Consider the following 46,329-nt stretch of genomic DNA (forward strand, 5'->3'; position numbering starts at 1 on the left):
CCAGTCCAATACCGAAGTCATCTGTTGGCATCATAAGTCCCTTTATTTAACTGTCCATTTTATGGGGTATAGTTCACTGTCCCCCTGTCCACGAACCGCTAACGAGCTTTATGGATCACACTTTTTGATATACCGGTTATTCTTGATAGCTGCCGTAAGGTCACCCCGTTAAGTTCTTTGATCATGACTAGTATTTCGTTCCTTTTTGCTCTCTCCATTTTCTGCAACGATCTAATGTTTGTGATCCCTAACCTGCTTAGATGCTCCAATACTTCGCTATCAGCCATTCTCACTTTTTCTTTATACTCGAGACATTGATCATTATTAACTTCTTGCATATATGTAACAAACTGATTTACTGCTTCTTTTCTGTCAATGGAAATTAAATTCAACCCAAAGTCGATATCCACCATATTCGCTTTTCGCACATACTCATTAATGCTTGTCCACTTACTATCAAACACGTTTTTGACCAGCCCTGCCTTTAATGGGTTTTGGTGTATATAACGGAGGACTGTAAAAAAGGACGCCCTGCTTTCTACATTTTCACTTTTATATCGATCTTGGAATAAATGTCCGCATCGTTCATACTTCATGTTATACCAAAACACATAGCTTGAACTAATCCTCTTTATCGCTTCTGAAATCGGTTCTTCTGACTCCTTCAACAATAAATGGATATGGTTATCCATCAAACAATAGCTATAGATCTGAAAATTACAGATAGGTTTATATTTTTTTAATGTTTCTAAAAACTTTATCTTGTCATCATCCTCCTCAAAAATTGTTTGCTTATTTATACCTCTCATGATTACGTGATAGATGCCGCTTCTGCTCTTTTTCCTTGCAGCCCTTGGCATGTATGGGTCACCTCCCGTGTATTTTACTTTCTTAAAAAATTGGGTGAAAAACAGCGTTTAGTTAGATTGAATAGGGAAAGAAAGTCTTTCACGTACAAAACTCGTGAACAACATTAGTTTGGGTAAATAAACATCGAAGTGTGGTAGCGGATTTGTAAAGAGATAAAAAAGAGGGATTTCTTTCTTTAACTAATCTTCGACAACAGCCTCCAAATTCCTGCAAGAATCAATTAAAATGGGGAATGTTCCAAGCATGAAAAATCAATACTTGTAAGAAAAAGGAAGGACACGGTGCCTGTCCCCCTGTCCTTCCTCCCCCCATTAATCACAGGAAAGGACTCTGCCATCGTCGATTATTGTATCGTTTGTTTGAAGGAACGTGTCTCCATCTTCATCAACTAGGTTGATACCCCTAATAAAAACGAGTGGAGTACCGTCTACACCTAATCCAAAGTTGCTTAGTGTGGCATCGCCATTAAATCTTTCTCCTTCAGCAGTACCTGTAGCAGAGGTTTGTAAAAACTCGGATTCCTCACCAAATCTGCACATTGGTTCATCCACAAATTTTGACGTAAAGGTAAAGTTATTTTCAGTCACTAAATCATCCCGGTAAGTGAAATTAATAAAGCTTCCAGGCAACTCACAGTCTCGACAAATGCTTGCGCTTACGGTGATTGTTCCTGTTCGTTCTTCTCCGTTAATCCTAACGTTGATAGGAGTATTCAACGTTGTAGCTACCCCATCACAATCGCACCGACGAATTCCCATACATTCACCTCTTTTCCTTACAAGATGCTGTATTGTATTCAAGATCACGTGTCGTGATTGGACAACTCCATTTTTTTGGGATGAGTGAATTCTCCAGTAATATTAGCCCCCTTCTTAAATTTGGCTGTTATTATTTTTCTTCGTATCTGTCATCTCTGTTAAATTCTTTGTTTTTCCTTGTTCCCTTTGTAAAATAATCGAAAACCACAGCCTGTTACCCTTCCTCTATTCCACTTGTAAGATAATGGATGGACTAGGTGCCTGTCCCTCCGTTTTCAAAATTCCCTGTTTTGAAAGTTTTTTCAGAAAAATTGTTTACAGACTCCTAAATCTATTGTAGAATAATTTTAATTTTACAAATATAACAAAAAAAGGAGGCGTGAAATGTGATCACATTTTTAGCATCAATTGTGTTACTTATTGTCGGATATGCAGTCTATTCAAAGGTGGTCGAGCGAATTTTTGGTATTGATGACGGTCGCAAAACGCCTTCCTACACAAAAAATGATGGATTAGATTTTATGCCGATGGGCTGGTTAAAGGGGAGCTTGATTCAGCTTCTTAATATCGCAGGACTTGGGCCGATTTTCGGAGCCATTATGGGAGCACTTTACGGACCTGTTGCCTTTATTTGGATCGTGATTGGATCGATTTTTGCGGGAGCAGTTCACGACTATTTTTCAGGAATGCTCTCTTTACGGCATGGCGGGGAGCAGTATCCAACACTCGTAGGACGTTACTTAGGAAAAGCAAGTAAAAATATTATCAATATTATTTCCATTGTGTTAATGATTCTTGTTGCAGCCGCATTTACAGCAGGCCCTGCTCAGCTGATTGCCAGTATAACACCATTAAGTCTTATGTCAGCAATTATTATTATATTTGTATACTTTCTTTTAGCATCTATTTTACCTATCAATCAGATTATCGGAAAAATTTATCCGATCTTTGGCGTTATTCTCGTGTTTATGGCGGTTTCAATTGGAATTGGTATGCTATTTCAAGACCAAACAATTCCAAACCTAACTTTTAAAAATCTACATCCAGGAGACTTACCGATTTGGCCGTTGCTAATGGTTACCATTTCTTGCGGGGCGATTTCAGGTTTCCATTGTACGCAAAGTCCAATCATTGCTAGAACAATGAAAAAAGAAAGCGATGGCCGAAAGATTTTCTACGGTGCCATGATTGCGGAAGGTGTTATTGCCATGATTTGGGCAGCCGCAGGCATGACGTTCTTTGGTGGAACCGAGGGTTTACAAGCTGCATTGGCAGATGGCGGGCCTGCTGGAGTGGTTGATGAAATTTCAAAGTCGCTGCTTGGGACACTAGGCGGGATTTTAGCTATCCTAGGGGTAATTATTTTACCAATAACAACAGGAGATACAGCCCTTCGTTCTTCCCGCATGATGCTTGTTGATTTACTTAGCGGATTCATGAACCTTGACTCAAAATGGAAACAATCACTTCTTGCGCTTCCAATTGTCATTCCAACTTTCGCTCTAACACAGATGGATTATTCCTTCTTATGGCGCTATGTCGGCTGGACCAATCAAGTAGTCGCAACCGTGATGTTATGGACCGCAGCCATCTATTTATTAAAATCAAATAAATTTCATTGGATTTGTTCCATCCCAGCCTTATTTATGACAGCAGTATGCGGAACCTATATTTTCTATGCACCAGAAGGCTTCCAGTTGTCATACAATATTTCACTTACATTGGGAGCCATCATAACAACGGCCGTAACGGTCTGGTTTGTGCTTCAAGTCAAGAACAACAACAAATCAGAAGGCATCGAAATCAAAAAAGCAGCCTAACTCGGACAGTGGGACAGACAGGCACCGTGTCCGCGAACTGGGCAACGCAATCGCCTTTTAGATAAGACTAGCAACCACAAGCCACGTGAAAACGCAGATGACAGAAAGAATATAAATATCTGATAAAGAAGTAATCTCCCAGGCGGTGGGTGATTACTTCTTTTTTTATCTTGTACCGGACAGAGTGCCTGTCCCCTTGTCCGGCCCTTCTCCCCTTTAAGATTTTGGTCTAAACCCATAGATCATCAAATATTTTATAGGTAGAAGCTTTTCTAAAAACACATTCCATATGAAATGGGTGGGGACAGATGTTTGTTGTTCGCTTTTTCGAAAACAAAAACCTTTTATTAACTCAGCTGCTTAAACGTATACCATCTGAAGGTGATTCTTTAACAATCAAAGGCCGCAAAGGGAAGGTTTCAAGTGTTAACAGCATTGACGAAAAGATTATTCATGTTCAATTGACCGTAGAAAATATTAATAAAAAGAAACAGCTTGCAGATCCTTCAAAAAAGAAAAAAAGGTAAGCAAGAAACTTTCTCGATACAGCCCCCAGCGTTATTCCCAGCAAAAAAGGACATGGTGTTCCCATGTCCTCATTTATTATCAAATTCTATTAAATCACTAATAATATATTCTTTTTCATAAGAATTGCCTTCTTCAGTGGTCCAAGCAACATTAATGATGGTTGAAACGAATGCTTTTCTCATTTCATCTTCACTCAATCCTTTTGAGTAAAAGACAAATTGGCCATTATAGCTTGCGGCGTTTTTCGTATCTCCAGCATGTTTACTGAATTCCCCGAACCAATACCTATCTATGTCATCTATTGAGTTTATGGCTTGTTTCCAGCTTGTATCTTCGGGGAAGTTTACTTTAGGAGATTTTCCATGTGAATGTTCCATTTTAAATTTGAAGGTCAATTTTCGAAAGTCATCTATGGTTTGATTTTCCAAACCATTCGTTCCAATATCATCATATTGTTCTTCGCTCAATTTTGATATGACAGCAACTGTATTAATATTTGGTTCCTCTGCATTTCCGCTACAAGCAACGTCCGAAACTAAAAGGACGGCAAAAAAACAAAATAACACACAGAATTTTTTCAAGTATTCCTCCCCCTCTCGATATATATTTTACCATATTAACCCAATACGCTTTTTGGGGTATTCCGAATAATGTTAGTTAGTTTCAGACCATCCGCATACTTCATCTATTGTAAAATAAAGGAAGGACATGGTGCCTGTCCCCATGTCCACTAAATTAACTCCCTTAACTCCTCAGTCATTTGTTCGACTAACTCGGGCCTTCCATGAAATTGAGCTGGGGTATTTTGGAAGAGTTCAATTTGCCAATCATTGTCTTTTTTAACTGCAACTAAAGTTTGATGGGCATTTACTGCAGGTTCAATATCTGTTTTTCCAGGTGGAATCATCCCTGCAATAGCATGTAAAATGGCGGCATCTGTTCCCAAAGGTCGGATATCTTTAACTTTAGTTACAAAAGGAGCCGTAGGGTGGTTTTCAAAAATCGGCTTCAAATGCGACAAAATCTCTTCTTTCCCAATTACCTTACTCCCATCAAATCCAATTTGAACTCCCTGCTCTGCAAACTGTTCAGCCATTTTTTCGGCATCGCGGTTATTCCAAGCATCTATTAGTTTTTGATAAATTTTATGCACTTCATCATGTAAAGAAGCACTCATACTTTATTCCTCCTTAGTTAGGCAAGAATCCTTTCTATACTAATTGTATCTATAAAAGGGAATGATTGCATAATTTCACGGTTTGTATTTTAAAGATAAATGGACGCTAAAGGGTCAATAACATTGCTCAGGGAAGGACATGGTGCCTGTCCCTCTGTCCACCATTCCATAAAAATAAAGAGCGCAATTCTTGCCAGAGAATTGTGCTCTTTACTTTTATCAGCTCTTGTTTTTTGTATTTTGACTGCTATTATTAATAAACTGAAAACCATAAAGCAGTAAGGCCCTTACAAAGTCGACTGCTAAGTACTTGAATTTATTTAATTTATTCAAAGTAAATATTTTATAACGGCCGACAAATGTAACACCTCCAAGAAAGATAAAACAGACGTGGAGGATAATATTAGAGATTAAATACAAAGGGAATTTACCGTAAGTCCATTTTAAGATCCAAAGACTTGTCACAAAATATGGACCAAAATTAAAAAAGTCCATACTCTCGAAAGGAGCTACTCCTTTATAAAATTTCCACCATTTTTTCTTTTCGCCATACAAGTCGATCGCTTTCGTGACTGTACTTATAAAAATGGCTGCTGGAAGATACTTTTTAAACGACTTTCGGCCCAAAAACGGAACTGTAAGCCACGGCAAAATTAGCATACCTATATAAAATAAATTAGATTTTTTCATTACACCACCTCTAGAGATTAGAATGTGTAATTTTTTAGCAATTAAACAGAAAACAACATAAATTATGGACAAAGGTATGGACAAAGGGACAGGCACTTTGTCCTTTTTAATGAAGTCAACTTCTATAAAAACATTGATGAATTTAATGTATTAATAAATCTTATACGACAGAGGTGATTATGCTTCATATAAATGATTTGCACAAACCACTATCCCCACGTCCTAAACAAATTTTCGACACTGACCTTACTACCTGCAATAAACTAATCCGAATTCTTTATTGTAAAATTAAGGAAGGACACGGTGCCTGTCCCCCTGTCCAGTTAAAATTAATAAAAGGAAAAAGAAAAGCAGCATAAAAGGTCAGAATAAAGAAGCTGGGACAAAAACCACCACTAAGTTGATAAAGAATTTACACACAAAAATAGAGGAAGGTGAATTGGAATACACTCCAATTCACCTTCCTCACTATTTATGACTAGTTTTGTCCCAACTTCTTTTTTCGTTACCTAAATATATTTATGTTTTCCTTAGATTTCTCTAACTTCGCCTTTTCTTCAATCACATGAACCATTTGATAGAGCTGCTCATTCAATGGGGTAGGAATACCATATTTCTGTCCTAATTCGCAAACAACCTTTCCAAAGTACTCAACTTCCGTTTTTCTTCCTGCTTCAACGTCTTGAAGCATTGAAGTTTTTGCAACTGGTGAAAGGGTTCGGATCGTATCTCCCACTTTTTTTACATCATCATCGTTTAGATGAACACCTACTTTTTCGGAAATAGCTACAACCTCATACATAGCCGATTCTACTAATCTAAGGGCCGCAGGAACCTCTTGGAAAACCCCATAAGGAGCTCTTAATATGGCCGATACTTGATTAGCACCTACATTGAACATAAACTTCCACCATAATGTCCGCCACATATTTTCCGGAATGTCATAATCAATATCTGTTCGTTCAAATAACTCCTTTACAGCAAGGACGTCTTCAGAAACCGTTTGGTCTTTTTCTCCGTAATAAATCTTTCCTAGACTAGAAAATGTAATCTGATTTGATTCTCTTACAGCATCAATCCCTACACTCATACTGTAAAGAATATGCTCATTTTGATAGGCACTGTATATTTCATCTTCACTTGAGATGCCATTTAACAAGGAAAGAATAATCGTATCAGGACCAACGTGGTGCCTCATGTCTTTTATAGCTTGTGGCAGCTCAGCATTTTTTACAGCTAATATAATAAGATCAGCAGGTTCAGTTTCTGTCTCAGGGGTAATGTAATTGAAGCGATACTCCTTTCCATTGATTTGAAATGGGTTATCTTGATATCTCTTAATACGCTCTGAGTTTGCAATCACTTGAAACGAATCTGGTATATGATCGTGCAACTTCGTCCCGTAAGCAGCACCAATTGCACCTAGTCCAATTAAAGATACGTTATTAATTTTTTTCATTTTTTAAGATTTCCCCTTCCTTCACTTTTAATTATCCTAGTCTGTTAAATTACTTTAAAAACTGCGGCAACCAAAGGCTTAATTGCGGAATAAAACTAATGATCATTAAATCAACTAGTAAAACAATAATGAACGGTAAAATTGCCTTTGTTATATCTTCCAATTTGATCTTTGCTATCTCACAGGATATGAATAGGTTTACACCTACAGGAGGTGTACACATCCCCATGGCCAAGTTCACAATCATAATGATTCCAAAATGCACCGGATCTATTCCAAATTCCATTGCAACAGGAGCCAAAATTGGCGCTAAAATAATTATGGCCGCGGATGCATCAAAAATCATTCCTACAATTAAGAGCAATAAGTTAATACATAGCAAGAAAACAATGGCGTTCCCGGAAATATCGGTAAAGAACGCAGCCACCATCTTTGGTACACCCTCGCGGCTCAGGATCCAGCCAAATAGTCCTGCATTCGCAATAATAAACATGATGACTGTTGTCGTAATCGTAGAGTTACTTAGGATTGTTAAGATATCTTTTATTTTAATTTCCTTATAAACAAATACACCGACAATAAAGGCATAGGCAACAGCAACAACCGCAGCCTCTGTAGGCGTAAATATCCCTCCATAAATCCCTCCTAAAATAATCACGGGCATCAATAAGGCTAAAATAGCTTCTTTAAATGCCTTAAATCTTTCGGGCCAGGTTGCTCTCTTTTCACTAGGGTAGCCCCTTCTTTTAGCAATGACATATACTGTAATAGCCAAGGTTAGAGAAATCATTAAACCTGGAATGATTCCGGCAATAAACATGTCACTAATCGAGGTTTCAGTCGATATCCCATATAAGATCATTGGAATACTCGGAGGAATAATAACCCCTAATTCCCCAGATACTGCTTGAACGGCACCCGCATAGTTACGATGATAACCACGATTGATCATGCCTGGAATAAGAATACTCCCTAGGGCTGCAACTGTTGCTGCTCCTGAACCAGAAATAGCGGCAAAAAGCATGGAAGATATAACTACAACCAGTCCTATTCCACCAGTAATATGGCCAGTCATTGCGTTAGCAAAATTGATTAAACGTTTTGATATCCCGCCGTGTTCCATTAATACTCCTGCCAATATAAAGAATGGAATCGCCATTAATGGAAAGGAATCAATTGAAGAAAATTCCCGTTGGACTAAGGTAATAAGAGGAATTCCTCCATCCCACCAGATGGCAATGGCTGAGGCTAATCCCAAAGAAAGGGCCACTGGCACTCCTAGAATAAGGAAGATAATTAAGCAGATAAATAGAACTGCTATCATTTATTCTCACCTTCCTTTTTCGTAAAAGTTTCTATCGTAACAGCAATTGAATTCATAATTAATAAAAAAGCGCCGATTGGGACACAAGCATAGAACACAGACATCGGTAACCGTAATGCAGCTGATTGCTGCAAATGTACCTTTTGAACCATTTCAACACCTTGTACCAAAAGAATAAAAAAGAAAATAATACCAATTAGCTGAATAAAAATAGTCAATATGGTTTTACTTCGCCCTCTAAGCCTGTCGGGTACTATCTCAACAGCAATAAGTTTTTGATAACGAAGAGCTACTGCTGCAGCAATAAAAATAATGTAAGCCATAAGCAATCTCGCCAATTCTTCGGACCACGTTATTGAAGATCCTAATACAAATCTTGAAAAAACTTGGGCCATTATCGTAATACTCATTACAGCGAGCAATACTCCTAGTATCGTCTTAATCCATTTATTCACCAAATCTATAACTCTTAATATAGCTGTCAATAGGGTCACTCCTTTCTAGCTACCTATGTAAGTACAATGCTTATGAAATTTTTAAAGGGCAGATTGATTTGTTCCCATCTTGATTGACTTCGCGGATAACAAATCGGCGGAAAAAAGAAGCGGTCAAGTGCGCTGCTTTTTTACCAAAGAATAAAAGGGGGAATAAAAGTTTTAAAATATTCAATATATAATTTCTATGGAGGGCAGAAGATCTTACTGCCCTCCCATCATTCAAACAGGGTTATTCTGTATCTTTAATTCTTTGAATAATGTCACCGTATTCTTTTTCATATTTTTTATAAATTTCCTCGGAGGCTTCTTCAAAGCCCTTGCGATCGAAATCTTCGCTTTGTACAATTTCCATACCTTGTGCTTCAATCTCCTTCAAGAACTCTGCATCCATATCTGCAATATATTGTCTTTGGTGATCTCTAGCTAGGTATGCTGCGTCTTGGATAACCTTTTGCAGTTCAGGAGATAAACCATCAAATAACTCTTTGTTCATTGTAAAAGGTGCTGCACCATACAAATGGTTTGAAATAGTTAGGTATTTTTGAACCTCATATAATTTTGAGGAAACCACAATACTTAATGGGTTTTCCTGGCCATCAACTACACCTTGCTGCAAAGCAGAGAATACCTCTGTAAAGGACATAGGCGTTGGACTTGCACCGTATTCAGTAAATGAGTCAACAATAACCTTGTTTTCCTGAGTTCTAATCTTAAGATCTTTAATATCTTCTAGGCTTTTGATAGGACGCTGACTATTAGTGATATTTCTGAAACCGTTTTCAGGCCAAGCGATAAGTTTCAATCCAGATCCTTCGATTGCTGCAGCAATTTCATCACCTATTTCACCGTCTAACACCTTATAAGCATGGTCTTGATCCCTAAATAAGAAAGGGAAATCTAAAACATTTACTAAAGAAGTAAAGTTACCTAAAACAGCCGAGCTCGAAATAACCCCATCTAAGCTGCCAATTTGAACAGCTTCGATCATTTCGCGGTCTCCGCCTAATTCACCATTGGGATGAAGGGATACTTCAATTTGTCCATTTGAATTCTTTTCAACTTCTTCTTTAAATTTAGTCAAAAACACATGGAAAGGTGAGGTTTCTGATGTAACGCTTCCAAGAGCAATTTTAATAGTTTCACCGCTGTTTTCTTTGCCCTCTTCGGAAGTATTGCTGCTGTTGGTATTATTAGAGCTTGCCTCATTATTGCTGCAACCTGATGCCACTATTAATAAAATAGCTACTAAAAAAACAGTGAGTCTTTTTTTCATCTAATTTTCCTCCTATTGGATAAAGTTTGTTATTCCAACAGATTCCAAACCCTTTAATCTTTCTAGTTGATAGGATCCCTTTTTTTCTTCGGTTGAATTTCTAGGAGGAATGAAGTGTTATGTAAGGGATGGGATCTAAATTTTAAAGGTATTTTTTTAGCCCAAGGGGATGAATATCCTACGGCATGGATTCTACCTCCTTTATATAGTTTTTGAGTGTCAAACCCTATAAATAAAAATAAAACTCTATTTATGTTATATAATAATTAAAATATTATTTATATTTATAATAATCTGATAATAACAAAAAGATAAATGGCCTGTCCATATGAATATTTGCAAAATGATATGCAATACTCTTGAATAGAATAAACTTTAAGTATTCAGTAAACTATAATCTGTTCCTAAATTATTTAATTTATCATTTTTCAGGAAAGGGGAACCGCCATGTTCTAGTTCCCCCAATATAAATAGCCCTATTAAGATTTACTATTAAATTTTAAGCTGGAAAGATAAGTACTTATACTCAAGATAATCTTCAATTCCGTACTTTCCACCCTCGCGACCAACACCTGATTCCTTAATTCCTCCAAACGGTGCCTGAGCAACAGTTGGGAGTGGGTCATTAATACCGACGATTCCATATTCTAATTTCTCTGGAACTCTGAACATGCGAGATCCGTCGTTAGTAAAAATATAGGAAGCAAGGCCGTACACAGTATTATTAGCATGTTCAATAGCCTCTTCCTCTGTTTTAAAGGTGAAGATTGGTGCGACTGGTCCAAATGTTTCTTCATAAGAAATTTTCATATCATGATTGGCATTTAAAAGAACAGTAGGTGCGAAGAAACTTCCCTTTGCGTACTCGCCTTCTGATAGTCTGTTGCCGCCGCATAGGATCTTTGCTCCCTTTTCTACGGCATCATCAATGTGTTCTTGCGCTTTTTCTGTTGCTTCGTCATTAATAAGCGGTCCAATCGTTACGCCCTCTTCAAGACCATTACCAACTTTTAATCTATTCATTTTTTCTGCCAAAATAGATGCAAATTTTTCAGCGACTGATTCCTGAACATAGATTCTATTTACACATACGCAAGTTTGGCCCGCGTTACGGAATTTACTGGCCATTACTCCTTCGGCAGCTAGTTCTAAGTCTGCATCTTCAAATACTAGAAATGGTGCGTGGCCGCCTAGCTCCATGGATACCTTTTTCATGGTATCAGCTGATTGGCGTACTAATTGCTTGCCAACTTCGGTAGAGCCGGTAAATGTTATTTTGCGAACAACAGGGCTATCCATCATGGCCCCCACAACTTCTGATGCAGAGCCATTTACTAAGTTAACAACTCCAGCAGGAACCCCAGCATCATGTAATGCCTTGAAAACCTCAATGGCAGTTAATGGTGTAGCCGAAGCTGCCTTGACGATGATTGTGCATCCGGCAGCAAGAGCCGGTGCCAATTTTCTCGTGATCATTGCAAACGGGAAGTTCCAAGGTGTGATGGCTCCTACCACACCTATTGGTTGACGAATCACAAGAAGACGTTTATTTGGTGCTGATGCTGGAATAGTATCACCATAAATACGCTTACCTTCTTCAGCATACCAATCTAGGTAGTCAATACCTAAAGTGATCTCTCCAATTGATTCAGCTTTTGGTTTACCCATCTCCAGAGTAAGAACCTCAGCAATTTCTTCCGTGCGTTCACGAAGGATATCAGCTGTTTTCTTAAGATAAATGAAACGTTCTTTTGCTGTTAAAGCCGCCCATGATTTGAACGCTTCCTTTGCCACTTTGATAGCCTCTTCAGTATCGTCTGCGCCGCCTTTTGCGACTTTTTGCACTAGCTCTCCAGTTGCTGGATTAGTAACATCAAATGTCTTTTTGGAAATTGCATCTCTGAATTCGCCATTAATATATAACATTGTTTTCCTCCTTGATTTAATTCTTTAAACCTATCAACATTACTGTCCTAAAAGGAATAAAGAAAGTTTTGGAATAAACGTAAACATGATCAGGTTTATAATTAAGATAAATAGTAAAGGCAGAACTTTAACGATTAAAGTATTCAATTTGATATCTCCAAGCGTTTTAGCAACAAAAAGGTTAACACCCAATGGCGGTGTTAAAAGACCGATTGCCATATTAACAACCATAATTAATCCGAAGTGAATCAAATTGATATCATATTGTCCAAGCAATGGCAGTAAAATTGGAACGACAATAATAATGGCTGCGTTAAGCTCCAAAAATGTACCCAAAATGAGTAACAATATATTGATTAAGATCAGGAGTACAATTTTATCGGATGCAAATGATCCTACCCACTCGGCAACTTTTAATGGAATCTGTTCCTTCGTTAAAATCCAGGTCATAATATTTGCTGCTGCCAAAATTAATAGAACCATAGCTGAAGTGACTCCAGCTTCAACAAAAAGTCCCTTTAATTCTGAGAATTTTAACTCTCTATAAATAAAAAGGGCCACAATTAATCCGTAAACACAAGCCACCGCACCAGATTCAGTTGGAGTGAAAATTCCTGTGTAAATTCCGCCAAGAATAATAATTGGCATTAACAAACCTAAAATGGATGCTTTAAACTGATTGAAAAAGTTGCTGAAAGTAGCCTTTTCTCCACCTGCATATCCTTTTTTCTTGGCGTATAGATAGCTATAAATCATTAAGGAAATACCTATTACAATACCAGGCATAATGCCTGCAATAAACAAATCTCCAATACTGACATTGGCAGTAACCCCATATGTAATAAATGGAATACTTGGAGGGATAATGACACCAATCGTTCCTGCTACAGCCATAAGGGCCATAGAAAATCCTTTATCATAACCCTCTTTTACCATTGCTGGAACCATAATACTTCCAATAGCTATAACGGTAGCTGGCGCTGAACCCGAAATGGCTGCGAAAAACATACTGGCAAGAACAGCAATAATTGCTAATCCTCCTGATGTCGAACCCACAATACTTGATGCGAATCGAATTAGTCGCTGCGAGATTCCGCCCTTCTCCATGATTTTCCCAGCAAGCATAAAAAACGGAATGGCCATTAACGTAAATGAATCAAGCCCCGTAAACATTCGCTGAGCCGGAATAAAGGAAGGCAAATCAGATGCTAATAATAAAGCAAGCACCGACGCAAAGGCAATGCCGATAGCTAAAGGTACACCTATTGCAAGTAAAGTTAACATTGATATAAATAATGTAGGACTCATCCTGCATGTACCTCCTTTGCTGATTCAACTTGTTTAGAAAGTTTATTAACAAACAATTCATTATAGGCTAAACAGAAATATCTTATGGCCATAAAGGCTGCACCAATCGGAACAGAACCATATGCTAGATAAATAGGAATCCTCAATGATGGAGATAGCTGATTTGTTTCAATTAAGGTCAGCATAAATGGAATTCCTATGGCCAGCAATGTAATACAAAAGGCAAATGACAGAACATAGTTTATGATAAGTAGCACTTTTTGACCGCGAGGGGCGAAAAGATTTGTAACAGCATCAATACCAATATGGATAGACGTTTTCACTCCCAAGCTTGCGCCAATCATAACAGACCAAATCATTAAATATCTTGAGAGTTCATCTGCCCATGGTAATGACTCTTTCAGAATAAAGCGGTTTACAATTGCTGCGAAAACGATAACAAGCATACCTAACATAAATAGGAAAACCAGGTTTTCTTCGATTTTTGTTAGAATGTCGTCAACTTTTTTAACTACCTTTCTCATATTCGCCCCCCTAGTCTAAGTAGTAGTTATTAAGACAGTTCCTTTTCAACCTTTTCAATTTCTTTCAATACTTTATCAATTAGATCCTCGCCCAATTCTTTGCGATATTTTTCATAAGTCGGTTCAGTTGCCTCTTGGAAAGCTTTTTTCTCTTCATTAGTTAATTCAATAACTTCCATCCCGTTTTCTTTCAAGACATTAACACCTTCTGCAACCTGTTTTTGGTTCAATTCGCGTTCTACCTTGCTCCAGTTTGCTGCTGCATCACTTACAACTTTCTGAAGGTCTTCTGGAAGTCCCTGATAAAATGAATCGTTGATCATCATGATATATGGGCTATAAACATGACCGCTTAATGTCGCATATTTATTTACCTCATAAATTCTAAAACTCTCAATGATAGAGACTGGGTTCTCCTGACCATCGATAACACCTTGCTGCAATCCGGAATAAATTTCTCCGGCACCCATTGGCGTTGGGCTAGCACCTAATGTGGTAACCATGTGCATATGAGCAGGGTTTTCCATCGTTCTTATCTTTAATCCTTTTAAATCCTCTGGCTTTTTAATAGGCTTAACACTATTTGTAAAATGTCTAAATCCATTTTCGCCCCATGCTAATCCGCGAACTCCTGTTTGATCAAGCATTCCCTGTAAAATTTCTTGCCCTACTGATCCATCCAGTACTTTCGCCGCGATTTCCTCATTCTTAAATAAGAATGGTAAATCGAAAACCATTGAATCTGCATAAATGCCTGGCAGAGGACCTGTTGTGATAACAGCCATTTCAATTGACCCTAACTGGACACCTTCAAGCTGTTCGCGCTCTGAACCAAGCTGACTTGCTGGGAATGTTTTTACGCTAATTTGGCCGTTGCTTTTTTCTTCAACTTCTTTTTTAAATTCTAAAATCGAAGCTTCAAGTCGGTCATTTTCCGCTGGTGATGAGTGTGCAACACTAATTTCATATACTTTATCTGAACTACCGCTAGAATTACTTTCTGAACCGGAACTACCTTCGCTAGAACTTGCACTATTTGATGAAGAGCATGCCACTAACAGGATGCCCATCAATACCAAAACCATGGATAACATTACTTTTTTCAAAATTATTCCTCCTAGAGATTCTTGAATAATAGAATACTAGATTACCGCTGTCTTATTTAAATCAACTTGAATACCGCAAACTTCCAATGCTTCAACCACAACACGAACCCCGGCGCGACTAAGAGCATCCTCAGTTAATCCAGCTACGTGTGGTGTTGCAATAAAATTCGGCAAGTCAAATAAAGGAGAGGCGAAGCAAGGCTCTTCCTCTTGCACATCTAACGCTGCTTGAGATATTGGCCCGTTAGCAAGGGTGTTAAACAGAGCTCTTTCCTCAATAATTCCGCCGCGGCCTAAGTTTAAAATCATTGAGCCCTTCTTCATTTGATTAAGTTCGTTTTCACCAATCATATGGTGGGTCTCATCAGTTAAAGGAGCATGTATCGTTACTATATCTGAGTTAATTAATAGTTCGTTCAATGTACTCTTCTTAGCCCTATTACTGATAAACTCCTCATCAGATATATATGGATCATAGGCCAATATCTCCATTGAAAACCCGCCCTTTGCGATTTCAGCTACTGTTTTTCCGATATTTCCAAAACCGATAATTCCTAATGTTTTATTCCGTAATTCTCTTGCTGAAGTATATCCATGTTTATTCCATTTACCGGCTTTCATCTCCTCATAGCCAACTGGTATTCTCCTCATAGAAGACAACATCATAGCACTAGCATGCTCAGCGACAGAGATCGAATTTACCCCTGGGAGATTTAACAGCCGAATTCCCCTTCCCTTGATATACTCTTGATCACATTGATCCAGACCAACGGAAGCGATTCCAATAATCTTAAGCTTTCCTGAATTTTCTAATACCGGATACTCTATTCTTGGAGTTGCCGGAGTGGCCCGTCCAAGTAAAATATCATAATCAGAAATGACTCTTGCTAATTCCTCTGGCGAAATATTGTAATTTATATCAACCGAGCAATATTGTTCTAATAGCTTGATTCCATCTTCATGAATTCGGTCAACTACTAATGCTTTCAAGAAATAACCCCCCTTTTGCTGTCGGAGTGCAATAATTTAATTTTTTTTGCACATTGCATAAATTCAGTGAATTAATCCGCTGCTAATACTGGTTCCTGATTATCCGTTCTTACTGGATATTGGATCATGCTCAAGTTTTACAAGTTTAATCTCCTACAACAATGGATGCCCTTGTTATTTCACGTTTTACGGATTTATCAAGTGCAACAGCAATTTCATCTAGTGAAAAATCAGCATCAAGAAGTTCGTCAAAAGGATACTTCTCAATATTTTTTGATAGAAACTTTAACGCTTTATTTAAGTACCAAGGGTCATATTGTATAACAGGTATGATCAATATAGACTTTCTCGTCAGTTCCCCAGGCGAAATAGAAGTTTGTGCAGTGGGTGATACATTTCCAATGCTGAGATATCTTCCGCCCCTGCGAATCAAGTGAATTCCCTCTGAAAAAGCCGCAGCGACACCGGTCATCTCAATTCCGATATCTGCACCTCGCCCTTCCGTTAATTCAAGTACTGCTTGAACGCGTTTTTCTGTGGTATCAAACTCATTCATATCAATAACATGGTCTGCGCCGAATTTTTTTGCCTTTTCAAGACGGCCTTTGACTCCGTCAATAATAATGACAGTGGCACCAAGTTCTTTGGCCATGACGGTTGCATTTAGGCCTAAGCCTCCTGCACCCTGGATAACAACCGTCTCCCCATACCGAAGGTTCGCCTTCTCTACTCCAAAATACACTTGAGATAAAGCACAGTTTGCACTTGCTGCAACAGAATCAGGCACATTATCAGGTACCTTATAAAAATATTGATTTGGATTAATATAATAATGCGAAGCAAAGGATCCGTGAAAATGTGGTGCCACATCGGGCATCTTTGACCATCCGTCATAGGCATGTTCACATAGATGGAACTGGCCTGCTTGGCAGGCTGCACATTTGTGGCAAGTTAAAAAGTAGGCGGAAGCGACTCGGTCTCCTACCTTAACTGGCTGCCCAGCATAATCCTTTTCGATACCTTCACTGAGTTTTTCAATCACACCAACCATTTCATGTCCTAGTACGCCAGTCTTTTTAAATGGATGGTGCCCTTGCCAAATATGAAGATCTGACCCACAAACATTGGTGCGGGTTACTTTAACTAAAACAGCTCCTGGCTCAACATCAGGCAGCTCATATTCTTGCATAACTAAACTGCCTGGTCCCGTCATCATTGCAATTTTCCCCTTCATTTTTTTCCTCCATTTTCCTATTATTTTTGATTTTCTATAGCCAAATTTTTATAAGCAAACCAAAGGTAAAACCAAGGATTAAATCAATAGATTACGCTCGTTTTTGAATAACATCGATCATCTTCACATCGAGAATTTTCATCGACTCCTAAATTTTACTGCTTATGTAATTTTTCATAACGATCGCGAGCCCCTTGGAGGTGCTTCCACATTTTTTGGCGGGCCTTTTCTCCATCACCAGAGGAAATAGCCTCACAAATTTGGCGGTGCTCTTCAAAGACTTCCTCGCGCTTGACCTCACTAATAAGTGTGTTCACAATGTTGTGCGTGACAACTTTTAATAGTTTGTCAGATAAAGTTGACATGACCTGTTCGGTTATGGAATTGCCTGCTATCGTTGCAATTGTCATGTGAAATTCGAAGTCTTTCTTAGCCGAAAGATGCTTTGAATGAACAGACGATTCGAGTGAATCAAAAATTGCTTGAAGTTTGGCCTTTTGTTCTTTGTCTGCACGGATTGCAGCATAATAAGCTGCATCAGCCTCAATTGTCTGACGGAATTCCATAAGCTCAAGGACATTGGTAACGCTATCATTTATGATGTCATCAATTTGAGATGGGATGTCATCCTCGGTTTCTTTCAAAAAGGTGCCAACGCCGGTGCGTATTTCAACAATTCCAGTAGATTCTAGGACGGTAATTGCCTCCTTGATAGAGGATCGGGATACCGAAAAAGATTTGGCAAGCTCCCGTTCTGCAGGCAGCCGGTCTCCAGGCTTAATATCGCCTTTCTTAATTGCTTCTTTAATCTGCTCGATGATTTCTTGATAGACCCTCTTTTTCCTAATTGGATTAACTTTCATTACTGAAAATATCACCTCTTTTCTGTGGTCATGCATCCGGGAGGTCAGTCCACTACATGCATAATATAACACTCTGAATCTAGTGAGTAAACTGAATTTTAAATAAATTTTAAAAATTGAATAAACATATAGACTAATCAAATAATTTTAGTGAAAATTTATTTTAAAAGGGAATCTTGAAACAGACAGTATTAATGTTATAGGGCGGCAAAATAGTTAAGATTCAATCTGCCGTGTGGAAAAGAATATGTCTTATGCGATTTTCGACCAAACTTTTACTTTGTCCCACGAATAAAATTAGATTATTGCCTGAACTGATACTATTAATAAATTTTAATAGGACCAATGTCATTAAAATCGATCTGCATAAGGTCACTATCCCTATGTCTTAAACATATTTGCCGGCAATAACCTTCACTACTCTTATTAAATTAATCCGTATTCTTTATTGTAAAATACAGGAAGGACACGGTGCCTGTCCCCCTGTCCTGCTTCCGCTTAAACACAAGCAATTGAATTTTTACTGGAATATGCTGAATTACTAAAAAGTTAAAAAGGATGTGCAGTAGGTGGGGATAAGGAATTTCTACGATTATATTGTTATCGGTGCTGGGACAGCTGGGGGAATCGTTGCAAAAAAATTAACAGATGATAATAAAACTTCCGTACTAGTACTGGAAGCAGGAACGAATATGACCGAAGAGTTAAGCAGTGCTTCCATAGAACGAGCTTTTATTTTATCTACCGATAATAAGTTTTCCTTTAATATTCTATCGAGATTTGAGCCTGAAATTGGTCGGCAGCTTCGTTTAACTGGAGGCAGAGCAATAGGTGGCAGCTCAGAACATAATGCTATGTATGCAGTTCGTGGGAGCCGTGATCTTTTTAACCAGTGGAAAGATCTCGTTGGTGATCAATGGAGTTACGATAACATTCGTTCTTTATTCATCTATAATGAATCCTATACCGGAATGACACAGGAACCAGAAGAACGGGGAATGAACGGTCCAATCTCTGTTAGACAGCAAAATGTTCCAGATAATGGACTTAACCAAGTTCTGGCTCAGGCAACATCAGATGTATTAAAAATACCTATAGTTGAAGATTATAATACTGGTATTAGTGATTGTACTTTTACCAAATCACAATTCACACAGAAAGAAGAAAACGGGGATTTTTTCCGTTCATCTACAGCAACTGGTTATTTAAATAACACCATTGTCTCTCAAGGAACTGAGGACTCCCTTGATGAATTTGGAGTTGGCAAAAGAAAGTTAACTATATTTGCTAAGTCAACAGTTAATAAAATTATATTTAAACAATTAAATGGTGTACAAGTTGCTGAAGGGGTAGAATTTTTCAAAGACGGGAAATCTGAAATTGCATTTGCCCGAAATGGAATTATTGTTTGCGCCGGGATTTTTTCATCAGTTATCTTGCAGCGTTCAGGAATTGGAAGAATAGACGAGTTAAGTAGTGCAGGGATTCCAACGTTAGTGGAGAGTCCTAATGTTGGCCACAATTTACAATCTCATTTTTCTATTGGAATGGGCGTAGAAGTAGAAACTGGGAGACTTCTCCAAGTTTTCGGAGCTGACCCAAATCAGCCGATTACATTCGGCGCTTTTCAGTCAGTTAATGGACCTAGCCGTCATCTTCAATTGTTAGGAATTATAGTACCTGTTTTTATTCCAGTTCAGGATGTGCTAATTAATAATTGGGTATTTTCCCCGGAAAAGCCGAGTAATATTATGAGTATTGGTATTATTAACCTAAACCCTAGCAGTAATGGAACAATAACAGTAGCACATAGTGATCCCGAAGCATATCCATCCATTTCATTTAATCCACTGGATAATCCAGACGACTTAAATTTTTTAGTAGATCAATACATTAAAACCCACAATATTATAACGAGAGCCCGAAAACTAGACCCAGGTGGAAAGTATAATGTAGTCTATCCTCCAGAAAAGATCTTCCACAATCCGAATGAAGAAGAAAAGCGAAATCAACTAGCTGCTTTTGCAAGAGCCTCCTATGCAAATTTTGATCACTTTGGAGGACAATGTAAAATGGGGCAGAGTATCCAAGAAGGAGTCGTAGACGGGTTTCTGAATGTATTTGGAACGAATAAACTTAAAGTTGCAGACCTCTCAATCTCTCCTATCCTACCTGACGGCAACACTTCTATACCTGCCCAGATGATTGGATTAAATGCAGTACGATTTATTCAAGAAGAAAAAGATCAAAATGGAGATATGGATTAATATGGATTAGTATAGTTTTAAAAAGCTACGGTATATAACTTTTTCACATTTTGTGTACCTAGCTTTTATTATTTTCCTATAAAACTGCCTGTATCCGGAATCCCAGGTAATTATCAGGGACATGTACCACCCTTTTCAAAAACACAGGGATATTTTGTTGTTCTCGGTGTTTCTTATGCATAACATAAACGTTTTTCAAGAACATTCCTTGAAAATTTCAAAGGTACCAGCCTGATTTAATAAAAAAGAAGCATATATACAATTTTTCATTAAATATTGTATATATGCTTCTATTAATTACTTTTGCTTTGCACTTATTTGGATTAATTTTGGAAACAACACAAATGTCAGGACAACTGCTGCTATTAACAAGGTTGAAACGGCAGCTAATGTAGGATCTAAATCAAGGTTGAAATTTTCCCACATTAAAATTGGTAAAGTTTTTGTTACAGGTCCTGTAAGGAAGATTGATAATACTACTTCATCTAGAGACAACACAAAAGCAAAAATAAAACCCGCCATTATTGAAGAGCGAATAATAGGTAAAGTGATTTTAAAAAAGACACCAATTGGCGTTGATCCCAAACTCTCGGCAGCTAATCTTATATTTTTATCTACACCTTGGATACTAGCAAGAACCGTAATAAATACAAAAGGGATTGCTATTATGGAATGACCTAGAACAAGACCTGCTATGGTATTAGTAAGGTCATAGGATGTAAATGAAAAATATAGAGCAATCGCTATGATAATAGTTGGGATTGCCATTGGGGCAACTATCAAATTTGCAAATATTTTCTTTCCGGGAAAGTCGATTTGATTTACCGCGATGGCAGCCATAACACCTAATATGACAGCAATTAAGGATGTTAAAGTTGCCACGATAAGGCTTCGTTGAAAAGCTTCGAGCCATTGAGGGTTTTCGACAAGGGCACTATACCACCTCAACGAAAAACCTTCAGGCGGGAAATTAAACGCAGTAGTTCCATTAAAGGATACAGGAATAAGCAGCAGGATAGGTGCAACAATAATTAGCAAAAATATTGTCACCATTATTCTGAGCCACATTACTATTTCCCTCCTTTCAATACTGCTGAGCTTCTTGAGAAAAGAAAGGCAATGAAAAGCAGTAGAAATGTTGCAACCAATAACAGAAAAGAAAGAGCCGCTGCCAAATGCCAATTAAATGTGGTATTAATATTTATCTCAATGAATTCCGCTAGCATTGTATTTCCTGATCCGCCTAACAAAGCTGGAGTAATAAAATATCCTAAACTATTAATAAAAACAATCAAAGAACCAGCTATAACACCTGGTAAGGATAATGGAAGAAATATTTGTTTAAAAGCTTTCCATGGACGAGAGCCCAGGCTTTGTGCCGCTTGCATTAGTTGGAGATCAATTCCCTCCATTACTGGATATAAATTTAATATCATAAAGGGTAATAAAATATGACTCATGCCTATTACCACTGCTGGAAAACTGTAAAGTAAATCTAAAGGTTGATTAATTACTCCTATATTCATTAAAAAATTATTGATAACGCCATGCTTTTGCAATACAATGACCCAAGAAAATGTACGTGCAAGAAGACTAATCCATAGTGTTATAATAACTAGCCCCAATATCAACCTCTTCCACTTATGAGATCGTAAAATTGTCAGTAAATAAGCAATCGGATAGCCGATTAATAACGTAGTAACTGTAACAAACAATGCTGTTTTCACTGTTGTCCATAGCACTCGCAGATATATTGGATCGGTGAAAGCACCATGTAAATATTTTAGCGTAAACCCGGTATCATCAAAGAAACTCAGCTTTAAGATACCAATTATTGAATAATATAACAAAATGATTAAATAAAATAGTGGAACAATTACAAGAATCCATCTTAAACCTGGAATCGCTGTAAAGCGATGTGCCAGAGGTATCCGACTGGATACCTCTGGGATACTTTTTTCTAATTGAGCCATCGAACAACCTCCGGAACATTTTACTTTAGAAAATCGACTTGACTATTCACCCTGAACATTTAAAATATCGTAATTTTTGTAAGTAAGGTTTATTTCAGTAACCAATCATTAAATTGTTTGTTCAATTCTTCAAAGTTTTTGGCCCAATACTCCTGATCGGTATGCACTATAGTGTCGTTTTGCTCCAAACTATTAAATAAAGTTTTCTTTTCTTCCGGTAAAAGATTAATAACTTTTTTATTTGCTGGTGCATAATCAAGCAATGTAAAAAGATCTGCTAAAACCTCTGGAGAGTTTGAAAAATTAATAAATTCCATTGCCAATTCTTTATCTCTTGTTCCCTTAGGCACAGAAAATCCAACATACCATTCCGATGCTCCGTCAAATTCATTTTCAAGCGGCAATCCTTCTCTTGCAGCTATAGCAATACGACTGCTCCAAGCATGGGAAAGAGAGACTTCTTTAGAACCTAGCAATTGTGGGGGTATAGCACCTGTATCCCACCAGATGATGTCATCCTTAATCGTTTCCAATTTCTTTAATGCCCGTTCTACATCAAGCGGATACAATTCCTCTTTAGGAACCCCATCAGCTAAGAGTGCTTGCTCAAAGGTCCCTATCGGACCTTTATAAACTCCGCGAGGACCCGGAAACTTGTTTGTGTCATACAGGTCTGCCCAAGTTTTTGGGTGGTTGTCATCGGGATAAACCTCAGAATTATATGCTAAGTTGTGTAACACAACTGTATTGACAACATTGTAGTCATTAAGCAAATATTCAGGAATACCATCGGTGTTAATCTTGTTATAATCTAATTTTTCAAGAATGCCTTCTTCTGCTAATAAGTATGAAACATATAGATCGTTATAGATTACGTCCCAAGTTACCTTTCCAGTTTGGGCCATCCCTTTCATTTTTGCAGGGTTAAAAGGGCCGTCTACAGTAATTTTTACATTAAACTTCTCCTCAAAAGGTTTATATACTGCTTTTTGGAGAGCTTCAGAGGTTGAACCTCCAAAGTCTGCTACTACAAGTTCCCGGGGTGCAGAGTCTGATGAAGTGTCACTCTTACCGGTTTGTTCACTTGCAGATTCTTCACTTGAACTACAAGCTGACAATAAAAGTCCTAACGCAAGTATGATAGAGATCTTAACCCTGTTCCAATATTTGTTCATCAAATTCACTCCTCAATATTTTTATTATGTGATGATTCAGCGGGAATCAAAGTTGCCTCGTTGGTATTCCACCCAATATGAATTTCTTTTCCTGGTTGCATATGATTTAGCATTTGGCTGTTTAAATTAAACATTATTTCTTCCCCAAATGAAGTTATTGATCTTACCTTCAAAGTGTCCCCCAGAAAAATCACCTCTTGAATGGTTACTTTCAGTGTATTTTCAAAATAATTGGTATCATCAACTAGCTGAATGTTTTCAGGCCTAATAGCAATAAAGACCTCATTGTCCAATGAACTTTTTAACTCATTCGATTTTAAAATTATATTAGAATCCTTGTTTAACTTAATCATTGTTTGTTTGTTTTTAGTGGAAACGATCTTTCCTCTTAGTAGATTTATTTCTCCTATAAATTTGGCAACAAATTCGTTAGAAGGCTCCTGATATATTTTAGTCGGGCTTGAAATTTGTTCAATTTTCCCTGCATTCATTACACATACTCTGTCAGACATCGTTAGTGCTTCTTCTTGATCATGAGTGACAGTAATGGTAGTTATGCCTGTTCTTTTTTGAAGATGTTTTATTTCCAATTGCATGGTTTTTCGTAAATTTTTATCCAAAGCACCTAACGGTTCATCCAACAAGAGTAAAGGCGGATTGAACACAATTGCCCTAGCAAGGGCTACTCGTTGTTGCTGTCCCCCGCTTAATTGGTTGGGATAACGGTCAGCAAACTCCTCCAGTTGGACAAGCGATAACACTTTTTTAACATCATTAGCTATTTCCTCCTTCCCATACTTACGAACTTGAAGTGGATACGATATATTTTGCCTCACCGTCATATGGGGAAAAAGCGCATAGTTCTGAAATAGCATACCTATATTTCGTTGATAAGCTTTTTTCTTTGAAATTTCTTCACCATTTAAATAGATGAATCCGTCGCTTAATTCTTCAAAACCTGCAATGAGTTTAAGCAAGGATGTTTTCCCGGAGCCCGAGGGGCCCAATATGGTTAAAAATTCCCCTTTCTTAACCTCTAAATTAACTGAGTCAACAGCTTTAAACTTTTTATAATATTTTGTTGTATCTTTTAAGGCAAGGTGAGAATCACTCATTTTTCAACCTCCTCTAAACACTAGATATTAGAAGCCTATACAATTGATTTTTTTAAAAATTTCACCCAAATCCGAAACCGTTTGTTCATTTCCTCGTTTTAGTAAATTTTGAGTTTTTCCGTTTAATTATTTTTTGACCGTATAAGGTCGATCACTTCTTCAAACTCTTCTTTAATAGTCATATATGCATCATCAGTTAAGGCTAAACGCGGTGGCCTTGTTGGTCCGATGGGCTGTCCTGTTAATTCCATCATATATTTCATTGCTTGAAACATTTGTGGTACCGTATCGTAGTGATATAACCGAACTAGGCTGCGATAAAGTCTTCTTGCTTCATCACGTTTTCCTTCTTTTGCTAACTGAAAAAGTTTGATACCTTCTTCAGGGAGTGCATTTGAAACAGCTGATGCCCATCCGGTTGCTCCGCACAATGCACCCTCCATTGCTAAGTTATCGGCACCTACAAAATATTCTATATTCGTCTTTTCTAAAATTTCATGCACTCGTCGAATGTCTTGGCTAAAGTCCATGATTCCTACAATATTGCTGGATTTCGAAATTTTAATAACTAAATCAGGAGTTAGATCAATTCTTCTTGGATTATTTAGAGCAATGATAGGTAAACCAACCTTTGACACAGCCTCATAATGAGCGATAATCTCGTTTTCTAAAGGAATATAGTCAGCAGGAGTGTATACTAAAATCCCGTCAGCCCCACTGTTTTTCGCATGCTCAGCACAATAAATAGCATCCTTTGTAGCTGTGACCCCTCCGGTTCCAGCAATAATAGGAACACGACCATTGCTTACTTCAATTACAGTTTCAACAATCTTTTTACGTTCCTCATTTGATAAGGTTGTATCTTCTCCCATTGGACCCGCAGCCATTAACCCATCAACACCCTTGCCTATGAGCCACTCACATATTTCACCCAAACGGTTATAATCGACTTTATAGTCATTCGTCATTGGGGTTAACAATGAGATAAAAACACCTTTAAATTTTGTCACTTATAAGTTCTCCTCCTCAATTGTTCATAATCTCTTTAAATTTGATAAAAGTGCAGACTGCAATTGAATCAGGAAGTTTTGTCAATAATTTTGTGTAAAATGCAGGTTTCCCCATCGGATATTGATGCAGTCTTTTTGGGAAGTCTTTCGCCTTCTCCAATGGACTGAATTTTCCGTCTATTATATATAGAATTCTTTTAGAGTTCCTGTAAATATTCCCTCTTTTTAACGATGGATCATTCGAAAGTATCCTCTTGTTGCGCAAGATTTAATACTGTATTCAGCAACACATTTGCCCCTTTTTCAATATCTTTTTCCGAGGCAAATTCCTCCTCACTATGGCTTATACCGTCTTTACAAGGTATAAAAATCATCCCGGTCGGCGCTATAGTTGCTATATTATTTGCATCATGGCCACCTCCACTCAGCATGCGCAGGGTTGAATAACCAAAATCTTGGGTGACTTTTTCAATTTCATTCATTATTCTTTTCGAAAAATTAGCTTTTGGAAGAGAGGGAGGTAAATTTATTAGTATTTCCATGTTTTCTTTTTCAACAAGGGCCGTTGACCTTTCTTTGATTGTTTCAATTAATTGGTCTAGAACGTCTTTATCTTTATGCGTAATATGCATAGGAAACTTAACTTCGCTAGGTATATGTGATCTCGCCCCAGGTTCTATATCTAATTTCCCTATATTTATTATTGTTCCATCTTGTTCTTTGGCGATCTCATGAACCGCTACAATGATTTCAGCTGCCCTTAATAGGGCATCCTTTCTCCCTTCCATTGGAGTACCAGTTGAGTGACCAGTTCTTCCCTTCACAGTAAACTCAACCGATTGGATCCCCTTATCTCCTTCCACAATTCCAATAGATATTTTTTCTTGTGCCATAATAGGACCTTGTTCTATATGAAGCTCTACAAAACTATGAATCTCTTTTGGCCGATTTATCTCTTCCCCGAGGTATCCTATTTTCTCCAATTCCTCTTTAAACTTGAACCCCTCTTCATCTGTAGCTTTATATACGTTTTCTTTTGTAAAAACGTTGCTCATTCCTCCAGATCCTCCGGTCCCTGGTCTAAATCTGAAGCCTTCCTCATTTGTGAAATTGGCAATTTCAATTGGTCGTAATGTTTGTATATTATTTTCGTTTAAGACTTTAATCATTTCTAGGGCACTTAAGACTCCAAGGATACCATCATATCTGCCTCCGCGTGGTTGAGTATCTAGATGTGATCCTGTCATTACGGGTGCAAGATCATTCCTTAATCCCTCTCTACGCCCGTAAATGTTTCCAAAGTCATCCACTCTAACCTCAAGCCCCTCTTCTGCTAACCAACTAGTAAATATATCCCGCATAATTTTATCTTCTTTTGTTAGAGTTATTCTTCGTACACCTGTTTCGTGTACTTGGCCTATATTGTTGCTAATCTTAAGTGTATCCATGAGACGTTTTAAATTAATAACTAGTTTTTTCAATTTATTTCATCTCTCTTTTCACTTATATATTTTTTCATTCATTAGATTTGCATTTGCAGCTAATTCTGCTAATTTAAGTCCTATTAATGGCGTTAAATGGAAAGCACCTCCTGCTCTTCAAGAAAAATTATGAATAAATGCACTCTTCACACTGTTACAAATATTTTCTTTGTAATATGATAGATTTATAACGATATTCATGTACCTCATCTCTTAAAAAGGAGGAAAATAGTCTATATGGAAATTCGCCATCTTAAATCTTTCAAAACGATTGTTGATTTAGGAGGATTTGGACGGGCTGCTGACCATCTTGGTTATGCCCAATCATCTATTACTGCACATATACAGGCCATCGAAAAAACGCTAGGCTCCCCTTTGTTTAATAGATTAGGGAAAAAGCTTGTTTTAACTGAAACTGGTGAGAGGTTTTTACCGCACGCGACTGAGATATTAAGAATTTATGAATTATCTACTGAAGAGCCAAGTAAAAGTAATATTCTTACTGGCAGTTTGACTATAGGTGCACCGGAATCATTAACAGTGTATCAACTTCTCCCTTTTATAAAAGAATATAATCGTCTATACCCTGAAGTTGATATATCTTTAAAGGCAGCTAATGGTGATGTTTTATGTGATTACTTAAGAAGTGGAGAGATTGATGCTGCCGTTCTTTTGGAGAATCCAAGCAGTAATCATTCTGATCTAATTATTAATACTTTAAGCTATGAGCCTATGACTTTAATTCAGCCAACAGTATCTAAGGACAAAGTGGATACAATTTTATTTACCCAACAAGGATGCAGTTACCGAACTACCTTTGAAAACTATTTAGCTGAAAATAAAATTCAGAAAAAATCCGTTCTAGAATTCAGCAGCATTGAAGCTATCAAACAATTAGTAATTAATGGTATTGGCATTTCTTTATTACCGTCATTTGCGGTTAAATCTGAAGTTAATGAAGGCAAACTAAATGCTACACTTTTAGAGAATAAAACTATTACTACATTATTGGCCTACCATAAAAATAAATGGATATCCCCAGCATTGAAAGTATTCATTAAATTAATAACAGAGCACAATAATGAAAACAAATTGGTAGAGTTATAATATAAATCCATTCCTTTTTAAAATGTAAAAAGGAATGGTCTTTTATTAGTTTGTTTTTATTTTGCTAAAGAAATTACTGTTTGAAGTAAAACATTCGTTACTTTTTCTATATCCTCATAAGATGTAAATTCTTCCTCACAGTGGCTTAACCCATTCTTGCTAGGTGCAAAGATCATTGCTGTTTTGGTAATATCATGCATAAACTTAGCATCATGCAATGCAGGGCTAGTAATATATTGATAAGAGTAACCATAATTTATAGCTGCATCTTCAATTAACTGCAGAATCTCATTCGAAAAATATGTTCCACTAGCCTCCCATGTCTGCCTAAAATCAATTTCTACCTTTCTTTTTAAAGCAACCTCATTGATTTTTTCCTTAATCAGCTCAATTGCTTGATCTTTAATATTATCGTCAATATGGCGTACATCAAATGTAAACTCTACATATCTAGCAGTAATACTTTCGACAGAAGGTTTAACATTAAAAACTCCTAAGGAGGTCGATAAATCCTCATACTGTTTCGCAACTCCATCAATTGCTAATGCAATTTCAGAAGCAGCTATTAAAGCATCGTTCCTATGACTATTTGGATAAGCCCCGTGACTCGATTTTCCTCTGATTTTAACCCGATGTCTTTTCGATCCTTTAACCCCTTGAACAATTCCTATATTTTTCTGATTTTCTTCTAAGAATGGACCTTGTTCAATATGGACCTCAATAAAATAGTCAACATTAGATGGGCGATTTTCGATTTCTCCCATATAACCAATTTCTTTTAAACTTTGCTGAAACGTAATACCGTCTTTGTCCTTTAAATTATAGATTGTATCTTTCTCATAGTTACCAGTAATTACTCCAGACCCTTGCATTGGAGGTGTAAATCGTTCCCCTTCTTCATTAGTGAAATTTACTATCTCAATAGGTCTTTCCGTTTCAATTTTCAGATCATTTAATGTGCGGATAACTTCTAAAGAAGACAGAACTCCCATAATTCCATCATAGCGTCCCCCTTTAGGTAAAGTATCTAAATGCGAACCTATCATTATAGCACCCGCATCTTTATTTTTACCCTCACGTCGACCATATATATTTCCAAGGTCATCAATCTTAATGGACAATCCCGCCTCTTTTAGCCAGCGGATAAAGATATCTCGGATTTTTTTATCTTCCGCTGTTAAAGCCAATCTTGATAATCCACCGTTTTCTGTAGTACCAATGCTAGAGCTTACATCAAAAGTTGATATTAATCTTGAAAGATTTATTTTCATACTTAAGTTAGTTTCACTCATCGTTTCCCATCCCTTTCATTATCCAAATATTTTTGACTAAACAGTTATTAATGTAAAAGCAAAAACAAGTATTAATGCCGCTACCGTCGCTACAATACCAAAAATAATCATACTCTTTAAATCTCTGGAACGTGCGATACCCATTGCACCTAAAGTATCACCAACAGGATATAGATATTCAGTCATTTGGGAACCAACTAGCAGTACCATAATCCATACTGTCATTGGAATACCTGCACCACTGATAATTTCAAGAAACATTTCATTTAAAATAGTCATCTGAGCAACTGAAGCACCTGGTATTCCAGCCACTCCTAATATAGTTATCATGTTTAATAGAGCTGTTTTTCCGCCGCTTTCTACTAAGGGCATTAATAAATTTGCTAAAGCCTCAAACCCACCAAGCTTTTCGATGTAATAAATAAAAGGAGTAAATAATACAAACTGGAAGAACAGCCATACTAGGGGTTTCGCCCCTTCAAAAAAGGTTTCAACCATTTCATTTAATGATAATCTTCCTGCCAATGCTGTGGTGATTGAAGTAAGTAAAATGATCATAATTGCAAAAGTAGACCCACCCTCGATGATCACTCCATATACGATAAGACCTAAAAGAGTTATCAAAAAGGTGAGAGTTGCTTGTTTAGATATTTTTTCTTTCCTTTTCTTATCCTCTTCTGAGAAACCACCATTATCTTTATTAATGTCAATAATATCCTCTGCTGTATAAGCCTGCTCAAGCAATGTTTTCGACAAAACCCTTTTTGAAAAAAAGAAGGTAGCAGCCCAAACAACTACCGCAAGTGGAATACTAGCGGAGATTAAAATTTGTGTATACGAAAGCCCAGTAAGCTCCATTAACGTAACCATTGGAGGAGTAAAAGGACCTAAGAAAAGACCTGTAGTTCCAGCACCTTGAAATATAATGGCTAAAACACTTGGAGATAATCCTGCCGCCGCAACAATGGGAATGATTACTGGTGCTAACACTGCATTTGCTCCTGCTAAAGTTCCTAGAAGCCCACTAAGTAATGCAGAACAAAACATTGTTCCTATAATAGCCTTGGATGGTGTATTAAGCTTAATCTTCACCATAATAAAACGTACAATGTTCTCTGCTGCACCGGTTTTTTCCGCTATTTTTCCTAAACCAGCTCCTGCCATAATAATTAATCCAATGTAGCCTAAAAAGGAACTCAGACCCTCTCGAATAGAAGACCCTATACTAACTAGCCCTTCTCCACTCATAATTGCTCCAACAATAATGGCAATAGAAATGGCTACTACTGGATGTCGATTTCTAAATGCTAAAATAACAAAAATAAAGAGTGGGAGCAGTCCCCATAATGTTGGTGCTTGAAACATAAATTCCCTCCTTCTCACGTATAGGCATAGAATTAATTAGGTACATTTTTTAATTTCTGCTAATTTAAGAACTGTATTTAATAATAAGTTTGTACCTTTTTCAATATCCTCCCATTCTGTCCTTTCATTTGGCAGATGACTTATCCCGTTAATACTTGGGACAAAAATCATTGCTGTTGGGCAGAAATTATTCATATAGGTTGAAATATGCCCCGCTCCACTTACCATCCTTTTTGATGGGTAACCTAACTCATTTGCCGACTTAACTAAAGCATCAACAAGTCTAGGGGAAAAACTAACAGGTTCAAATGTCTTTTTTTCCTCTATTTTAAAATGGACCATGTCTCTTTCAGCAATTGTTCTTATACAATCCTTTATTAATTGAACACCGGCTTTTTGCTTTATAGGATCTTCGTCCCTTATATCGACTGTAAATTCCACTTCCCCTGGAATAGAATTCACATGCCCCGGTTTAACTTCTACTAGCCCTACCGTGGTAATAGACCTTTCGCCAATTTTTGAAGCTAGTTTTTCAATTTCTACTATCATTTTTGATGCACTGGTTAATGCATCCTTTCTTAAATACATAGGAGTAGGTCCTGATGTATTTGTTTCGCCAGTAATAGTGACCGATAACCATGTAAAACCTAAAATACCCTCGACAATTCCTATCGGTATTTTCTCCCTATCCAAAATAGGACCTTGTTCAATATGCAGCTCTATAAAGGCATCCGCAGCTTTCAGGCGGTTTTCTTTGCTTCCTAAATATCCAATTCTCTTTAGCTCATGCACGAAGGTTTTCCCATCTTGATCCTTTTCGGAATAAATAGCAGTCAGATCATAATCATTTGAAAGGACACCACTTCCTCCCATTAATGATTCAAACCTGACACCCTCTTCATTTGTAAAGTTTCCAATTTCAATAGGTCTTCTTGTAGAAATAGATAAATCCGAAAGGGTATGAATTACCTCTAGCCCGGAAATAATCCCCAAAACTCCATCGAATGTCCCTCCATCTTTAATTGTGTCAAGATGGGAGCCAATTACAATAGGATCAGCATTAGGGTCGGTTCCCTCTTTACGTCCATAGATATTACCAACGTCATCAAAACGAACCTTTAAACCAGCATCGTTTAACCACTTTACTAGAAGATCTCTAGCCTCTTTATCAGCAGATGTCAGGGTAAGTCTCGAAACGCCTCCATTTTTAGTAGCCCCTACTTGGGACATTTCATAGAAAAATCCCTGCAATCTGTTTAAATTTATTTTCATAGTGTCCTCCTTTCATTGGGTTACCTTATTATAAATGTATTTTGACAATTCTGTAAAATTGAAATTTCCGAACTGTAGTTTCAGTAATACTGATTGATGAATTAGAAAGGCTTAACATCATAAATCGGCATAATAAAACCCCCAAGAAAATAATTCTTGAGGGTTACAGAAGTTAAACATTAAAATTATTATTTAATCATTAGCTCTTTTTCAAGCGCCTTCTCAACAGGGATATATTCATACCCAAGGTCTCTAACTACACTAGCTGGTGTTATACTCCTTTTCACTTTTCGTATTGTCTTTTTGCCTCTAAAATTGAAGAACGAAGGATCGACAACAACTCATCTATTTCCTCTTTATTAATGATAAGTGGAGGACAAAATACGATCGTATCCATATCACCAAACACGACATTTCGTAAAATTAATCCCCTGCTTCGAGCCTCTTCAATGATTCTTTGAGACATCTTAACCTCAAAACGTTCTTTTGTTTGCTTATTCCTTACAATCTCTATACCTGCTATCAGTCCTAATCCCCTTACATCACTAACTATATCAATCTCTTGTTCGAGATTCTTTAGCCCTTCTAGAAGGTAGGTTCCCATTTTACGAGAATTTTCAACAAGTTCCTCTTTCTGTATGATCTCAATATTCTTCAGTGCAACTGCACATGCTGTTGCATGGCCACTGTAAGTAAATCCATGTAAGAGCACGCCTTCGGTTAAGTCGATTAATTCTTGGTGAATTTTTTCTCTAAATACTACAGCTCCTAAAGGCTGATAGCCACTAGTAATTCCTTTGGCAATAAGCATCACATCAGGAACCACTCCCCAATGTTCACATGCAAACATCTTACCTGTACGACCAAATCCTGTAATAACCTCATCAGCAATGAAAAGAATGTCATGTTCATCACAAATACGGCGTACCTCTTCAAAATAACCTTCAGGTGGAGTAATAACTCCCCCAGCCCCTTGAATCGGTTCAGCAATAAACGCTGCTATAGTATCTGCACCTTCTTTCGCAATCGCTTCCTTCAATGCATCCGTTGATAAGGGCTCTATATGAATAAATCCAGGTGCCTTGACTGTAGTAAAGTTTTGAAATACCTCAATTCCTGTAGCACTTGTTGAACCTAAGGCCACTCCATGATAAGCAGCATTTCTTGAAATAATTTTATTCTTTTGGGGCTGACCTTTTAATTTCCAGTAGTTTCGGACAAGTTTATATGCGGTATCATTAGATTCAGATCCACCGGATGTGAAAAATACTCCGCTTAAGTCTCCCGGTGTTAGCTCGGCTACTTTTTCAGCCAGTCGAATGGCAGGTTCATTGCTAAATGTGGCAAAGCAAGAGGAATAAGCTAGTTGTTCCATTTGCTGTTTTGCTGCTTCTGCAAGTTCCTTTCGGCCATAGCCAATATTTACGTTCCATAAAGAAGACATTCCCTCGAGATACTTTTTTCCATTTACATCTGTTAGAAATACCCCTTCCCCTTTTTGAAATATAATTGCCGGTCCTTTTTCCTGTTGTTCTTTTAATGAGGACGTTGGGTGAATAAAATGCTTTTTATCTAGTCTATTTAACTCGTCAATACTATTTTGTGTTTGGATCACAATAAATCATCCCTTCTTAACTTATTATTGAAAGACTATTAACCTAGGAAACTTGCGCATTTTCTATAATATTTAGGAAACTCTTTTCAGATTGCGCTGTAATAACTCAATCAGCATAATTCTAGGTATCTTTTTTTGATGGCATTATCTGTGTCATATAACTGGTTTTTACATTTTCCAAGTGATTCCAAACCAATTCTCTGGCTACTAGTGAATCTTTCTCTACTATTGCCTCATATATGTTCAAGTGTTCAATATCAAGGCTAATTTTTTCCTCAGGAGGAATCTTCATTTCTTCCTTTCGAAACTGTTCAATACCATCGTAGAACTTTTCATAACAGATTTTGAAGATTTGCGCTAACATATCATTATGACTAGCATTCACGATTGCCAGATGAAAATCGAGATCTTCTTCCGCTCCCACTAGCTGTCTATTTGCAGCCGCGTCTAACTTTTCATAGGCTTGTTTAAGTGCTTTTAAATCTCCTCGATGACGTCTTTGAGCTGCTAAATATGCTGCCTGAACTTCAATTCCCTGTCTTACTTCAATAAGTTTTATAATATTAATGTGATTTGTTTCCTTCTCCATAAGGGTATTGGTTATTTTTTCAATAATCTCTTCGGTCAAATCCTTTTTTAGAAATATTCCAATACCTGGCAATATATCTATTAAATTGAGTGAATCTAATACACTAAAGGCCTCCCGAACAGCAGTTCGGGAAACCTCTAAACGTTGGGCAAATTCTCTTTCTGATGGCAGTTTATCTCCTGGCTTTAATGTTCCTATACGAATAGACTCTTTTATTTGCTCGATAATAATTTTGTAGACACGTGTCTTTCGAATCGGTGAAAGCTTCAATGTAATCCCTCTTTCATTAAAAGGCTTATAATTTCAATGGCTCCCTCCCTTACCGGTAACCTTTTGTTCTAAATGTATTTTTTGTTTACCAATAGTTAACTGTCCTTTTGTTTAACATTTCTCGATATTGCTGCGTGGATTGTTGTAAGATCTTTTTATTTCCCATATCAATAATTACTCCATACCGACGGATCAAATCCAGTTCATCAATCTCGCCTTTATCATATAACTCTTGAACTTTATTCAAGTCTTCTGACATCCACTTATTTCTATTCTCTCGGATGTATTCTCTTTCTAACTTCGTTGCATTAACATCAATCCTAAACAAATCAAGCTCACGATCAATCTCTTCCACAATTACCCCATAATCCTTTTTCGCTCTCTCAATAGAAACATAGCCATCGATAACATCCTCTAGAACCAATTGCTCATCACGATCTAGCGGATCTCCCAATCCTCCGCCTCCTGCAGAAGGTCTGGTGAAAGTATCCCCATCAGTTAGTGAAATATTTGAAGCAATCGTCCCAATATATTTTTCATTTTCCTTTCCTTTGTTCAACCAAGCACCATGTGGAGATGAAGGTAATCCGCCAATAATGCCCCATGGAATCGATCTTGATCGGTCGCAGCAATAGGACATAACTGTTCGATGGATATTGGTAAGGCTTCCACCTTTTTCTACCCCACATCCTCCACGATATTTCCCTGGTCCTCCTGAATCTGTTATAATACTGTGGTTTTTAGTTATAACTGGTGATAGTCGTTCCTGGCCTTCACAAGGCTGAACACTTAATCCCAAACCAAAAATTGGGGCAAGTGCGTTGACACCATCCTTACCGTTCCTGCCCCCGTGACCACCAGCCATCCAGTCATACCACATGAAGTAATTTCCATATCCTTCTCTCTTGTCATGGCCACCAATCAATAAATATTCAAGATTAAAAGAACAAGCAATAGCTCTTTCTGGCATAACCATTGACCATAATTCAAAGATAGCATTCATAATTTTCTCGTAGGCTCCAGAACAGAAACCAGTTACAGAAACTGGCCATGGTGCATTAACGACTGAATTTTCTGGCAATAAAGTGTTCACTACTCTATAAAATCCAGAATTCAACGGTATCTCTGGGAAAAATGTTTTGGTACCCGCCACAGTTGCGGAAAACGCAGCCCCGAACCCAGCATTTAATACACATCCAATGTAAGAATGAGAACCGTTTAAATCATAATGGACCTCGTCATCCTTTATAGTCATTTTTACCTTAATTGGAATTAGGGCGTCTCCCCCGTCTGGGTCCATATCAATAAAATCAGTAGTTTCCCAGGTTCCATTTGGTAGTTTGGCAATTTGATTCTTTGCCATTCTCTCAACATAATCTTGGACCTCATCAAAAGCGGTCAAGACGGTCTCCTTACCGTACTTTTCAATTAATTGGATAAGCTGATTCCCAGCAACCTTAGTTGCCTCTGCCTGTGCTCTAAGATCTCCTAATCTTTCTTCTGAAATTCGCATATTGCTTACTAATAAATTGGCTACATCCGCTAGGTACTTTCCTTTGTGCCAAATCCTAAGAGGAGGTATTCTAACACCTTCGCTATAGTGCTCTTTTGCTAGTACATCAAAGGACCCAGGAACCGCACCCCCTACATCTGCCCAATGCCCACATGATTGCATAAGCGAGATTAATTCCCCTTCATAAAAAATCGGACGAATAATCCGAACATCACAAAAATGCGTTCCGCCACGGTAAGGATCATTGATGATAAATACATCTCCTGGATGAATATCATCCTTATAATCTTCAAGAACTGCTTTTGCAGTTAAATGCAGTGTTCCAACGTGAACAGAAATATCTTGTGTTCCTTGCATAATGGTGTCGCCCTTCGAATCACACATGGCGGAACTAAAGTCGCGATTGTAAATAACAAAGGAGTAGCATGTTCTCAGTATTTGTTCTGACATTTGATCTACAATATTGACAAATGAATTTTTTAAAACCTCAAATGTTACTGGATCCAGTTTACTTTGGAATGTTTGTTGGGTAAGAAGCTCTTTATTCATCTATTTCACCTCATTTTTCTATTGTTAAAATAATATTTTTATATTCATCTACCTTCGCAGTAAAATCAGGAGGAATCACAACTGTCGAATCCAATTGCTCTAAGATTGCTGGTCCATTAATGATAGAGGAAACTGGAACTAAACTGCGGTTATAAATGGGAACGTTTACCCGGCCATTACATTCTTCAAAATACACTTCACGGTGTTCCTTTAAAGCTTGATCTAAACTTCCGGAAGCCTCTTCTTTCTGAATGTTAGGTTTTGGTACCCGTCCAATACCAGCAACCTGCAAACCATAAATTTCTACTCCTTGGTTCGGGTTGGAAAATGAGAACTCTCTCTCATGTTCTTGGTGAAATTCTTTAATAGCTTCTTCAAGTGAGCTAATTGTGCTTGGTATCTGGATAGATAACGTTCTCCATTGACCGACATAACGCATGTCAATGGACCGGGTTACATTCATATTCTCTTTTGCTACCCCTTCTTTTTCCAGAAGCTTCAAAGCTGCTTTTTCTAGATCCAAAAATTGTTCCTCAAGCTCCGTTAATTGGACATCTTCAACATTCTTCACATAAGTTTTTGTAACATCATGACGTACATCCACTAAAAGGCACCCCATGGCAGAGGCAACACCAGGATGTGGCGGGATGATGACACTTTGAAATTCCATTTCTTTTGCTAGATAGGCTCCATGAAGTGCCCCAGCTCCACCAAAGGCAACTAAGGCAAAGTCTCTAGGATCATAGCCTCGACGTACTGAAATCAACTGAAGTGCATCACACATATTTGCATTGGCAATTTTTAAGATTGAATTAGCTGCCTCGTCTATAGAAAGCTCAAATGGCTTCGCAATTTTCCTCTCTATCACTTGTTTTGAAAGCTCTTTATTTAAGGTTAAGCTTCCATCAATTAACTTTGTATTTAATCTTCCAAGCACAAGGTTAGCATCCGTATTCGTTGGCTCATCTCCGCCAAGGTTATAGCATGCTGGTCCAGGGTCTGCTCCTGCACTTTGTGGCCCATTCCGCAACGAACCACCTTCATCTATCCACGCTAGACTTCCCCCGCCAGCTCCAATTGTTAAGATTTCGATGCTTGGAAAACGAATAGGGTGACCGTACTCTATGGACCAATCCTTCGTTATTCTTAGATCTCCTTCGTACATTAAAGAAATATCCGTGCTTGTTCCACCCATATCAAGGCCAATTGCATTCTGGTAGCCACATAAGTTAGCAATATACTTACTTGCAATTGCCCCAGCAGCAATACCAGAACTCGCCAATCTGCCAGAATAACGAGGAACCGTTTCAGATGTCATGACTCCCCCGCCAGAATGAAGGATTAGGATATCACCTTCATATTCTTTTTCTCTCATTTCTGTATCTAACTTTTGAATATAGCTGCTGACGATTGGTCCTAATACAGCATTTACAATGGTTGTGCTCATTCTTTCATGCTCAAAAATTTCTGGAAGGGTTTCATTGGATGTACAAATATAGACGTCTGGCAACAGGCTTTGTAAAATATCCTTAACCTTTCGTTCGTTTTCACCATTTACATACGCATTCATCAAACATATAGCGATTGACTCTATTCCTTTTTTCTTGAAAATTCTTGCTAGATTTCGAACTTCATATTCGTCTATCTCCTTGAGTACTTTCCCGCTATAGTCGATTCGCTCGTCTATCTCATAGCGATTTCTCCGCTTAATATAGGAAGGTGCCACATCATTATATGCATCCCATAAATCCAATTTTGTTCCACGGCGAATCTCAGGTACATCCTTAAAACCCAATGTCGTGATTAAGGCTGTGTTTGGAAGTTTCCGTTGAATTAAGGCATTGGTCCCAACCGTTGTGCCATGGGCAAAGAAAGAAATATCCTTACCAGCAATTTTTGCCTGTTCGATTCCCTCTATAATTGCTTTTTCTGGCTGATTTGGTGTTGATGGTGTCTTGAATACACGACTCTTTCCGCTTATTTCATCGAATACAAATATATCTGTAAATGTACCTCCAACATCAACTGCTACTCTAACTGAACTCATAAAACTTTCACCTCGTTAATTTAATAGATTCTATATTTGAATTATTTGTATGTTCATTTGTTTAATGACCCTGCAGTTGCTTCACTGTTATTTTCAATGAAAACATTCCCTACAGCGTTATTATTGGGAAGCGCTTCCATATACCCGAATTTCTTTCCTTTGGTCATATATACCCAAGTAATTAGAGAGTAGGTAATAACGGATACAATGATCCCCATAATACCTCCTGGCAGCCAACTTGGTGTATACAATAACGGGACAATGACACCAACAATATAAGAAATAATTGCCGGAACATTTACTGCTGGCAACCTATCCAATAGGGTGACATCATATTTCCGCTTATGAATCAAGTAAAAATCTACAACAACAGGACCTATGATAGGAGGGATCAGCCCAGCAAGTACATTGATAAAAACACCGATATAATTTAACATACCTAATGCCGCTGCTAGGGATCCGATGGTTCCTAAAATTAGAACAGAAATCTTTCTTGGAATCTTCAACATATTGGACAATGGAGTTTGTGTAAAATAAAGATTATTATCGCCAGTTGTCCAGATAGCTAATACAAAACTGATAAGAATAAAAAACCAAAGCATTGAACCAGCAGTGGCCATGTAGACAGCTGGATTATAGCTTCCATGTGCAGCTCCTCCTAGAACACCCATTATATGCAGCAATGGTTGTACGAAAAGGAAATTAATTGCTACAAATCCTAATACAGTTTTCTTACTCTTAGCAAAACGTGTAAAGTCTCCTACAAATAAAGCCCCTACAATCCATGACCCAATTATAAGGTTAATCTTGGTAGCAAGATTAGAAGGAGTTGAGAGAAAAAGTTTTTGAGCAGCTGAATCTACACCTGCCATACCTCCAATAGCATTGAAACTGGTTACAATGGCTATAAAGGCAAGAGTCAGCAAACAGATTAACGCCGGCCAACTTATGATTTCCAAACCTTTAATCCCCTTATAACATGTAAGAGTGACGAGGATTCCTCCAATAAAAGCAATAGCAAAATAGGTTGGCGTAACTTCAGGACCCACCCAAATCTCCGCAAACATGCCCACAATCGATGCTTGCCAGCCAACACCCACAATCATGACAAGAATACATGGCAGGATCATCCCTTTATTGCCAAATACTAAACGATAAATGAGGGCTGTATTACAACCAGTTTTATATGCGATATACCCCGCAAGAAAACACAGTATAAACAGTAATCCATTTCCAATAACAATAGCCGAGATAATTTCATTGACACTTTGTGCAGGAACAATTGATTCCCCAACAATCATTCCTAACATTAGAAAGGCCCAACCAAAAGATACGGCTATAAGTGGCAGCGCAGGTCTTCTTTGTTTCATTGTAAGTGGTGTAAGAATCGCATCCTCGGAGCTTTTTTCCTCTTCCTGAAGTGATGCATACCAATTCTTCAGTTTGCTCATATAAAAACTCCCCTCTTTTATAAATTCAAATTACTTTGGTGTAATGGTGGTCTGGACAGCAATAAAAATTTAATTTAAATTGTTCTTTAGACTGCAGGTTTTAGTATTATGTGAGGTTATAACTGCGGTTAAATGAAATAGTTTGTGCGGTTGTAGTTATAGGATTAGTTGAACCTATAAAAGCGCTCTAAAAGTTTGAGATAGAATGAAGTGTAATGGTGGTCAGTACAGTTGTTTCGATAAATTAGTAAATACTTAATTTATGGCATGATTAAACACCCCTTACTAAAAAATTCTTACTGTAAATAATAGTATAAGGTTAGTAAAAAAATGCCTATAATTTTTTAAATATTTTTAATTTTAAACTTTTATAAATTATCCTTGAGTCTTTTTTATTTCATTGCCTTAGTGATAACTCGTATAGAAAAAGAAATATCTTCAATATATATCGGAGCTTTCTGGCAGATAACACCACAGACGGCAGTGGCCCCCTATTCAGGGAGGTGTTCAACTAAATTGATGCGTGATGATAGGCATGAAACTCTTAGGAAGAGTGCTAGAGTATGAAGTTCCAGGTTATGGGAAGTGGTTTGAATCATCTATTACATAAACTTTTAGATACAAAATTTCTAAATTAATGATTAAAATTAAAACGGTATAACATCAAAAATCACCATAATAAAACCCCCAAGAAAATAATTCTTGAGGGTTACAGGAGTTAAACATTCATTGTTATTTAATCATTAGCTCTTTTTCAAGCGCCTTCTCAGCAGGGATATATTGATACCCAAGGTCCCTAGCTACAGCTTCATAAATAATTTCCCCATTCGCCGTGTTAACGCCAAGTTTTAATGCATTGTTATCAATCTGGTTTCCAAAGATATCATCCAATTGACGTAAGCGGTCTGCATTTAAATCTGTAAGTCACATCAGTTTTTATGGTTTGAATCTATTTACTATACTAGGCACCATTTAAAGTATTTCATCCCAAATCCAAATTGGCTCCTGCAGCATTATTGAAGTAAGGTTTCGATTGATTGTTTTTGAATTAATGTTCATTTCATTGCTTAACACAATAACCGTAATTTCTTCATCAAGTAAACGTGCAACATAGTGGCGGAAACCGCTCGGATATCCACCTGAGTGTCCCACAGCATCATGGCCTATTACATTCTGCGTATACCATCCATATCCATATTGATATGGGAACTTCTTCGCATGAGTTGTGCCCATCAATTCATCTGATTCAACTGAAATAAGTACATGATTACGGATAGCCTGATCAAAAAGCGCTAGATCTTCGACAGTAGAGATAATATCTCCTGCAGCAAACGCAGCTGTATTATTCATTAATGGTCCTTGTTCGCCCTTGACATGACCAACCGCTGCCGGGATTCCTTCTTTTAATGAAAACATCGAATTCTCCATTCCACTTGGTCTGAAGATATGCTCTACAATGTACTCTGCATAGGATTGACCAGTAACTTTCTCGATAATCATTCCTAACATCACATAACCAGTATTACTATATTGAAAACTTTCTCCTGGAGGAAACAGCAATTCAGCACCTCGTGTAACATTTACAATTTCCTCTGGTTTCCATTCTTTACTATAGTCAAATTTAAACTCCGGCTTAAGGTAATCCGGAATTCCTGAACTGTGACTTAGTAAATGACCAACTGTGATTGTATCTGCATTGGGATAATCCGGGAAATATTTACTAATTGGCTCATCAATGGTCAATAATTGCTTCTCAACTAACTGCATAACGGCAATGGCCGTAAATGTTTTTGATAAAGAGGCAATCTGATATAAAGTACTTGGGGTATTTGGTATGTCTGACCTAGCCATTCCGTACCCCTTTTTAAAAACCACCTCATTATCTTTCGACACTAAAACGTTCCCCTGAAAACCTTCTTTTATAAGATATTGGTCCAACTGTTCAGGTATACTTCCTTTAAGGTCTTTATGACTGTCTCGTCCCATTAATAAAAGAAGGACAATTAAGGTTAGTACGATAGCAATCAAGCCAACGATAATTATTTTTAAAATTTTTTTCACCGGACCTCTCCCATTCTTTATAAAATTTTTATCCTAATATTTGTATTTTAAAGATTAATTGGAGAAGTGTAAATACAGAACCTTCAAAAATATCATACTTTTTACCTAATTCATTTTACACTCTAAATGCTATGAGTCTATCATTAGGATTCACTCAGTAACGGGACACAGGGACAGGCACTTTGTCCTCGCAGGTACATCAACCTTTTAATACCTGTAGTAAAATTTAAGAAAACCTCAAAAACAATCAATACTTTATATTGTAAAATAAAGGAAGGACAAGGTGCCTGTCCCCCTGTCCTACTACTTTTAATCATAATCATAGATTCCCTCCATATATTAATAGAAAAGATGCTAGCTGGAGGAACAATAGAATGGCCATGATAATTCTTTTTAGAAAAAGACGAACAGAGAACCTTTTTAGAGAGGCATTATTAGAAATGATAGAAGAATCTCCTGGGGATACTCTAGTACTTTCCTCTGGTTATTTGACAGAAGGTGCCCTGTATCCAAAAAATGACTTAACAACAAGGATCGCTGCCATGATGCCTGACCAGAGTGCGGTGAAGATACTTGGGGGAAATTTTCGTCAGTGCAATTCATGCAAGAATAATCATCATTCCAACTGCAATAAGTGCAAAAAAAATTCTATTAATATAAATGGGACTTTTAAGACATGCGGCTATTGTGATTATTTAGAGTTCGTTGATGTGTTCGGTAAGCAACTAAACAGCTCCTCCTCTTTCTTTAATAAAACAATGAATATCCAAGCCTATTATTCACCGTTTTACCATGCGAAGGTGGCCTTCAAAGTGCAGCATGTGAATGGGATTCCCGAGGTAACAGCTGGCATTATCGGAAGCAGCAATCTATCAAAAAGCGGGTTTGAGTTTGGGCAATATTGGAGCAATGAATGTGATATTTATATGTTCCTAGATCAATATTATGAAAAAAGTAAATTCTGGGCGAAAGAGTATCAGGAAGAGGTGGAAGAGTTCGCAGAAGCCTCACTCAATGAAGCCAAAGAAATTTTCTTCACTAGAATGTATAACTTTGACATTATTCCAGTGGATAGCAGAATACCAAATCGACGTATCCTGGAAAGGCTTTATGATGAACTTAAAGGATTCTTTGATGATCAGTATTTGTTGTCATAAGTGGATGGTGATATCCATTAGGTACATATTTGTCCCGTTTTTTTAAGGTGCCATTGCCGGAATGATCCCTTAATCTATTTACTATCAGGTTGCCTCTTCTTTAGAAGAACCAAAAATGATTCCCAGGTTTATATCTTCCACTAAATGGAAGGATAAAGTGCCTGTCCCTACGTCCCTGGGACAGACACTTTGTCCTTTACGTTTACAATCTATTAAAAAGTGAGACATCCTCTTAATAGTTTTCATATCTATCAAATATTTGTAATGAAGATTTGGCCGTAGTTATTTTAAAATAATACGGTTATAAAAAATGCTTGAAAGGTTGTTTAGAGTGGGTGTTGGGAATGTATTCCACTTCTAGAAAAAAAGACCCTATTACACCTATCAACCGATTTCAATTATTGCAAATTTCCACAAATACGTAAGTAAACCGTCATTTTTTTTAATCTGAGTAACACACAACCATAACAAACGTTCTGTAGAGTAAGTGGGGAAGGTAATGGTATTGCAGGGATATCGACGCAATATCTTTACCCAACTTATAGCTGGTGACACTATTTTAAAAGTCCACCTATAAGTAAAAATTCAAGTTAGGAGAGATGTAGCAATGAACAAAAAACAAAACGATCCTAAAAAGACGAACAAAAGCCTAGCAAAGAAGGTAGCTCCACTGGTGATGTCAACATCCATGATGGCCGCAACGGTTTTGGCAGCCGGTGCTCCTATTTCAGCAGCAGAGCTTGATCAAAAAAACGTAGATCCGGCCGTTATGGACCAAGTGAAAAATCACGGTCAGGCAGTATCTTCATTAGCAAAAAGTCTAGAAGGTTCTCCTGAAAAAGGAAAACTAGTTAGTGCACTTGCGAAAAGTAATGCCGGTAAAACAAATGCCGTTGCCGATGACGACAATACAGATGATACAAATGGTGATGATCAGCCAGACGGCGACATCAATGATAATCCAACTGATGACGAAGAACTAGGAACTGAGGAAGGCACTGATACACCTTCTGAAGATGATCCAGTAGTTGATGATAATGCGGATGCTGATGATGAAGCAGCTGTAGAGGATAATGAAGCTTCAACTGATAATGAGCAAGCTGTTGAGGACGATGCAGAAGCTGATAATGAAGTAAGCGACGATGTTACTCAGGATCCTGCTGATGACGAGCAAGCTACTGATGATGTAGCTGAAACTGATGATGTGGCAGGCGACGACGTAGCTCAAACTCCTGCTGAGGACGAGCAAGCTACTGATGATGTAGCTGAAACTGATGATGTGGCAGGCGACGACGCAGCTCAAACTCCTGCTGAGGACGAGCAAGCTGCTGATGATGCAGCTGAAACTGATGATATGGCAGGCGATGATGTAGCTCAAACTCCGGCTGGTGACGAGCAAGCTACTGACGATGCTACTGATACTGAGGATGTGGCAAGCGATGATGTAGCTCAAACTCCTGCTGAGGACGAGCAAGCTGCTGACGATGCTGCTGATACTGAGGATGCGGCAAGCGATGATGTAGCTCAAACTCCTACTGATGACGAGCAAGCTGCTGACGATGCTGCTGATACTGAGGATGCGGCAAGCGATGATGTAGCTCAAACTCCTGCTGATGATGAGTTAACTGATGAAAGCAGTGATACGCCAGTTGCTGAAGATGATTCTACTTCATGGGTAGACGAATCTTATGATTTCATAGAAGACAGCTATCAAAGTATCATTGGATACTATCAATCTGTTATTGAAAAACTTCTAGATCAATCAAGTTCTGAACAAACAGTTGAGGAAACAGAAAACACAGCAGAAGCTGATGTAGTATCCGATGAAACAGCAAATGCTGAAGAAACAGATACAGCAACTGCAGATTCTGACACAACTCCTGAAACCACTGTTGATCTTTCAACTACGGAATTAACAAATGATGAGGACGTTCAGGCAGAAACTCCAGAGGCTGTTGAAAATGAAGATCAATCTTCAGATACAGCGACACTAGAAAACGAAGCGGCAGAAAATGATGAGCAAGAGGCTACTGCTCCTGAACAAGCTGAAAATACAGATCAAGAAGCTGCTGCTCCTGAACAAACTGAAAATACAGACCAAGAGGCTGCTGCTCCTGAACAATCTGAAAATGTAGACCAAGAGGCTGCTGCTCCTGAACAAACTGAAAATGAAGAAGTAACTCCAGCTCCTGAAACAGAGCAACCTGCTCAAGATGACGTAGTTACAGAAAATGACACAATCACTTTAAAGGATAAATTGATTGGCTACTATCAAGACCTAGTTACTTCATTCTCTAACATTATGAACTTCTTAAAGTAAGGACAATAATTTAGCGAATGCGAGTGTTTAATAGAAAAGGCTGGCTTTGGTTCACCCCCCATTGCCAGCCTTTGTCTATTTGGAAGGACAAAGGGACAGGCACTTTGTCCTTCTCAAAAATAATGGATAGCAAAATTGCGTCAAAAATCGCTACAAGTGCCCCATTCCCTATTCCCTACTTCTAAAAAATTACCTTTTACTCCTTGTAAAAACCAACGAAACTTCAAACCTAGTAAAAAATCCCGAATTAAATATTGGTAAATGAAGGGAGGACACGGTGCCTGTGAACTATACCCCATAAAATGGACAGTTAAATAAAGGGACTTATGATGCCAACAGATGACTTCGGTATT

General features: G+C 37.7%; 37 protein-coding genes and 1 pseudogene. 6 read left to right on the plus strand and 32 right to left on the minus strand.

Annotation, left to right across the window (positions count from 1 at the left end):
• Positions 1-98: 98 nt before the first annotated feature.
• Both AC1Q59_RS23040 and AC1Q59_RS23045 read right to left on the minus strand, forming a co-directional pair.
• Complete coding sequence (locus AC1Q59_RS23040; RefSeq protein ID WP_492368214.1) at positions 99-860, minus strand: transposase; 762 nt, start codon at positions 858-860, stop codon at positions 99-101.
• Between the two features lie 321 nt (positions 861-1,181).
• The gene (locus AC1Q59_RS23045) at positions 1,182-1,628 is read right to left on the minus strand and encodes a hypothetical protein (RefSeq protein ID WP_492368215.1); all 447 of its coding nucleotides are present in this window, start codon (positions 1,626-1,628) and stop codon (positions 1,182-1,184) included.
• Positions 1,629-2,014: 386 nt separating this feature from the next.
• Here AC1Q59_RS23045 and AC1Q59_RS23050 point away from each other — a divergent pair, with 386 nt between their 5' ends.
• On the plus strand, positions 2,015-3,448 hold the full coding sequence (locus AC1Q59_RS23050; RefSeq protein WP_492368216.1) for a carbon starvation CstA family protein: 1,434 nt from the start codon (positions 2,015-2,017) through the stop codon (positions 3,446-3,448).
• 308 nt (positions 3,449-3,756) lie between these two features.
• A complete protein-coding gene (locus AC1Q59_RS23055) occupies positions 3,757-3,975 on the plus strand; it encodes a hypothetical protein (RefSeq protein WP_492368217.1) in 219 nt (72 codons plus the stop codon).
• A gap of 69 nt (positions 3,976-4,044) precedes the next feature.
• On the opposite strand, the gene AC1Q59_RS23060 is transcribed toward AC1Q59_RS23055, so the two are convergent.
• The 14 genes from AC1Q59_RS23060 to AC1Q59_RS23125 form a co-directional block, all read right to left on the minus strand.
• On the minus strand, positions 4,045-4,557 hold the full coding sequence (locus AC1Q59_RS23060; protein ID WP_492368218.1) for a fructose-bisphosphate aldolase: 513 nt from the start codon (positions 4,555-4,557) through the stop codon (positions 4,045-4,047).
• Between the two features lie 149 nt (positions 4,558-4,706).
• Positions 4,707-5,153: an SgcJ/EcaC family oxidoreductase gene (locus tag AC1Q59_RS23065; protein WP_492368219.1), complete on the minus strand. Its 447-nt coding sequence runs from the start codon at positions 5,151-5,153 to the stop codon at positions 4,707-4,709.
• 219 nt (positions 5,154-5,372) lie between these two features.
• A complete protein-coding gene (locus AC1Q59_RS23070; protein ID WP_492368220.1) occupies positions 5,373-5,843 on the minus strand; it encodes a hypothetical protein in 471 nt (156 codons plus the stop codon).
• Between the two features lie 505 nt (positions 5,844-6,348).
• The gene (locus AC1Q59_RS23075) at positions 6,349-7,302 is read right to left on the minus strand and encodes a ketopantoate reductase family protein (RefSeq protein ID WP_492368221.1); all 954 of its coding nucleotides are present in this window, start codon (positions 7,300-7,302) and stop codon (positions 6,349-6,351) included.
• A gap of 49 nt (positions 7,303-7,351) precedes the next feature.
• A complete protein-coding gene (locus tag AC1Q59_RS23080; RefSeq protein WP_492368222.1) occupies positions 7,352-8,626 on the minus strand; it encodes a TRAP transporter large permease in 1,275 nt (424 codons plus the stop codon).
• Positions 8,623-9,111, minus strand: a complete 489-nt coding sequence (locus AC1Q59_RS23085) for a TRAP transporter small permease (protein ID WP_492368223.1) — start codon at positions 9,109-9,111, stop codon at positions 8,623-8,625. Before AC1Q59_RS23085 ends, AC1Q59_RS23080 begins: the two co-directional genes overlap by 4 nt.
• A 241-nt stretch (positions 9,112-9,352) precedes the next feature.
• A complete protein-coding gene (locus AC1Q59_RS23090) occupies positions 9,353-10,396 on the minus strand; it encodes a TRAP transporter substrate-binding protein (RefSeq protein ID WP_492368224.1) in 1,044 nt (347 codons plus the stop codon).
• Between the two features lie 492 nt (positions 10,397-10,888).
• Positions 10,889-12,322 carry an NAD-dependent succinate-semialdehyde dehydrogenase gene (locus tag AC1Q59_RS23095; protein WP_492368225.1) on the minus strand — a complete coding sequence of 478 codons (1,434 nt, stop codon included), beginning with the start codon at positions 12,320-12,322 and terminating at the stop codon, positions 10,889-10,891.
• Between the two features lie 39 nt (positions 12,323-12,361).
• Positions 12,362-13,630: a TRAP transporter large permease gene (locus tag AC1Q59_RS23100; RefSeq protein ID WP_492368226.1), complete on the minus strand. Its 1,269-nt coding sequence runs from the start codon at positions 13,628-13,630 to the stop codon at positions 12,362-12,364.
• Positions 13,627-14,154, minus strand: coding sequence for a TRAP transporter small permease (locus tag AC1Q59_RS23105; RefSeq protein WP_492368227.1), 528 nt, complete (start codon positions 14,152-14,154; stop codon positions 13,627-13,629). The genes AC1Q59_RS23100 and AC1Q59_RS23105 overlap by 4 nt, the downstream gene beginning before the upstream one ends.
• 29 nt (positions 14,155-14,183) lie before the next feature.
• On the minus strand, positions 14,184-15,260 hold the full coding sequence (locus AC1Q59_RS23110; RefSeq protein ID WP_492368228.1) for a TRAP transporter substrate-binding protein: 1,077 nt from the start codon (positions 15,258-15,260) through the stop codon (positions 14,184-14,186).
• 36 nt (positions 15,261-15,296) lie between these two features.
• The gene (locus tag AC1Q59_RS23115) at positions 15,297-16,250 is read right to left on the minus strand and encodes a hydroxyacid dehydrogenase (RefSeq protein WP_492368229.1); all 954 of its coding nucleotides are present in this window, start codon (positions 16,248-16,250) and stop codon (positions 15,297-15,299) included.
• Positions 16,251-16,395: 145 nt separating this feature from the next.
• Positions 16,396-17,484, minus strand: a complete 1,089-nt coding sequence (locus AC1Q59_RS23120; protein ID WP_492368230.1) for a zinc-binding dehydrogenase — start codon at positions 17,482-17,484, stop codon at positions 16,396-16,398.
• A 155-nt stretch (positions 17,485-17,639) separates the two neighbouring features.
• Positions 17,640-18,347 (minus strand): FadR/GntR family transcriptional regulator, encoded by a 708-nt coding sequence (locus tag AC1Q59_RS23125; RefSeq protein WP_492368231.1) that lies wholly within the window; start codon positions 18,345-18,347, stop codon positions 17,640-17,642.
• Positions 18,348-18,916: 569 nt separating this feature from the next.
• Here AC1Q59_RS23125 and AC1Q59_RS23130 point away from each other — a divergent pair.
• Positions 18,917-20,614, plus strand: coding sequence for a GMC family oxidoreductase (locus AC1Q59_RS23130; RefSeq protein WP_492368232.1), 1,698 nt, complete (start codon positions 18,917-18,919; stop codon positions 20,612-20,614).
• A 297-nt stretch (positions 20,615-20,911) separates the two neighbouring features.
• Here AC1Q59_RS23130 and AC1Q59_RS23135 read toward each other — a convergent pair whose 3' ends face one another.
• The 6 genes from AC1Q59_RS23135 to AC1Q59_RS23160 all read right to left on the minus strand — a co-directional run bounded on the left by AC1Q59_RS23135 (position 20,912) and on the right by AC1Q59_RS23160 (position 27,368).
• Entirely contained in the window at positions 20,912-21,682 is a 771-nt protein-coding gene (locus tag AC1Q59_RS23135; RefSeq protein ID WP_492368233.1) for an ABC transporter permease, read from the minus strand.
• A 2-nt stretch (positions 21,683-21,684) separates the two neighbouring features.
• Positions 21,685-22,587, minus strand: coding sequence for an ABC transporter permease (locus AC1Q59_RS23140; RefSeq protein ID WP_492368234.1), 903 nt, complete (start codon positions 22,585-22,587; stop codon positions 21,685-21,687).
• A gap of 89 nt (positions 22,588-22,676) precedes the next feature.
• Complete coding sequence (locus AC1Q59_RS23145; protein WP_492368235.1) at positions 22,677-23,762, minus strand: ABC transporter substrate-binding protein; 1,086 nt, start codon at positions 23,760-23,762, stop codon at positions 22,677-22,679.
• 5 nt (positions 23,763-23,767) lie between these two features.
• Entirely contained in the window at positions 23,768-24,877 is a 1,110-nt protein-coding gene (locus AC1Q59_RS23150; protein ID WP_492368236.1) for an ABC transporter ATP-binding protein, read from the minus strand.
• A gap of 122 nt (positions 24,878-24,999) precedes the next feature.
• Entirely contained in the window at positions 25,000-25,887 is an 888-nt protein-coding gene (locus AC1Q59_RS23155; protein ID WP_492368237.1) for a dihydrodipicolinate synthase family protein, read from the minus strand.
• A 236-nt stretch (positions 25,888-26,123) separates the two neighbouring features.
• Positions 26,124-27,368 carry a M20 family metallo-hydrolase gene (locus AC1Q59_RS23160; RefSeq protein WP_492368238.1) on the minus strand — a complete coding sequence of 415 codons (1,245 nt, stop codon included), beginning with the start codon at positions 27,366-27,368 and terminating at the stop codon, positions 26,124-26,126.
• Positions 27,369-27,605: 237 nt separating this feature from the next.
• On the opposite strand from AC1Q59_RS23160, the gene AC1Q59_RS23165 reads away from it, so the two are divergent.
• Positions 27,606-28,475, plus strand: a complete 870-nt coding sequence (locus tag AC1Q59_RS23165; protein WP_492368239.1) for a LysR family transcriptional regulator — start codon at positions 27,606-27,608, stop codon at positions 28,473-28,475.
• Between the two features lie 56 nt (positions 28,476-28,531).
• On the opposite strand, the gene AC1Q59_RS23170 is transcribed toward AC1Q59_RS23165, so the two are convergent.
• From AC1Q59_RS23170 to AC1Q59_RS23215, 10 genes and pseudogenes are all read right to left on the minus strand, one after another.
• A complete protein-coding gene (locus AC1Q59_RS23170) occupies positions 28,532-29,767 on the minus strand; it encodes a M20 family metallo-hydrolase (RefSeq protein ID WP_492368240.1) in 1,236 nt (411 codons plus the stop codon).
• A 36-nt stretch (positions 29,768-29,803) separates the two neighbouring features.
• Positions 29,804-31,132 (minus strand): GntT/GntP/DsdX family permease, encoded by a 1,329-nt coding sequence (locus AC1Q59_RS23175; RefSeq protein WP_492368241.1) that lies wholly within the window; start codon positions 31,130-31,132, stop codon positions 29,804-29,806.
• Between the two features lie 36 nt (positions 31,133-31,168).
• Positions 31,169-32,404: a Zn-dependent hydrolase gene (locus tag AC1Q59_RS23180; protein WP_492368242.1), complete on the minus strand. Its 1,236-nt coding sequence runs from the start codon at positions 32,402-32,404 to the stop codon at positions 31,169-31,171.
• 283 nt (positions 32,405-32,687) lie between these two features.
• Positions 32,688-34,019 (minus strand): aminotransferase family protein, encoded by a 1,332-nt coding sequence (locus tag AC1Q59_RS23185; protein WP_492368243.1) that lies wholly within the window; start codon positions 34,017-34,019, stop codon positions 32,688-32,690.
• A gap of 121 nt (positions 34,020-34,140) precedes the next feature.
• A complete protein-coding gene (locus tag AC1Q59_RS23190) occupies positions 34,141-34,878 on the minus strand; it encodes a FadR/GntR family transcriptional regulator (protein ID WP_492368244.1) in 738 nt (245 codons plus the stop codon).
• An 85-nt stretch (positions 34,879-34,963) separates the two neighbouring features.
• Positions 34,964-36,940, minus strand: coding sequence for a hydantoinase B/oxoprolinase family protein (locus tag AC1Q59_RS23195; protein ID WP_492368245.1), 1,977 nt, complete (start codon positions 36,938-36,940; stop codon positions 34,964-34,966).
• A 10-nt stretch (positions 36,941-36,950) separates the two neighbouring features.
• Positions 36,951-38,987, minus strand: coding sequence for a hydantoinase/oxoprolinase family protein (locus AC1Q59_RS23200; RefSeq protein ID WP_492368246.1), 2,037 nt, complete (start codon positions 38,985-38,987; stop codon positions 36,951-36,953).
• A gap of 53 nt (positions 38,988-39,040) precedes the next feature.
• Positions 39,041-40,438, minus strand: a complete 1,398-nt coding sequence (locus tag AC1Q59_RS23205) for a cytosine permease (RefSeq protein WP_492368247.1) — start codon at positions 40,436-40,438, stop codon at positions 39,041-39,043.
• 732 nt (positions 40,439-41,170) lie between these two features.
• Positions 41,171-41,302: pseudogene (locus tag AC1Q59_RS23210) on the minus strand (alanine dehydrogenase); the annotation flags it as partial.
• Positions 41,303-41,410: 108 nt separating this feature from the next.
• Positions 41,411-42,331, minus strand: a complete 921-nt coding sequence (locus AC1Q59_RS23215; RefSeq protein ID WP_492368248.1) for a serine hydrolase domain-containing protein — start codon at positions 42,329-42,331, stop codon at positions 41,411-41,413.
• 542 nt (positions 42,332-42,873) lie between these two features.
• Here AC1Q59_RS23215 and AC1Q59_RS23220 point away from each other — a divergent pair.
• Together AC1Q59_RS23220 and AC1Q59_RS23225 are read left to right on the plus strand one after the other, a co-directional pair.
• Positions 42,874-43,656 carry a hypothetical protein gene (locus tag AC1Q59_RS23220; RefSeq protein ID WP_492368249.1) on the plus strand — a complete coding sequence of 261 codons (783 nt, stop codon included), beginning with the start codon at positions 42,874-42,876 and terminating at the stop codon, positions 43,654-43,656.
• Between the two features lie 607 nt (positions 43,657-44,263).
• Positions 44,264-45,976, plus strand: a complete 1,713-nt coding sequence (locus tag AC1Q59_RS23225; protein WP_492368250.1) for a hypothetical protein — start codon at positions 44,264-44,266, stop codon at positions 45,974-45,976.
• The last annotated feature ends 353 nt before the right edge of the window (positions 45,977-46,329 follow it).

It is taken from the genome of Cytobacillus sp. MT66, from assembly GCF_058792595.1.

Bases quoted from the DNA above. Each gene is read 5' to 3' on its own strand.
- AC1Q59_RS23100 (WP_492368226.1), bottom strand. From the start codon at position 13,630: ATGAGTCCTACATTATTTATATCAATGTTAACTTTACTTGCAATAGGT.
- AC1Q59_RS23125 (WP_492368231.1), bottom strand. From the start codon at position 18,347: ATGAAAGTTAATCCAATTAGGAAAAAGAGGGTCTATCAAGAAATCATC.
- AC1Q59_RS23175 (WP_492368241.1), bottom strand. From the start codon at position 31,132: ATGTTTCAAGCACCAACATTATGGGGACTGCTCCCACTCTTTATTTTT.
- AC1Q59_RS23080 (WP_492368222.1), bottom strand. From the start codon at position 8,626: ATGATAGCAGTTCTATTTATCTGCTTAATTATCTTCCTTATTCTAGGA.
- AC1Q59_RS23105 (WP_492368227.1), bottom strand. From the start codon at position 14,154: ATGAGAAAGGTAGTTAAAAAAGTTGACGACATTCTAACAAAAATCGAA.
- AC1Q59_RS23070 (WP_492368220.1), bottom strand. From the start codon at position 5,843: ATGAAAAAATCTAATTTATTTTATATAGGTATGCTAATTTTGCCGTGG.
- AC1Q59_RS23170 (WP_492368240.1), bottom strand. From the start codon at position 29,767: ATGAGTGAAACTAACTTAAGTATGAAAATAAATCTTTCAAGATTAATA.
- AC1Q59_RS23045 (WP_492368215.1), bottom strand. From the start codon at position 1,628: ATGGGAATTCGTCGGTGCGATTGTGATGGGGTAGCTACAACGTTGAAT.
- AC1Q59_RS23200 (WP_492368246.1), bottom strand. From the start codon at position 38,987: ATGAGTTCAGTTAGAGTAGCAGTTGATGTTGGAGGTACATTTACAGAT.
- AC1Q59_RS23195 (WP_492368245.1), bottom strand. From the start codon at position 36,940: ATGAATAAAGAGCTTCTTACCCAACAAACATTCCAAAGTAAACTGGAT.
- AC1Q59_RS23180 (WP_492368242.1), bottom strand. From the start codon at position 32,404: ATGAAAATAAATTTAAACAGATTGCAGGGATTTTTCTATGAAATGTCC.
- AC1Q59_RS23095 (WP_492368225.1), bottom strand. From the start codon at position 12,322: ATGTTATATATTAATGGCGAATTCAGAGATGCAATTTCCAAAAAGACA.
- AC1Q59_RS23140 (WP_492368234.1), bottom strand. From the start codon at position 22,587: ATGGCTCAATTAGAAAAAAGTATCCCAGAGGTATCCAGTCGGATACCT.
- AC1Q59_RS23055 (WP_492368217.1), top strand. From the start codon at position 3,757: ATGTTTGTTGTTCGCTTTTTCGAAAACAAAAACCTTTTATTAACTCAG.
- AC1Q59_RS23145 (WP_492368235.1), bottom strand. From the start codon at position 23,762: ATGAACAAATATTGGAACAGGGTTAAGATCTCTATCATACTTGCGTTA.
- AC1Q59_RS23205 (WP_492368247.1), bottom strand. From the start codon at position 40,438: ATGAGCAAACTGAAGAATTGGTATGCATCACTTCAGGAAGAGGAAAAA.
- AC1Q59_RS23165 (WP_492368239.1), top strand. From the start codon at position 27,606: ATGGAAATTCGCCATCTTAAATCTTTCAAAACGATTGTTGATTTAGGA.
- AC1Q59_RS23090 (WP_492368224.1), bottom strand. From the start codon at position 10,396: ATGAAAAAAAGACTCACTGTTTTTTTAGTAGCTATTTTATTAATAGTG.
- AC1Q59_RS23065 (WP_492368219.1), bottom strand. From the start codon at position 5,153: ATGAGTGCTTCTTTACATGATGAAGTGCATAAAATTTATCAAAAACTA.
- AC1Q59_RS23075 (WP_492368221.1), bottom strand. From the start codon at position 7,302: ATGAAAAAAATTAATAACGTATCTTTAATTGGACTAGGTGCAATTGGT.
- AC1Q59_RS23040 (WP_492368214.1), bottom strand. From the start codon at position 860: ATGCCAAGGGCTGCAAGGAAAAAGAGCAGAAGCGGCATCTATCACGTA.
- AC1Q59_RS23150 (WP_492368236.1), bottom strand. From the start codon at position 24,877: ATGAGTGATTCTCACCTTGCCTTAAAAGATACAACAAAATATTATAAA.
- AC1Q59_RS23120 (WP_492368230.1), bottom strand. From the start codon at position 17,484: ATGAAGGGGAAAATTGCAATGATGACGGGACCAGGCAGTTTAGTTATG.
- AC1Q59_RS23225 (WP_492368250.1), top strand. From the start codon at position 44,264: ATGAACAAAAAACAAAACGATCCTAAAAAGACGAACAAAAGCCTAGCA.
- AC1Q59_RS23220 (WP_492368249.1), top strand. From the start codon at position 42,874: ATGGCCATGATAATTCTTTTTAGAAAAAGACGAACAGAGAACCTTTTT.
- AC1Q59_RS23135 (WP_492368233.1), bottom strand. From the start codon at position 21,682: ATGTGGCTCAGAATAATGGTGACAATATTTTTGCTAATTATTGTTGCA.